Origin of the sequence: Cohnella sp. (genome assembly GCF_041640265.1) — a bacterium.
In the GTDB taxonomy this organism is placed as follows: Bacteria; Bacillota; Bacilli; order Paenibacillales; family Paenibacillaceae; genus Cohnella.
Genome location: NZ_JBEQAP010000050.1, coordinates 1 through 41598 on the forward strand (window position 1 = coordinate 1; position 41598 = coordinate 41598).

Sequence of the window (41598 nt, forward strand, 5' to 3'; positions counted from 1 at the left end):
GATTTGCCGCCGACTTCCTTCAGATTCCACCTCACGGAGGACACCCTTGTCTTAAGCTAATGACTACTACTGCCTTCGCCATTCGGGACTTGCACCCTATAGATAACGCCCATGCTGGGCGACACTACAAAAAAGAGCCACTAAGCGCTAGAGTGGCTCATTCAACCTTATTGTTTCTCACCAACAACAAGCTCTAATGATATCCATCGACCATTGTCTTGGGTAATGAATTGCTGTTCTGTTTCCGAAATCAAAATCACTCATGACCAACGATCCGGTGGGGTGCATACGGTTCTTCCAATGAAGCATATTTTTTCTGAAGTTAACCTAATCGAAAGAGCGGCTACTGCATCCTCGAGATGGGATATTTTCGTCGCCCCGACAATAGGAGCGGTTACCGGTTCTTTCTGCAGCAGCCAGGCAAGCGCGATTTGAGCACGAGGAACGCCGTGTTTTTCTGCAATAGCCGCTACCTGATCCACGATCAATCGATCGGCTTCCGCAGTCGCATCGTACTTCCATTTAGCAATTTCATCAGTCTCCGAACGATGCGTTGTTTCCTGCGGATCACGCGTCAATCTTCCCCCGGCAAGCGGGCTGTATGGGATCACACCGATTTTTTCAGCCCTGCAGAGCGGCAGCATCTCTCTCTCCTCTTCACGATAGATAAGGTTTAAATGATTCTGCATGGATACAAACCGAGTCCATCCATTTTTCTCGGCAACATGGATCGCCTTCTGGAACTGCCAAGCGTACATAGCCGAAGCGCCTATGTATCTGGCCTTCCCGGCCTTCACCACATCATGCAAGGCTTCCATCGTCTCTTCGATGGGCGTACTGTAATCCCAGCGGTGAATCTGGTACAAATCTACATAATCGGTTTCCAGACGTTTTAGGCTTTTATCAATCTCACTCATGATCGCTTTACGAGAAAGACCGACTCCATTGGGACCTTCATGCATGCGGATGTGAACTTTGGTTGCGATGACGATCTCATCCCGATTTGCGAAGTCCTTTAACGCCCTTCCAACAATCTCCTCGCTCATACCTCTTGAATACACATTTGCCGTATCAAAAAAATTAATGCCTAACTCCAAGGCTCTCTTAATAACCGGACGACTGTTCTCCTCATCGAGCACCCATTTATGAACCCATTGTGTGTCACCGAAGCCCATACAACCAAGACAAATCCGCGATACATCCAGACCCGTATTTCCAAGCTTCACATATTCCATTTAATTGACCTCTCTTTTCTGAATAAATTTCAAAATATAATGAGTCCCGCTGATATAGATTCCCATGACTGCTAGGTAATCGATTAAAAAACTGACGGTAGATTCTTCGAAACCCCAATCACCAAATGGATTATAGATGAGCAGCTTAGAACCCATATTTCTCTCAAAGGAAATCTGCACACCATAGACAACAATTAGCACCGCCAACACACGAAACACAATTGTGCGTACACGGCTGGCAGTTGTAATTCCCGCCATTTTTCGCGCTGCATTAATCATTCTTCCCCAGGACATTCCGATATGAACAGCCATGAGTATAAAAGCCCAATATGCCGTAAGAACATGGATTTCTCTCATGATCATGTTATTATTCATGGAGATCAAGGGAAATAGGTCACGTGAAATCGGAACGGAACTTATCAGCGCCACAGCTATAGTTACAAGAAACAGCAGATTAACGACTATACTAAGAATTTGTTGTACCTTGTACTTCCTCTTAAAAAGGGTTTTATACCACCGTCGATTAAAGAAATTGTGGACAATAAACAGTACAAACAGGAAAACACCAACCCACTCATGGACTGTATTCCCCGTAATAGGATAAGCCATTGCCACTAACATGAGAACCGTCATAACAAGGTCGATTACCAGTCTAATAATCATATTTGGATTCAAAAGTTCCCTCCTACTATTTGATTACTCATAATCTTATGTTTAGTCGGATGAAAGATTAGCCAGGTAATCTGTTATAACAGCGACCTCCCAATCTGCCAAAGCGATACTATCAAGTTGGGATTCCGTAGCGTTATCCTTCGATGCCGTAAAATCCTCAAGCTCGAAATCCTTCACCTCATCGTACGTGTATACGAAATCATCCCGTTCCTCAGTTGCGTGGCAAGAAATGCAGCGCGCGAGGTCTCTCTCGTTATTTAACTCCCTGTCCGCCGTGTAAGCCTGGTATCGCCAATCTCCATTGCTCTCATCAGATGAGGTCTGGTCGTTCCAGCCAGTGCGCTTTTCCGACACGAAAATATCGGATAGTTCTCCATCCCGGTAAATCTCGAGAGTGAATACGGTTCCGCTGGGCATCGGTTCGCCTTTCTTCACCGCTTCGATCGTTTCCCGACTCGTGTACAGGTATTCTTTGGCATTTCCACGAGTAACTGTCGTATAGAGTACACCCTCATCGTAGTTTTCAGGGAGTTTGACTACTTCACGATTAGGACTAGACTGCTCCGCTGACCCAGTACTGTTTGTCATGTCATTGCTGTTGCTTCCACAAGCAGAAAATGTGAAGGCAATCACCAATCCGAGGGCAAGAAATATTAGCTTTTTCATAGTTGTTTTTCCTCCTTCAAAGCAGTATCAACTTATTATGCAACATTACAAAGAAGAGGCGATATCTCGATTATCTCAAATGATTGCCTATTTCTCCCAGATGAACAACTCACCTATATATCTGATAAAAAAAAGGCCAAATTAAAGTTCTCCATCTGACATAGATGAGAGAATTTCATTTGTCCTTTCTTGTTTGGCTTGAACTGGCTTGCTTTCATACATTGGATTCGGCTAGGATTTGATCGGTAGATCCCTGTGTTTGGTCGTATGTTTCCTTCAGACGCTTTATGTCTGTTTTGGGAGGAGAACCAAACATGCGAGAATATTCACGACTAAACTGAGAGGGACTTTCATAGCCTACCCGATATGCAACCTCCGAAGCATCCGCTGACTCTGTTAACAACAGGCGCCGAGCTTCTTGCAGCCGAAGCTGTTTTTGAAGTTGCAGAGGGCTCATGGCAGTGATTACTTTAAAGTGTCTGTGGAACGTAGAAACACTCATACTAGCAATCTCAGCAAGCTCCTCAACCCGCAACGGCTGGTCATATTGGTGGATAATTTCATTGATCGCGTCTCTAATTCGATAGGTGTTGCTTCCTTCCAACGCAATTTGCGCTAAGGCAACGCCGTATTCTCCTTGAAGGAGCCTATAAATGATTTCCTTCTTATGAATCGGAGCCAAATAGGGAATATCCTGAGGGTGATCCATCAGTCGAGCTAATCGAAGCACCGCATCCAATATCGATAACTCGATCTGACCGACAAACATAGCCCGCGAACCATTTTCTTTCGGATTGATTTGAATCCTAGAGTCGTTCAAAACCTCTAAAATTTCATTCTGGGTAAACTCCAGTTTCAAACTCAAATAGGGAACTTCGGGCGAAGCTTTTATGACCTGTCCGGTCACTGGCAGATTCATGGATGTAATGAGGTAATTGGAAGGACCATATTCGAAACGCTCCTCCGCAAGAAAAAGCTCCTTCAGTCCCTGAGCGATAAAACAAAAGGAAGGATTATACACTCTATATGCACGCTCAGTCATCTTGTCGCAATGAATAAAGGTCAGAGAAGGGACAGTTGTCTTGAAAATTTGGTCATGATGAGCATGATGCTCGATCAGTTTTGTGAGTTCATCCTGCCGCTTTCGTAATTCCTCAGACATGGCTCCTCCTTGTGTTGCTTTTTATTCAATTATAAAACATTTACATCCTTCGTGCGAATGTGGCGAGAGGATTAGGCAATCATTTGCGACAAATGAGATAACGGTTTTTTATCTGTTGGAGCATAATGTGGTAAAGCTTAGTTTTAAGTCAATTTACACATAATCATTGAAAACACTGGAGGATTGTATCATGCAAAAAGTAATTTTGAACAATGGTGTTGAGATGCCTATACTCGGTTTTGGTGTTTTTCAGATTGCAGATGCTAATGAATGTGAACAAAGCGTTTATGACGCTATTATGGCAGGCTATCGGCTGATTGATACAGCTGCCGTTTATCTAAATGAAGAAGCAGTTGGCAGAGCGATCAAACGTAGTGGCGTGGCAAGAGAGGAATTATTTATCACTACGAAGCTTTGGGTTCAGGATACTGGTTATGAGCGCACAAAAAAAGCATTTGAAAAATCACTGGATAGATTGCAATTGGATTATTTGGATTTGTATTTAATTCATCAGCCATATGGAGATGTGTTTGGTTCTTGGCGCGCTATGGAGGAATTGTATCGTGAAGGAAAGGTCCGTGCAATCGGCGTTAGTAATTTCCATGAGGATCGCCTGATCGATTTGATTATTCATAATGAAGTAGTTCCTGCCGTAAACCAGGTTGAAACGCACCCATTCAACCAGCAAATTGAAAATGCAAAATTCATGAAAGAGAATAATGTTCAGATCGAATCCTGGGCGCCTTTTGCTGAAGGGAAAAATAACTTGTTCCACAATGAGGTATTGGGTTCCATAGCTGAAAAGGTTAATAAATCTGTTGCCCAGGTGGTTTTACGCTGGTTGACACAAAGAGAAGTCGTTGTGATTCCAAAGTCAGTTCGTAAAGAAAGAATAATCGAAAACTTCAATATTTTTGATTTTGAATTAAACCAAGAGGATATGGAATCGATTGCTTCGTTAGATATGAAACAGAGCCTGTTTTTCTCACATCGCGATCCTGAGATGGTGAAATGGATCGGTACCCGGAAAATTGATATTTAATCAATACTAATCAAAAGGTTGCAGCCACTAACTAGCTGCAGCCTCTTTTCATGCGGAGAATATTGACACACAGTGCAAATATTATTTTTACCTACCTTCCCTAATCAGATCGGTAATTCCTTGCCGGAATAATCGACGAAGGTGACAAATTTTGTTTTCATATCTTTTTCCCTTTCTTTAACTCACAATTCAAGTCACCTTGCAGCTACCATCGCTTTGCGTCCCCAAACAAGATAACAGATCAGAAAAATGACCATGAGCCCCGCCGAAAAGCGGTACATAACGGCATAGCTTGAAGCGGAAGCGATCGCGCCGAGCAGCATGGAGCCGAGCGCCACGCCTAAATCAAGCGTATTGTAAAACAAGCTGTTTATCGCTCCGCGCTCCCTTGGATGGCTTTCCTTCAGCATCCAGGCTTGAAGGGTCGGTTGAATGGCTCCGAACCCCAATCCGTACAACAAAGCGGAGCCTATCAGTAAAGGAACAGATGTGCTGATGGATAACAGCCATAAACTGCCCGCGACAAGCAAAGAAGCCGGAATGAGGACGGGCTCATGCCCCTTCCGATCGTACAACCGACCCGATATGGGGCGTACCGCAACGATCGCAACCGAGGCGAACAGGAAAAATAAGCCGACCTTCGCGATCCCAGACTCCTTCCCGAACAGAGCCAGGAAGCTTAATACGCCGCCGTACGATGATGACATCATAAAATGAAGCAGAGCCGGGACGATGAATCGTCTGGTTCGCAAAGAAACCCCGGAGGAGTCTTCCGAAGTCGGCACCGTCTCAGTCTTCGTGGGGCGTGTCAAAAAAATAGGTTTGACAGCTTGCAAAAGCGGAATGATCATCAAAACGGTGACCGTACCCAGAAGGCTCAGCGCAGCAAAACCAAATTCCTCGAGAACCGTCAATCCGATCAGGGGACCCGCACACATGGCGATGGTGGTGGAGAGCCCGAAGTAACCGATCCCCTCCCCCATTCGGTTCTCGGGGATGATTTGCGTGACCAGCGTCGGCAGCACGGAACTTGCGACACCGAACCCGAAACCGAACAGAACCCGCAACAGCAGCAAACCCGCGACAGAATCAACCAAGGAATAGGAAACAGTCGAGATCGCGGCGAGTACAATACCTCCGTAGAGAATTCGGGTACGGGAAACTCTTTTCATCAATGGCACGGTAACTACGCGGGCAATAATGGCCGAAACCGCTATCAAACTTGTAACCAAGCTGACGACCAGGTCGCCCGGATGATATTGCTCCTTCACGTATGACGGGAATGGGGATAGCAGCAGCTGAAGGCACAGAAATAACAACAGAAAGCACAAGGTCAGCACGATAAAAGATGAAGTCCATATGGCCTCGTCGCGCCGATGATCTGGCTGGCGATCCATCTCGATGATTACCCTCTTTCCGTCTATAGCAGGCACTTAAGATAACAAAGAGAGGCTGCCCGCAATTCGATGGCGTTTGGGACAGCCTCGTTTCTCTTTTAGCGATTCAAGCGGTTAAGCAAAGACTCCAGCATTTCGTCCGTCACTACGCCTCCGCTGAAGGCCGTCAATCCCCGGAGCGGCAAATACTTGACGAAGGCATCCATCATCTCGGCTCCGTTCTCTTCTTTCTTCGAAGCGTCGAAGGGGGTGTGCTTCAGCATATCCGTCAAAATATTGGCAGCTTGCGGATTGTCCATCAGATCGCCGACCGTCGAATTGCGCGTATAAGTATACTCGACCGGCACCGATGAATGGACTAGAATCGTTCCCTTGAGAGCAATATCCGCCGAAGTCTTGCCGATCAGAATCTCGAACTCCCCTGTCTCGACGTGCCAATCTTTCCTTTCGACGTCGAAGTAAGCGAAGGATCTCTTGTCGAGGATGAAGGAGACGGTCTTCACTTCGCCGGGCGCAAGCGACACCTTGGCGAATCCCTTCAGTTCCTTGTCGGGACGCGAAACACTGCTTGTCGTATCGCGCACATACAGCTGTACGATTTCTTTGCCGGCGCGGCTCCCGGTATTTTTCACATTGATCGAAACATTCACCGTTTCGGTGTCACTTATGACCGTTTTGTCCATCGCTAGTGCGCTATATTCGAAAGTCGTGTAGCTGAGGCCATGGCCAAACGGGAACAGAGGTCGAATCTGCTTCTTGTCGTAATAACGGTAGCCGACATAAATGCCTTCCTTATATTCAACCCGGTCCCCGTCGCCGGGGAAGTTCAAATAAGCCGGGGTGTCGGCGATACGCATCGGGAACGTCTCGGCCAGTTTACCGCAAGGATTGGCATCGCCAAACACCAGATCGGCAATCGCTCCGCCGAGCGCCTGTCCGCCCAAATACGCCTCGAGCACGGCTTTGACTTCTCCGATCCAGGGCATTGCCACCGGTGCTCCGTTGCTGAGCACGACGACCAGATTCGGCTGCGCCGCGGCCAATGCCTGGATCAGCTCATTCTGATTCGGCGGCAGGCTCAAGTGCGTCCGGTCATAGCCTTCCGATTCATAGCGGTCCGGCAAGCCGGCGAACAGAACGGCCACGTCCGCTTGCACGGCGGCGCGTATCGCTTCTTCGAACAGATTCGGATCGGTTGCGTCGCCGTCCAGCTCGTATCCTTGGGCATAGGAGATATGTGCCCCCACGCCTGCCGACTTCACGATCTCGTCCCGGATGCTATCCAGCTTCGTCGGCTTGATATGCGAGCTTCCGCCGCCCTGGTACCGTGGCTTCTCGGCGAGCGCTCCGATCAAAGCGATCCGGCCTACTCTCCCAAGCGGCAAGATGCGGTCTTCGTTCTTCAACAGCACCATGCTTTCCCTCGCGACAACTCTTGCCAACCGGTGATGCGCCTCTGCATCGTAACTTACGTTCGGCTTCATATTGTCCACCGCTTTGAAAATCACCCGAAGAATCCGCTCGACCGCCCGGTCTAGTTTCTCTTCTGACAGCTTCCCGGCGCGGACCGCTTCCACGATTTTGAGGTCGCCCTGCCCGCCGCTGGATGGCATCTCAAGCTCGAGGCCTGCTGCCAAGCCATCCGCGCGTTCGTTGACGGCGCCCCAATCGGACACGACAAAGCCCTCGTGCCCCCACTCGTCCTTCAGGATATCCGTCAGTAAGGCGGCATTCTCGGAAGCGAACGCCCCGTTCACTTGATTGTAGGCGCACATTACCGTCCACGGCTGGCTCTTCTTGACAGCGCTTTCGAAGCTCGCGAGGTAAATTTCCCTCAGCGTCCGCTCGTCCACGATGGCATCGGTCGTCATCCGGCGGTGCTCCTGGTTGTTCGCCGCGAAGTGCTTCAGCGAAGTGCCGACGCCTTGGTTCTGTACCCCTTGAATATGGGCGGCCGCCAATTCTGAAGATAAATAGGGATCCTCGGAGAAATATTCGAAATTGCGCCCGCACAGCGGCGATCTCTTGATATTCGCCCCCGGTCCGAGCAGCACAGCGACGTTCTCGGCCTGGCATTCTTCCCCGAGCGCGACGCCGACCTCGCCGATCAGCTCGCGATCCCATGAAGAGGCAAGCCCCGCGGCGGAAGGAAAACACGTGGCCGGGACGCTGTCGTACAGGCCCAAATGATCGGCCGAAGCACGCTGTTTGCGCAATCCGTGAGGACCGTCGGTCATCATGACCGACGGAATACCGAGTCTTTCGATCCCTTTCGTATGCCAGAAATCAAGGCCCGAGCAAAGCGAAGCCTTCTCCTCCAGTGTCATTTGTGAAATCAATTGCGGAATATCCCGTGACATTGTTGGCCTCCTATTATCCATTCATCCATTCAAACGTTGCTTCCTTTAGAGCGCGGAGAGATCGGCTTAAATAAACTTTGAATTCTCCATGTTCTTATTTCGGAATAACACACTGTCCAGAGAATAGCCGGTTTTACCGGCAAATGCTAAGCAAATGGACATGGAAAAGAGCGCGATTTCTAACTCAGATCCTCCCACAAAACCGACACCAAGCTTCACTTTCACAATGGCGACCAGCATGACGATAGAGAACAGGGCAGCAATAATACGCGTACCCAATCCGAGTACTAATGCAACACCGCCTGCGAGTTCGAGGATGGCTACAACATATACCGCAAACCCCGGCAACCCAATACTTTGAAACCATCCTGAAGTATTAGTGATGCCGCCTTGAAATTTCATGATCCCGTGGATGAAGAACGTTAATCCTAAAGCCAATCTGAGCAACAGTAATCCAACATGCACTTGTTTATTCATCATACAAAACACTCCCTATGAGTTATTAATATCTCGCGTCATGATTGCCCGCTTCCGTTCCCAATCCATAAGAAGATGAACATGTTATAAGTCAGGATTCCATACGGCATTGAAACCGCCCCGCTCCCTGCAGCGTACTCTCGGTGCCATCAGGAAGCTTGACCCGCGCGGAGACGCCATCCGGCAACTTTACCCGCAGTTGGAAGTCGTTCGCTTCCAGCTCCCACTCCACCTCGACCGTGCCTTGTACTGTCGGGATGCTGCCCTTCGCCCACTTGAGCTTTCCGGGCCAAGGCTCGATCGATATCGTCTTGAACCCCGGCTCGGCCGGCGTCACGCCAAGGAAGGATGCCGGGAACTCGGCCAGAGGGACGGCGCTCCAGGCATGGCAGTCGCTGCGGGGATTGACTTCTGTCTCGGGCAATGTCGTCAGCCCCTGCTTGGTGAATACACGCCAGCGATCCCAGAGCCCGAAAGCTTGATGGTGGAGGCCGGTCTTCTTCAAGGCTTGGAATAGAAGAAAGGAAAACGGCAGCGTCACGAGATGAATCGGTTCACGCAGCGTGCGTTCCATCAGCTGCCTGGCTTCCTCTCCGATTACGGTGCCGGCCAGGACGGCCATAATTTGCGTATGCTGGCTGTAAATTTCCGTGTCGGGCAAATCGCGGAACAATTGCCGCTCCTCCGACCATGCCAGCCGCCGTACGGCCCCGCACATCGAATCCGCTCTCGCCAGCATTTCGCCCGCCGCGTCGCTCCATCCCGTCTCTTCCAGCAGCCAGGCTGCTTTGCGCAGCGACGCGGCATACATCAAGCTGAGCAAGTACATCGGCCGATCCTTGCTTTCCGGCGGCGCCCCAAGCGGCCAAGCTTCCACCCAGTCGAAGTACGTCCAGTAGCGGTCCGAAGTCACGCCGACGATTCCGCTATCCGTCAATCGCGCATCGTACCAGTCCATCAGCTCGATGAGCGCCGGGCGGTACGCCGCGATGAGCTCCCGGTCGCCGAAGAACTCGTAATGCTCGGCCAGCATGTCCACCCAGTAGAGGGCAAACGACGGAATGATCTGCGGCTCAACGGACGGGAATCGGGACTGCAGCAGCCCGGAAGGCTGTCTCGACCGGTAGAAATCCGCGATCGTCCTCCGCGGCAACCTGTCATCCGCGCTGACATAGTAAGTGAAAAGCATCATCAACCGGCTGTCCATCGCATATTGCAACTGTTCATAGTACGGACAATCCTCATACGTCTCGTGCATGCAACGCTTCAACGTTCTGACGCTCAGCTCCCAGATCATATTCAGCTCTTCGTCCGAGCACCGGAATTCCCCCTTCACTTCCAAGGGGTATCCGGTTTCTTGATAGGTGAATGAAACGAGCTCGATCGGTTCTTCTCCCGCTTCAATCTCAAGCTGCACATATCTGAACGTTCGGAACCAGAACGGTTCATACACTTCGATCGACCGTTGATCCGCATGACCGGCCACACGATAGACGTCGTACTCCCCCATCAGCTTGCCGTTCGCATCAGCCCGATTGCCTTTGATGCGCCGCATGGCGCTGCTTGACGGGTCTTCGTAACACTCCGAACATAACATCCTGATGACGCTGCCGCGGCCTCCGCGCACACCGACCGTGAGATAGCCGGTCGTAAGCTCGCCGGCATCGAGTTCCAGGGCCAGCTTGCAGCCGGCCGCCAGTTGAAACGTCGCGCCAGCCATCAGCTTCTCCGCTTGCTCCGGTCCGATGCCTTCCGATCTCGTCACCTTGACGAATGTCCGCTCCTCCTCATACAGGAACGGAATCGGACGAGGTACCAAGTTCCACGGACTCAGCAAGCCCCAGTCCCCCTTCGTTTCCGCGAACGGCAACGCCTGCGCCCATTCATCGTCATTGAAGCCGGGATTCTGCCAGCCTTGCGGAGCACCGGTTCCGTCGACTTCCTCGACGCCTCCCATCCATTGAATGAGCGGTTTGGGAACATACCGGTAGCCCCGATGCCGATAAACCTTCCATTCCGGACCGCTATGAAGAGGCTCCAGCTCCGCATCATGCTCGTCGCGCAGGCTGGCTTCAACCAATAATCCCGCGGATTGGGAACGCCAGACGGAGATTGGGCCGCCTGCGCCACTGATGAAAGGCTCCAGCGCAGGATAACGCAGAACCTGGACGGCGAGCACATTATCTCCCGGCCTCAGCAATGAGCTCACATCCACCGTCTCGTAATGTTGCGTATGCCGGTCTCCCTTACAGGGGCCAACTGCGACGGAGCGGCCATTGACGAACAGCCGGTACCGGCTGTCCGCGGTAATGTCCACGGCCAGCCTCGGTTTCACACCTTCAGCTACATGAAAGGATCTCCGGAAGTATACAAGCCGGTGCTCCATGCTTCCGCCTTCTTCCGGCTGCCGAACGTCCCAGATCCATTGGCTGTGCCAACAACGTTCCTTCTGTACATCATTCCATACACGCAGCATCATTCGTACTCCTGCATCAGGCCTAGTTGTTCAATCATAAACCGGGCAGTTCGTTCCAATACCATGGTTCGATGTTCGAATCGTTCAAACATGTGTCCCGCGCCTTCAACGATTTCAAGCTTCGCCTTCCCGCCGTAATGCTCCATGAATTGACGGGTGGAGGACAGCGGAACGGCTGTATCACGATCGCCTTGCAGGATGAGAATCGGTTTATCATAACCGGAAGCCAATCCGGCGATATCCAATTGCAGCACATCTTCCACAAACCCGCTCCCGAGGCGCAACCCTCCGAACCCGATCTGCACATAACCTTCTTCCTTGATGTTCGTAATGTCCATCTCGCCCACACGGCCGCTTCTGACATGCTCGGAAGCGACGAAGGCAGGCGCCCACAGACATAGCGATTGGACATCTTGCGTATGTTTCCCTGCCAGGATGCCAGCTACCACGCCGCCCAGGCTCATGCCGAGCACGCCGATTCTCTCCGGATCGACAAATTCGAGCGACTTGGCATATTCGAGGATCCGCTTTGCATCGGAAACTTCTCCGGAAATCGTCATATCCATGAAGTCTCCATCGCTTTCCCCGCTGCCGCCAAAATCGAATCTCAAGCTCGCGATGCCGCGACGCTCCAGCATTCTTGACAGGGCGACGAACATCCAGCCCGTCTCCATCTTGTTGTTGCTGAAGCCATGGAGCATCAGCACCGCAGGGACTGGATGCTCCGTATGTTCCGGCTTGTGAAGCATCCCTCGCAGCGTTAATCCGTTGCTCACCATTTCGACCGTAGTTTGCATTTCGCAAATTCTCCTTCCATCGGATGAAAAATCAACCTTTTACGGAACCGGCCGTCATGCCGGAAACGATCTTTTTGTTAAAGAAAATGAACAGAATCAAAAGCGGGACGGTAATGACCAGAATGTTCATGAAGAGCAAATTGTACTGGGTCGTGTACTGACCCATAAAGTTGTATAAGGTCACCTGCACGGTCACGTTCTTCGCTCCCGGGAAGAAGTAGAGCGGATTCACGAAATCGTTGAAGATCCCGACCGAAGAGGTGACGATCGTGGTCGCCGTGACGGGCTGAAGTAATGGCAGGATGATCCGGAAAAACAAGCGGAATCCGCCGCAACCATCGATAATCGCCGCTTCGTCGATCTCCCGGGGAATCCCGGCCATGAAATTCCGATATATGATGAAGCCGAAAGGAAACCCCAAAGCGACTTCTACCGATACGATGCCGGTCAGCGTTTTGAACAATCCGAGGTTGTCCAAGACCCATATCGTCGGAACGATCGCCGGCGGAATGATCAAGCCGGCAAAGATGATAAACATAATCCACGGCGTGAACTTGTCTTGCCTGCGGTGCATGATAAATCCTGCCATCGCGCAGACGAAGATCATCACGATAATAGAGAGCACCGTGAGGACAATGCTGTTATATAAGGCACGGATTAGCATGTAATCGTTAGCGGCAATGACTTCTTTGATGTTGCTCCACAGATGCACGGATGACGGCCATTCGATGCTGAGCTCCGAAGCGCTGGGCGCGTCTTTTAATGCATTGACGAATACATAATACAAGGGCACCCAGAAGATCAAGCCGGACAGAAGCACGGCAACGATCTCGATCGTCAGTTTTTTCGCTTTACCTCTCATAGCTCTACCTCTCTGCGGTTCAGGAAGTATTGAAGCGGATACGCGAACAGGGCGACGACGACGAACAGAATGACGTTACCGGCCGTGGAAAGCCCGTAAAATCCGGCCTGGTACTGCTTGTAGATGATGGAGGCGATGACGTCCGTGGCGAAACCCGGACCTCCTCCCGTCATCGACCAGATGAGATCGAACGAACGCAAGCCGCCGATGAAGGCGAAAATGATGACCGTGTTCGTGGCGGGACGGCTCAGCGGAACGATGATATGCCAGAATTTATTGTACGAATTGCCTCCGTCGATTTGCAGCGCCTCATAATATTCTTCGGGTATCGACAGGATCCCGGCTATAAAGATGACTGTCGCGAATCCGACGCCTTTCCATACGTCTGTCAATGCGACGGACAGAAGAGCGATGTCCGTATTCCCGAGCCAATCCACCGCGGGAATCCCGAACCAGGCGAGCGCCTTGTTGATCAAGCCGTACGTCGGATGCATCATCTTGCTGAAGGCGATCCCGACGGCTATCGTGCTCACCAGCGCCGGGAAGAACACAACGGATCGCAAATACCCTCTCACTCTGATCTTGGAGGTGAGGAATACGCCTAAGAGCAGCCCGATCACCACTTTCAAGGCACAGGTGACAACGGCATAGATCAACGTGTTCTGAAATCCGATCCGGAGCGACGCTTCCTCGAAGAACATGACGAAGTTGTCGAATCCGATGAACTTCCAGTCGAAGAGCGTCCACCTTGTCATACTGAAAAAGAACGACATTACCGTCGGCACGATAAAAATCACCAGGTAGATGACCGCAGCCGGCAAGAGGAACGTGTAGGAATACGTGCGTTTGATGACTTTATTCATCATGATCCCCCTTAAGGTGTAACAACGGCCCTGCAAAAGTCTGCAGGGCCGAAGGATCCACTTGGATTGATGGCCTTACCAACCGGCCAAACCTAGTTGCTGCGCTTGCTTTTCAACGTCTTTGTCATAGGCCTTCGCCGCATCTTCCGCGGAGCGTTGACCCGCACCGACCTCTACCGAAATGCTCGGGAGGTTCGGCCCTTTGACCGGAGTCAGAAACTCGAGCGCCGGAGCCGTTTTTCCATTGTCGAAATACGGAAGCATGTCTTTCACGACCTGCGGCGTGTCGGCCGGCAACTGCGCTCCTTTTACGACATAAGGACCGACAGGCTTCGAGACGGTGCCAACTGCGGCCATGCCTTCGACCGATCCGACAAAATTCGCGAACAGCTTGGCTTCGTCAAGATGTTTCGCATTCTGGTAGACATAAACGGCGGAAGGCATCCAGACGGTCAAACCGTTCTGATCCGCGCTGTCTCCCGGCTGGGCGAAGAAACCGATATCATTGATCTTGTCGGGATGGTTCTGAGCGATGGTCGCGGAAATCATGCTCAGCATCGGGTAATGCGCGCCTTTGCCTTCGGCCAGCATCTTGATGCCGGCGTCGAACGTGGTAGCCAGATAATCCTTGTTCATATTGCCCGATATGTCCTGAAGCTTCTCGAAGCTTCGGAGAGCGGCCGGCGTCGTTGCATACTTCGCCTTGTTGGCGGTGTAATCCGCAGCGAAACTCGGGGCCTGCGCCTGAACGTTATAGTAGTCGGCAAGCAGGGGCAATTGGGTAGTCCAAGAGTCCTTATACGTTCCAATAATCGGAGCGACACCGTTGCCCGCCTCTTTAATCTTCTTCACGTTCGCCATGAGTTCATCCCATGTCTTCGGCACCGACAACCCGAGGTCGGCATAGACCTTCTTGTTGTAGAACCAGCCGCCAGCAGCCGTCGATTGATACGGAGCGCCGTACACTTTGCCGTTGGCAGTGACAGTTTGCTTGAAAGAGTCGTAAATATTCGCCTGGAATGGTTCGTTCGTGAGATCGACGAAATTCTTTTCCGGATTAAGCGCTTGCATGACCGAACCGGAATTGAAAAAGATAATGTCTCCCGCATCGCCGGTTGCTAGTTTCGTCTTGAGCAGGTTTTCGCCTTCCACGCCGCCAGGGGTTAATTCGATTTCGACCTTGATGTTCGGGTTCTTCTTCTCGAAAGCGGCGATCAATGCCTTCGCAGAGGACACGATTTCGTTAACGTTGCCGATCAGGGCGGTAAGTTTGACTTGTTGTGCCTCAGTGCCAGTTTCCTTGCTCGTTTCGTTCGTTGCTGCAGATGACGAGCTTGTTGCGCTGCTCCCGCTGTTGCCGTTGTTGCTCTTGCCGCATGCGGCGAGCAAGCTCCCGACCAACATGACGCAGATGAGAATGGCGGACCATTTTCTTGCTTTCACTGTCGTTTCCCCCTTGTTCTGTTGTGCTCATACGAGCCGGGTGCGTTAGCCCCTGAATCAAGTATAGGGGTAAGTTTTCCCGTCAAGTATCTGCATTTTTCATAGATCGATGTCCGTTTTTTTGTGGAATGCATCTACACCGAATCATTCGGATGCCCGCATTTCTCTTTGAACTGTCCCGGTGATAACCCCGTGTATTTCTTGAACACCTCGGAAAAGTGCCGATACGTATGGTACCCGACCTTCTCGCTCACCTCGCTTACCTTCCGACCGCTTGCAAGCAGCTTCTTGGCGAGTTCAATGCGAAAACGCGTCATGTATTTGATATAAGTTTCTCCCGTTACCTCTTTGAACAGAACGCTTAAATAAGATGGACTAATTCCGACATGCCGGGCGACATCCTGGAGCGAAAGGTGATGGGACGCATGGCTCTCAATGTAGAACTGCGCTTGCTCCACCGTCGAATATTTCGTATCTTCGCGAAGTTCCAGAGCGGATTGGACGATCTGCTCGAACTGTTTGCGAAACCAAGCGAGCATCTTGTCTCGCTCATGGATCGCCCTTATCTCCACATGTGGCGCGAACAGGTCTTTCTTGTTCGGACTTACGCTTTCTTTGGCAGCCTCCAGCGCAACATAAAGCAGCTTGACCATCTCCCGCTCCACGACTTCGGGATCGACGAGCTCCGTCTTGATCCATTCGATAAACGGTTCGATCTGCTCGATAAGTCCCGTGTAGTTGCCGGCACGCAGACTAAGAATGATCGCCTCTTCCCTCTCGGACAAGTCCTTCGGTGAAGTGATCAATTCGCCCAAATCCTCAAATCCCACCAATCCCTTCTGATGGAGATAGCGCCCGCAGCGCAACGCTCGCAGCGCTTCGCGGTAGCTCTCGGGAATTTGCCCGAGGTCAAGGCAGGTATGGCCAGCGCCTACGGTCACGCCTCTCTTCTCGGCTTCCTGATCCAGCTCCTCCCACAGCGCTTGGCTTGGGGGTAAGCGGTGCAGCATTACGGCGAGGTACTCTTCCCCGTGCCGGATGCGGACGACGTCACAATCCGGACGGTCGCCGATCGGCAGCTCTTCGGAGCAGGCCAGAACCGTCACGCCCGAGAGAATGTCGGCTTGGGGTCCCAGCAACTCATTCCATTTGTGGAGAGCGTCCTTGTTTCCCTGCAAGAGATCGAGCGAAGCTTTCTCCAGCAACACTTTCCTGCTTTCCTCGTAATTTTGCTTGTGCGTCCGGACTTCGACCCGCTTGCCGATCTGCACGATCGCTTTGCGCAAAGCCTCTTCAATATTTTCCACCTCAAGCGGCTTCTCCAAATAATCGGATACGCCGATTTGGATTGCGCGCTTCACGTAAGCGAATTCGTTGTATCCGCTGAACACGATGCAGTAAGTCTCGGGCGCTTGCCCGAGAATCGCCTGGATGAGCTGCAAACCGTCCATCCCCGGCATCGAGATGTCCGTGAGCACCAAGTCGGGCTTCTCCTTTTGAAACCGTTCCAAAGCCGACGGACCGTCCCCCGCCGTGCCGACGACCTGGATACCGAAGCTGCTCCAATCGATAATGGTCTGCAATCCTTCGAGTACGATATGTTCATCGTCAAATAACACGGCTTTCAGCATCTGGCTGCCACTCCTTCTCATACGGCCTGAAGCGAAGCGTGACCTTCGTTCCTTTGCCTTTCTCGCTCATGATGTCAAAGGAACTGGACGGCCCGTAGTAAAGCGTGAGCCTCTCTTTGACATTCCGCATCCCGAACCCTTTTTCAATAACGGACAAGTCCTCCATGCCGACTCCGTCATCTTCCACGACGAACACCAGAAATTCTCCATCCCGTTTTCCCGTGAGGCTTACCGTGCCCTCGCCGATCTGAGGCTCCAATCCATGAGTAATCGCGTTTTCTACCAAAGGCTGAAGCAGAAGCTTCAGCATTTCGATCCGCATGATGGAATCATCCACATTCTGATGAAAGGTAAATCGCTCGTTATATCGGATATTTTGAATCGTCAAATAATGTTCGATATGCATGAATTCCTTATAGACAAGGATGGTCTCCCTGCCATTGTTCAAACTAAGCTTAAAGCTCTTTGACAAAGATATGGCCATCTGGGCGATGTTTTTGTGCTTTTGCAGCATAGCCATCCAATAAATCGAATCCAGCGTGTTATAGAGGAAGTGTGGATTTATCTGCGCTTGCAGTACGCGCAATTCGGCTTCGCGCTCTTTTAATTTGGATTCGATCAGTCGATGGTTTAACTCGTCGTTCTCGAACGCCATCCGCCTAAACGTACTGCCGATGACGCTGACTTCGTCTTTGCCGGAAATCTCGTCGAATTCTCTCGCGCCCTTCGTCCAATCCACCATCATTTTTTTCAGTTTCAACAACGGACGGGTAATCCCGCCGGAGATAAAGTAGGAAAGCAAGATCGCACCAAGGGCGATGAGGAAAGCAATCGTAGCCGTAAAAACGCCGATTTGATTGGATTGCCGAAGCAGCATGTTCGCTTTGATCGCATGAAGAAACGTCCACTCCGTCGTTTCGTTCACATACTTGCTGTTCAGGTACCCTTGATTCTCCAATTGCGCGAAGATCGAGGTGAGATCCCCCTGCTCCAAAGTCGGTGTAAGTTCGGATTGCCCCGGATAGATGATTCGGACCGGGGTTACCGAAGAGTCGATGGCGAGATAAGTTCCCCCGTAAGATTTGGCTCCGATAAAGATTCGGTCGAAGATCGAACTGGAAATATTGACGATCAGCATACCTATCGGCTTTCCTTCCAAGTTGACGGCGTCCCGAAACAACTTGACCGACGAGAAGGAATTCGGATTATTTTCAAGAACGTTGCTGCCAAGAAACACGACTCGTCCCTGGGCGTCGCTCGCGGTTCGATACCATTCTTCGCTGGGGATGACCGCCAGCTTGTCCGATCCTTCATATTTACCGGCGTCATCCGAGCGTCCCAAGCAGTAAGCCTCCATATTCAAGTTGAGCAGACAAACGGAATCGACGTAACTGGAATCGATAAAGTTGTTGTTCATCACTCTTTGCATCCGGCTTCTTATTTTCTGTGGAAGATCATACAGTCCCCGATCGGATATTTGATTGCTTAAACGAAGTTCGTCCCGGGTCCCTTCGTCAAATACGATCGCTTGATTTAAATTCTCGATGTTCTGAAATAACAACTCCGCGACTTCGCTTGAAGTCTTGAGATGATCCTGATTTGTTCTGGTATTTGTTTCCATCAATGTATCTTTTGCGGTGTTAAAGGATACGTAGCCCAATAAAAACAACGCTGGTACTGAGATAACGATCATTCCTAAAAGCACACGGCTGCGAATTCGTTGAAATCGAAAGGAGTCGAATAGTTTCCCAAGACGTGTTTTCATAGACGTTTCCCCTTTTGTTTCTGACTCTTCTTATATATTGATTATCGTATCATGTTCTATTGATCCAAGTGTACGAAGTATCTTCCAATAATAAAAAAGACAGAGATTTCAGCCGTTGAATCTCGGTCTTTTTGTGTTTTATCGGTTCTATAAATTTGCTGATTAGTGATCAGAGACCTCCGATATTATTATAAAATAAGGGATGGAGTAAATCAGTGGTCATTTTTTTTAATGAATGTCCGTTTTTTTACTATCGTAGGGATGCGGAAAAGGTGGGGAATTTGTTAGAGAGGATTGTATAGAGTTCAAGAAAGAAAATATACGGTAAGCCCTCGTCTGTATCCGGCTTAGCGTTATTTTTTTATAGTTTCTGATATTGTAAAGAAAAGGACTGTCGCACAAGTAAATTTCTACTTTTACGACAGTCCCTCGTGGGCTTATTACCCCTTAACCGCCCCGCCGACAATTCCTTTAATGAACTGCTTTTGAAGGAAGAGGAACGTAATGATGAGCGGAAGAGTACCTAACAATATGGCGGAGAAAATCATGGCCCAGTTGTTGTTGTATTGTCCTGTAAAACTGAATATCGCGATCGTAATCGTGCGATTTTCTCGGGCTTGAAGATAAAGAAGCGGCACGAGAAGGTCATTCCAGATCGTGAGGCTGTTCGTAATGATAACTGATGCAGTTACCGGCTTCATTAACGGAAATACGATGGTCAAGAACGTCCGGAACGGTCCGCAACCGTCAATCAGAGCTGACTCTTCCAATTCCCTCGGAACTCCCTTTAAGAACCCCGAATACAAAAACACGGAAAAAGGAATGGTTAGCGCGATGTAGATGAAAATGACGCCCTGATGCGTGTTGATCATATGCATCATTTTCAAGAGCTTATAAAGCGGAATCATGGCTAACGGAAACGGCACCATGATACCCGAAATGAAGTACAGGAAGAACGAGTTCGTCAGCTTGGTCTTGGATCTTGCGATCGGATACGCGGCAAACGCGCTGACGAATACAACGCCCGCAAGCGATACCACCGTAATCAGCAAGCTATTCCCGAAAGCCGAGAAAAGATGCGCGGTCTTCCAAGCCTCCGCGAAATTGCTCCACATCCATTGCTTCGGAATCGAAAGCGAGGATTCAAGCAGCTCCTGCGGCGATTTCACGGCCACGTTAACAAGTACGACTAGAGGTAACGCAACGATAAACGCCCACAACGACAGAACCAGACCGGATAATGATTTTCTTGCGAGAGATGCGGGCATCAGGCTTCAATCTCCCTTCTGCGAAGAATGCGGAGTTGAAACACCGAGATCAGCAGGATAATGACGAACATGACGATAGCGATCGACGTTCCGTATCCCATCTCGTTGAAATTAAACGCCTTTTTATATAAGAGAATCGAGAGAGACTCTGTTGCCGTCCCCGGTCCTCCTTTGGTCATGACGAATATGAGATCGAATACTTTCATGCTTCCGATGATCGAGATCAGGATATTAACCGTAAAAGCAGGCGCGATTAGTGGAAAAGTGATTTTGGTGAATTTTTGCCACCTACTGACTCCGTCAATATCCCCTGCCTCATATAGATCCGCAGAAATCGCTTGGAGACCAGCAAGATAGATCACAATCGAAAGTCCTGTCCATTGCCATATGTTCGTGAAAACGACGCTATACATCGACCACTTCGGATCTCCCATCCAATCCTGAGCCCATTGTCCAAGGCCGATGCTCTCCAAGCCCGCATTAATGATTCCGAATACCGGGTTATACAAATAACTCCAAATAAATCCGATTGCCAGAGCGCTTAACAATGCGGGAACCAAATAAAAAACGCGCAGGAAGCGCATGATCCAACTCGACCCGTCGACTAAAATTGCGAGCAACAACGAAAGGATATTCTGAAGGATGGTGACAAGTAAGGCGAATACGACCGTATTCTTTAATGCGATCCATACTTCGGAATCATGAATCAGTTTTTCGTAATTTTTGATACCGATAAAATGAAAAGACGGATTTAACCCATCCCAGTCCGTCAAGCTGAAGTAAAAACTGCCTGCCATCGGAATCATGATGAAAAGAGTGAAGATAAAGAAAGCCGGCAACATAAATAACAGCTGAATTCCTGGTTTCTGCATTCGCTATCCCTCTTATTTCCGTGAAGACCAGGCGGATGGCTCCACCTGATCCTCATCGTTTTTCTAGTCTAGAGTTCTTACTGGCTTTTTTTCTCCGTGAATACTTTATCCATTTCTTTCAGCATTTTATCGATGGAATACGATTTGCCGCCGTCGACCAATACGTTCTGAATTCCGGTAAACATCGTATCTTGAACGCCTTGCGGCCATTTCTGGTCAAGGAAATTGTACGTTCCAACGTTCAAGTAGGGAACGAGCTCTTTCAAGGTATCGCTGAGATCCGGATTCATGTCCGTAAAGACCGGGAAAGCTTGAGCTTGTTTGAGCAGCAGTTCGTTGTTCTCAGGCTCCGCCCAGAAGTCGATGTATTTCTTGACCTCTTCTGGATGCTCCGTCTTCGCGCTTGCGCCGATGCCGAGCGCGATCGCGGACGCCACGTATACCGGTTTGCCCGCTTCTACATACGGCAAGGGGAACATTCCCAAATCTGCATCCTTGTTGACCGCCAGTATAGCTGGCAATGCCCAGTTGCCCATGACCATCATGCCTGCTTTGCCGGTCGCCATCAATTGAACCGATTGATCATAACTTGTACCTAAGATCCCTTTATTGAAGTACCCTTTATCATTCAACGAGATGTAATCTTCCATCATCTTCGTCCAAGCCGATCCGGCGAAAGTCGCTTTGCCGTCGTACATATCTTGATCGAAGTTTGGTGTATCCCGGTAAATCGCCGATGGTGCCATTGCGAAAGGGATAATCTGCGTGACCCACAGATCCTTGTTGCCGATCGCAAGCGGAGTGATACCGGCGGTTTTCAACTTCTCGCTAAGTGCCAGGAACTCTTCCCAATTCTGCGGAATGGCAAGGCCTTGATCTTCGAAAATCTTCTTATTGTAAATGACGCCTATTGCGTTCTGGTCGAGCGGAAGCGCGTAGACTTTGCCGTCCATACTTTCCATGTCCTTCGCGCCCTGCTGAAGGCGGGACACCCAAGGACGATCGGATAGATCCATCAAGTAGCCCGATTTCACGAAAGGCTCTTTCCAAGTGCCTGGGAATACGCCTAGAAGATCGGGCGCGTCTCCCGAAGCAAACCGTGTCCGGATCAACGTCTGATATTGATCGACGGGAGCGTTCTCATATTCGATCGTAATATTCGGATACTTCTCGTTGAAACGCTTGTTGATTTCTTTAAGCGTTGGACCTGCTTCCGCTTCCATGAAGTGAAGCATCTTGAGCGTAACCGGTTCAGCATCTTCAGACGGCGATGCTTCGGCACTTCCACTTGCCATGGGGGAACTTGTCGCGGCTGGGCTCGCTGGGGAAGACTCTGCGGCGTTATTCCCGTTATTGCCTCCGCATCCCGCTAATGCGGTGGATAGCAATAATACAAGCGCGATAGTGGATCCGACGAATCTCTTTCTAGATGACATTTGATGACCTCCTGATATGTTTGTCAGTTACAATATCAGTTTAACGGGATTTCACTTTAAGAAATGCAGGGTCGTTTTCCAAAAAAGGTAGGCTCGTTTTCGACAAAAAAACTTCGACGGCACAATCAACTAACAGAATTCCCGTTAATTAGAAATAACCGCGTCACGCGAGGCTATTGGACCGTTGACGCGGTTACTACTTAGGTCTCCCAGGTACGGAGACTTTTTCTTTATGTTTTTACCGTTTACTGTTGAATTATGAACGAAAGTATAAGTGGAATTAACGACTAATGTGTATGAAATTTCATACAGAATGAAGCAGAATGTTGTAACAGGGGCTATTGTGTATGAAATTTCATACAGAATGAAGCAGAATGTCGTAGCGGGAGCTATTATATATGAAATTTCATACAGAATTAGAATGTAGAGGCTTTGGTTTAGACATGTGGAAGCAACGCTGCTTATTCGAGCGAATACATCTGCTCCAGCTTTTGTGCGAAATGCGCCTGAAACCTTATGTTCCACTTTAACGATATGGATATCACGTTCCACTTGGTTGTTATCGAATGGTATCTCTCGTATCTGGGAGACCTAAGTAGTAACTATTACGCGAGGCTATTGTGACCGTTAACGCAAATTCGCTGAATTTGTGAAACATAACTACTATATAAGGTGCAAATACTCGTTAGCTAATTGTGCCGTCGACAAAAAAAAGCCCCCGCGAAACCGCCAAGGGACTCATTCATAACTTGATTTTGCTTCCTCGAACACTTTGTCTAGCTCGCTTAACGCCTTACCGACCGGGTATGTTCCTCCGCCAGCCATCAAATTTTGGAGTACTTGGAACAAAGTATCCTGTACGCCTGAAGGCCAATTCTGATCTAGGAACGGATACGTGCCCGCTTGGAATGCCAGTTCGATCTCTGCCTGCGCTGGGTCGAGTTCGGGCGTAACATCCTTATAAACGGAAAACGATTTCGTTTTCTCTAGGAACAAGGTATAAATATCGGGACGACTCCAGTACGCCAAGTACTTCTTCACATCTTCCGGATAGGGAGTAGCACTGGATGCTCCAATACCGATGCTTACGCCAGAAGATACCCAATTCGGTTTGTCCGGGTCTCCATAAGGCAGCGGAAACATTCCAATATTCGCGTTGGGATTCGTTAATTGAATCGGACCGAGAGACCAATTCCCCATCACCATCATGGCTGCTTTGCCTGTTGCAAGCATCTGTACCATCTGATCGTAGGTCGTACCGAGAAATCCTTCGTTAAAGTACCCCTTCTTCTCTAACCCGGCATAATCTTCGAGCATTTCTGTCCAAGGCGAGTTGGAGAATGAAGCTTTCCCCGCGTACATCTCCGCATCGAAACCAGGACGATCCCGATAAATCGCCGATGGTGCCATGGCATACGGGATGATTTGCGTTACCCATTGATCCTTCAACCCCAAAGCGATCGGGACGACTCCCTTCTGCTTGATTGTTTCGCATAGGGATAAAAACTCATCCCAGGTGTGCGGAGCCTTTAATCCCAATTCGTTGAAAAGCTTCTTGTCGTACAAGACGCCGATAGCGTTCCGATTGACGGGCATCGCATAGATTTTGCCGTTCGTCGTCATAGTCTTTCTGGCGTCGGGCAGCAGACTGTCCGCCCAATCGCTTCCAGATAAATCCATCAGAAACCCCGCTTGAGCGAACGGCTCTTGCCACTTGCCGGGGAATACGCCGAGAAGATCGGGAGCTCCGCCGGCGACGAATCGGCTGCGAATGATGTTCTGATATTGATCGACGGGGGCATATTCCACTTGGACCATTATATTGGGATATTCTTGATGAAATCGTTCGTTTATTTCCGATACGACCGGACCGGCTTCCGTCCCGATCCAATGTACCATTTTGAGCATGATCTGATCGGGCCCGGTCTGCTCCTTATTCTGAGCGTCATTCTCCGTTTCCCTTATACAGCCGGAGCAGAATACGACTGCAATAGCGATAATCAATAAGATGGAACCCGTTCTTCTCGTTGCCTTCATGCTCATCCCTCTTTAATAGAAATCATTGTTCATTCCGTTTGTACTGTTGAGGAGTAACGCCTATCCAACGTTTGAACGTTTGGCTGAAGTGCTTAGGATCTTCGTATCCAACCAATTTACCGATTTCGGTGATTTTCTTGTAACCGGTGTCAAGCAACTCCTGTGCCTTGTTCATTCGAACTCGAATGAGGTAATCGGAAAAATGATCACCGGTTTCGGATTTGAATAGCTTGGACAAATAACCGATGCTCACATGATATTTCGCGGCGAAGTCTTTCAATTGAACCGATTCCCCGTAATGTTGTTGGATATAGTCCAGAAGCGGCGGAATAATTTGCTTGGGATTGGGAAGGACGTGTTCCGAATCTGCCATTAGGCTTGCCATTCGCTCGGTCAACAATGCCAAAACCATTTCATCTCCCTGGCATGTTTTGAGATAATCGTAAATCGAATCGGCATCGACCGCTTCCAATTCGCTTTGCATATCCGAGAACTTGAATTTTAACGCGTAAAACAAGTCGGAGAGAAGGACGGAGGATTGCTTCAACGTGATTCCTTCACGCCGTAGTACGTCGAGCAGTCGTCTCAGTTCCATTTGCATTTTGGCATACTCTGCATCCCGAACGTGCTGCTCGATGCGCCTCGCTCCATCCCAGAACGGTTGAACTGCAACGCTCCGCCCGAGGACCGGCATGAATGTCGATTCTCCGAGGCGCACTTGCGATTCCAGTAATTGAAGGCATCGCTCGTAAGTTTCTTTCATGGATTCTCGGCTGGTTTTTAATCGATATGCCGTATGGACGACGTTCGCCGAACGGCGAATAAAATCGTGAATCCGATTCGCTTTTTGCCGAATACCGCTCTCGCGGTCCGTTTCGACCGCGGGAATCAAAATCATTCTCAAGTGTTCGTCCATGTCGAAGCAGTCTGCTCCAGGATGAATCTCAGTTCGGAGCCATTCAGCGACCATGACCGCGGAAGTCTCGTTCTGCGGCCAAATAATCGGGCTATTCCAATTGTCCAGCAAGACGGAGATCATTATCCAATCCCCAATAGGTTCTTGCCGTCCTTCCGCTTCTTCGCCGGCACCGTTCAAACCGCGAACCTTCATAGATAACGTCCAATTTCGTTCCTGACGGCTTTTCTTTTCTTCCCTTCGCGCAGCCTCGACCATTCTATCCATAGCGGCATAGAGTTCGGGGGCGGGAACCGGCTTCAGGAGATACTCTTTGGCGCCCAGCTTCAGAGCGCTGCGAGCGTATTCGAAATCGTTGTAGCCGCTAAGCATGACCGCTTGCAAGCGGGGATATTGTTCGATCAGCCTTCGAATGACTTCCAGCCCGTCCAAGCCCGGCATGCGGATATCCGAAATGACGATGTCGGGTACCCATCTGAGAGCGTGGGCGAGAGCATCTTCTCCATTATCGAAACCGACGATCTCGTGCTTGTCCTCATAAGGCTTCATCAGATGCCTGAGTTCGTCCATCGCAAGCGATTCGTCCTCAATCAGCATGACCTTCATGGCGTTCTTCCTTTCCGTCCAGTCGAAGGGGCAGCTTCAGCATGACGATTGTTCCTTCCAAGGCCCCGTTCCTGAATGTCAATCCATACTCGCTTCCGTATACCAAGCGCAGCCTCTGCTGAATGTTGACTAGCGCGATTCCCATGTGCTCCTCATCCGTATCGGCTCCACGCATGGCTCCATCGTCGATGCGACGTGAAAGCTTTTCCTGAATTTTCGCGTCCATGCCTACGCCATTGTCTGTTACCGTGATATCAAGTGTGTCGCCGCTAGCACTCACACGAACGGAAACGATGCCGCCCGATTTCCGTTTCTCCAAGCCATGGACGACCGCATTCTCGACAAGCGGCTGAATCATTAATCGAAGAACTTGGGCATCTAGCAGGTCTTCTGGAATATCTTGTTCAAACACGAATCGATCCTGAAAGCGATACTTCTGGATTTTAATGTAGCTTTCTATCAGGTGTAACTCTTCTCGCAGCTCGACCGTTCTATTCCAATCGTACAAGCTATAGCGGAACAAATGGGCGAGCGACTCCGTGACCTCCACGACGTCCTCGGACGCGCCTTTTCTTCCGAGAGATTTAAGTATCGTCAACGTATTGAACAAGAAATGGGGATTGATCTGAGCCTGCAACGCAACCAATCGCGCGTCCTTCTCACGAATTTCCGCTACATACACTTTGGCGATCATATCTTGCAAGCTATCCAGCATCTGATTGAATACTTTGCTGAGCAAGCCGATTTCGTTGCGGTTGCCCGACTGCTCCGCACGAACGGTAAAGTCCCCGCGCTCGACGTGCCTCATCGTTACGATCATTTTGCTCAGCGGGCGCGTCACTCCCGTAGCGATAAACCAGGCAAAAACGAAAATAAGAACCAACACGACTGCTTCGATCCCCATGACGGTGTTGCGAATCACTTTTAACTGCTTCGTAATGGCATCCATCGGCGTTAGGATCAGCGCCGTCCATTGCGTATAGTCCGATCGATAAACGCCATACAGGTATTGCCGTCCCTGCTGGTCGATAGCACCCAAGGAACCGTGACGAGTCAGGTGCGATACAGACATATCGGCGAGCTTTCCGCCTGTCAGCTTATCTTGATGGTCGTACACCACTTGATCCTTGTCGGTTAGTACATAGAGCATGGAGTTTAGCGAACTCTCGTTTTCTTGGAAGGAAACCAAGTTATTAAACACGTCGGAATGGATATCGATTTTCATGTATCCGATGCGTTTGCCCGTATTTAATTGGTTAATCGGACGAACGAGCGAGAATACTTGCTCTCCCAGGAAATTCGTAATCGTGTTTTCTTTCATCGTCGGCCAAAGTATAAATGGCGTCCTCGCACCGGCATCGCTATATGGATACCATGGCTCTTGTTCGATGGAATAGCCGACAGGCGGACTTCTCTTTGACCAAAAATACGTAAGCTCTTTTTGCTTTTCGGAGTACAGATAGATCCCTTGAACGGCCGGCCAAGATACCGTCAAATTCAGAAGATGGGATGTCACTTGTTGAGCAAGATTCGCCTGTTCTACCACGGTCATTTTCTCGTCCTGCCCTACCGCCTTCTGGATAATCGGATCGTTAAAAACGGATAAGCTAAGCTTCTCCAGGTCTTCCGTGTATAGCTCGAGCGAACGCGAGATCTGAGCGCTGTTGCTTCCTAACAATTGCAACGATTGATTCTTCAGTTCGTTAACGCTGCTATAGTAATAGAACACTCCACTGCAGATAAAAGAAAACGCGAATAAAAAGGAAAAGCTTATGACAAGCTTCGTCTTAAGATTCCACGATTGCCAATGTTTCATAATACCCTCTTGTGCATTTCTCTGAATGCCTCAGGCGTGATGCCTTCAATTCTACGAAGGAGATATCGATGGGCGAAACGAACAAAAGGCCTAATTGTATTCCACTGATGGTACTTCATGAATACTAGCATTAATGTTCCCCCAGGTTGTATAAGAGTAAACTCAGTGCCCCAAATATAAACGACAACGGACAGCACATAGGTTGGCAGCAAAGTAAGGCAAAAGAGTGAAATGCCCCCCTGAACCGCCTTAGCGACCAGGAGAGCTATAATTATTTATTTAGGCTCTGTTCAGGAAGGTTGTTGCTTACGTACCCTCTATGAAATATTCTGCATACGTTAGCCAGCGGTGCACGATGACACAGCTTTAACTGTAAAAAAGTGCATCTAATTGTTTGATACTAGCTCATCTTCGGGTAGTTAACTGCATTTCCTACATCTATTCGAACCGAAATTGGCCCATTCATCCGAAAACATCCGAAATAGATGTATATTCTGCAGTTGTGAATCATCTCAAACCTAGTAACCCAATAATTAACTGTATGGAATACATCTAATGTATCAAGCTAGCTAGTTAGTTAAACCTTCACTTTTTTTGCAAGTTATTCACTAGAACCCACCACCATCGGAGTTTAAGCAACAATGGTCTGGAACACAGCTTTTATTTATGAGGAATACGTAAAACAATAAACCCCTGATCCCAGAACAACCCGTACTCCATTCTCAACAGACTGAATACCGTGGATTCCAGTTACCTTCTCAGCCGCTTGACCGCTCTCGATCAATCCTTGTTTTCTAGCTCCAGGTAGAATCACAACACCTGAAGCATTCGCGGGAATCGTAACATCAATTTCCATAATTCCGCCGTCTAACCTCTTCCAAGATGAATTGACTTTACCATACATCGTCTCAAGGCTTGCTCCTGCCCAATCTAACCCTTGACCCGGTTGAGGTGTAATGTGAATGACTTTGAATCCTGGCTCTGATTCGTCAGGTCCAATACCAGCGACATGGCGGTATAGCCACTCTCCAATAGCACCGTAAGCATAATGATTATAAGAGTTCATGTCGGCACTCCAGAAGCTGCCGTCCTCCTTAATTCCATCCCAGTGCTCCCAAATCGTCGTAGCGCCCTTCGTCACCTGATATAGCCAAGATGGATAGTCTTTCTGGAAGAGTAACCGATAGGCAAGCTCATTATTTCCCGTCTCGCTGAGCACCGGATTTAAATAAGGCGTACCAACGAAGCCGGTAGTTAAATGGTCGCCTGCTTCAGCCAGTAGATCCGTAAGCTTTCTAATCGCTCGTTCTTTAGCAACTCCTTCTAAAAGACCAAAACGCAAAGCCAATATTTGAGCCGTTTGGGTTGGGACAGATATCCGACCTGAAGGTGTAACAAATTCGTTATGAAACTCTTTAACAATTTTCTCATGCAAATCAAGAAAATATTGTATATCCTCTGTTCGATCAAGTGCCTGAGCGGCTTTCAATGTGAGCGAAACTGAATAGGCGTAGAATGCGGTTGCGATATAATCGCGGTCTGTAGCTCCAATATAGCTATCTGGCTTAGAATCGAGTGCAAGCCAGTCTCCGAAGTGAAATCCTGTATTCCACAGATACGGGTTGCTTCCTTGTCCATAAATGTAAGAAACCCAATTTTTCATGCTATCGTATTGCTCTTCAAGTAACCTCTTGTCACCATACATTTCGTAAATCGTCCAAGGGCAGATCGCAGCCGCATCACCCCAAGCAGCGGAGGAGTGGCTCGTTTCCCCCCAGCCTGAAGAGAAAGATTCCTTTAAATTTGGAATATAGAATGGAATACCGCCCTCAACCGTCTGGTCGGCTTTCAAATCCCGGAGCCATTTGGTGAAAAATGGGGCTGTATTCATTAGATATGACGCTGTGCGAACAAACATCTGCGCGTCGCCTGTCCATCCAAGCCGTTCGTCCCTCTGCGGACAATCGGTCGGAACATCGAGGAAATTTCCTTTTTGTCCCCACAGAATATTATGATGCAACTGATTTACGAATGAATCGGAGCATTCGAAATTTCCGGTAGGCTCCATATTTGAATGCAGAACAATGCCAGTGAAATCCTCCAAACGGGCAGTGGCCGAAAATCCTGTAAGCTTCACATATTGAAAGCCTTGAAAGGTGAAATGAGGCTCATAGGTTTCCGGTTCTCCGCCTTTTAACGTATATCTAATTTGCTGTTTGGCTCGGCGTATGTTTTCTCGGTAAAAATTCCCTTCCTTATCCAACACTTCCGCATGCTCCAATTGTACGGTTTGTCCGGACTCGCCTTGCACGTTGAAATTCAACCATCCCACCATGTTCTGTCCCATATCCAGAACTCGATCACCTTGCGGCGTTATTAATAGGGCAACAGGCTTCAATTTCTCGACTTTGGTCACTGGAACATTTTCTTGAGCGACAATAATGGCCTTCGAATGGTTAATCTTTTCTACTTGATACCAGCCATCATCTGAAGGATAGGTCCAATCCTTCTCAAGCCGGGCATCATAGGTCTCACCCATATAAATATCTGACATCCGAATTGCACTTTCCGCTGCCTGCCAATCCGGATTGGAAACGATGCTCACTTCAGAACCATCTTGATAGCTGATATGAAGCTCCAAAAGCAGCGCTGTTCTCGATCCGTACATTTCCTTATGGTTCTGCCAGCCAAGATAGCCTTTATACCAACCGTTTCCAAGCAAAGCACCAAGTGCGTTTGTACCCTCTTCTAGTAGATCAGTAACATCATAAGTTTGATACTGCAGCCTTTTCCCATAACTGGTCCAGCCTGGTGTAAAGTAATGTCCACTTACTCGAATCCCGTTCAGCTGCAGCTCGTACAAACCAAGTGCTGTCACATAAACTCTTGCGGATGAAATTTGACCGGTTACTTCAAAAAAAGTGCGAAGCTGTGGACATATTTCAGAGTCTTGAGGAAATTGTGCGATTGGCGCACTGATCCAGTCTGCTTGCCATAGATTTGCATCTAAGAGCCCCGTTTCAAAAAATGCTGGCTCAGACCAATCCGAACACGTTCCTTTACTATCCCATGCCTTAATACGATAATGATAGCGTTGCTTAGCCACTAGTTGCAGCTCGTCCAATTCAATATGAATAGACTGCGAAGACTCAATTCTTGTGGAATCCCACAGTAATGTATGAAATAAAGTGTCTTTCGAAATTTGTATTTGATAAGCAGTCTGTACACAATCTCTTTCGTTTGAAAGCAACTGCCAACTAATTCTAGGAACATTTACATCAATTCCTATTGGATTTTCCTTGTACTCGCACCGAAGCTTAATAATAGCGAACATTCAACTACTTCCTTTCTAAACTAGAATAGAATAAATCTTGTTATCACAATATAATTATAGCTGTGAAGCTTGGGATAACACCCGCTGAAATGGACTAATTATCCTTGCAATCACGCCAATCTCTTCAAAGGGGAGGGTCTCCTATGAACAAGCCGACTCAGTTGTTCAAGGGTGAAGTTTTTTTAGAGAGTAATCTTCATTTATTGGTCAATCGCTATACGGAAGATTTTATCGTTCCTTTTCATGCTCACGACTTTATTGAATTTTGTTATGTTGCTGAAGGAAAAGGATTTCACCATATTGAAAATGAAACGATTCCTGTGAGTAAAGGACAGCTGTTTGCAATTCCTGTAGGGATTTCTCATGTGTTCCGTCCTACTTCTCCTGATTCTATTAGTGACCCTCTTATTGTCTATAATTGCCTGTTCGATTCCCATATGGTCGAACAATTAATAGTTATTCTGCAGGACCAGCCAATTCGAGAACATCTGACTGAGCTTGAAACCAGCACCTTGTCGTATTACTCCATCTTCGATCGGGACGGTTCAATTGAAAGTTTAATGCAAATGCTTTACCGTGAAATATCCGTTCCGAGAATAGGTTCTACAACGATGCTGCATACATTGTTGAGTCAGCTAATCGTAACTGTATACCGACAGAAACATACGGAAGCGGGAAAAACAGCAACGCAATTTGCCGACTTCACTCAAGTTATTCAATATCTGGAACGAAATCTTGCAGAGACAATCACATTATCTGATCTAGCTCAGATGTCAAAGTGGAGTATTAGGCACCTGCAACGTATGTTTCATCGTCAAACCGGCCAATCCTTTGGTTCATTTCTGCAAAATCTGCGTGTTCAAAAGAGCTGCGAGTTTCTACGTATTTCCGAGCACAAAGTTAGCAGCATTGCCGAGTTCGTAGGTTACCACGACATTGATTCATTCAATGGCGTTTTTAAGAAGATTGTTGGAAAAACTCCGACGGAATATCGTAAAATCTACAAGTCCTAAAATCTATATTTAGACGACAATGTAGGGACATTTGTGCATTTTCATATGACACAAATGTCCCTACATAAAAAATAAAAAGCCTTGAATCTCAACCAACTGAAATTCAAGACTTCTTCATGATTTGATATTCTTATGTTCATGTTGACCTTTTTTCATTCCACGCCGTCCGTAAAGCATTGAGAAACTTGTCGCTAGGCTGTGCCCCCGATACGGCGTATTTGCGGTCAATAACGAAGTACGGCACGCCTCTGATGCCAAGCCGACTTGCTTCATCTTCATCCGCGCGCACTTCGGCGGAATAATCGGTACCGGCAAGCACCTTGAGCGATTCATCGCGATCCAACCCGGCCTGAACTGCCAATTCAGCCAACGTTTCATGATCACTTAGATGCCGGGAGTCAGTAAAGTATGCCCGAAACAGCTCCTGCGCCATCGGATTCGCTTTATCCTGCTTGGCCGCGTATTGCGCCAACCTATGGGCATCGAATGTGTTCGTCAAAATCAAAGTGTCAAATTGGAACGAAAGCCCGACTTCCTTCGCTTTGCTGCCTAGATTCTCGTTCATCGCAATCGCTTGCTCTCGGCTCATGCCATACTTGGCGACCAGCATGTCATGTACATCATGATCAACATCCCTTTGAGCTTGTGGATCGAGCTCGAAGCTTCGGTAAACGACCTTCACATCGTCTTTTTGCGCAAATTGCTCAAGCGCCGTTTCTAGCTGTTGTTTTCCGATGTAACAGAAGGGGCATGCAAAATCAGACCAAACTTCAACCTCCATATCAGAAACCTTCTTTCTCCTTTTGAATTTTGAGGCCTTCTTGTTGTAATCATTATAGTTACAACGAGAGAAGGTGTCAACACGAAGACGCAGAAATGAACCATAATTTCGAATTTGTTTTTAGATTCAAACTATCTGGCTTTTTAGCAGAGCAAAGGACTGTCACAAGACAACCCTTCCTGTTAACATTGACTGGTAGCCCGATTGTTCTTTTAAGCAACTCTGGCGCATAAGGAAAAGGCGCTCCTAATTTGCAGAATGATACGGAAGATGATGAGCTGCTCAATAGTCTGGGCGGCTGCACAGGCGCTGAACTGATCGTAAATAAAACGATGGTGATTATAAAAATGCGTTTAGCTCCGAATTTGTCCGTCATCCAGTCGGCAAGCGGAATAACGGCAGCAAGTGCTAAAGTATAACCGTTAAATTTTTTAACTCAACATGTTAAAAAGCCTCAGCGAGATAATGCCGAAGCTTTATGATCATGACTCAGTTTTGTTGGGTGTCTGGACATCCCCCACCTACTTCGTTGAGGAAGGAGACTTCTGGCGTATGTCGTTAAATTGTCTGTTTGGACAACGCTCCGAAATATTCCACGACAACCTCACGGAATTCCAGAGCAGCCCGCGAAATGTACCGACTCCTGTGCCATAATAAAGCTATTTCCCGTACCAATTCATGATTCTCTACTTGGAGATATTTAATTTGTTCCCGTGAATTCCTCGCCGTGCTAGGTATGAAGGCTATGCCAATTTCGGCTTCCACAAGAGTGCTTAGCCTTGCGGGTTCATCCCCCTCATACACATATTTAGGTACAAATCCAACCGATTTACATTCAGAGTCCACTAAATCTCGAGTACCGTAGCCTCTCTTCACACCGACAAACCATTCATCCCTTAGTTCTGTTAAGGATACGCTACCTCGGTCTGCCAGTCGATGTCCATTTGGAACAGCTACAAGGATTGGGTCGATGAACACGGTTTGACATTCAATGTCATCCCCCTGTATTGGAGGTGAGGACAAGCAGAGATCGACCTCTCCTCTATGAAGAAGCGTAACCATTTCCTGCGTGGTCCGCATTTGCACATGAAATTGGATATATGGCCGCTTTTTCCGAAACTCTCGAAGGATATTTGGTAACGTGCTTGCGGTGGTCACCGCCAATTCGAGTGTGCCATGTTCCGGACCGGACAAATCGCTAATCTCCTGCTTCCCCTGTTCCAATTCAAATAAAGCTCTTTCTACACGGTGAAGGAATCTGTTTCCGAACTCATTCAATCGCAGCTTCCTCCCTATTCGATCGAATAGAGGGACCCCTAGATCCTCCTCCAAGCGTTGAATCGTTTTGCTTAGAGACGATTGAGTAACGTGCAGAATTCGTGCAGCTTCGGTCACATGTTCCAATCGAGCTACCGTGAGAAAATATTGCAGTTGAAGAAGTTCCATTTAGCACCCTCCACTCATTCCCTCGAGTTAATGAAATCATAACATAAAATGCGTTGGAATGAATAATCGATTTCAAGTAAGATGACATCAATACACTTTAGGGGGGACAAAAATGAATGTTCGCAGCAGGTGGTTGTTGATTTCCGTTGGATTGGGGGTGCTATTGAATCCATTAAATTCTTCGATGATTGCTGTTGCTCTTGCAAGGCTGCAAAATGCGTACCACCTTGACTTTACAGGTGTTTCCTGGATTATTTTTTCTTTCTACATTGCTAGTAGCGTCGCTCAACCTGTCATGGGAAAGGCCAGTGATTTATTCGGTCGCAAGAAGATATTTCTTACCGGGCTTGTTGTAGCCTTCGTTGCATCATTATTAGCCCCACTATCACCAAACTTTGGTTGGCTCATCGTGTTCCGCATTGTGCAAGCCATCGGAACTAGCATGATGGTTGCAGTTGGAATGGCCATTGTGCGAATTCATATAACGGAGAGACAAGTGACTGCGCTGTCAGTTATGTCCATATTCCTATCAGGTGCGGCAGCAATTGGGCCCTTTATTGGCGGGGTCTTGATTCACTGGTGGGATTGGCCTGCAATCTTTTTCGTCAATATTCCGTTCGTGGCGGCGAGCTTTCTATTAGCTTGGAGGACTATTCCTAAGGACGAACCGCCAACATACATCGCACGCAATATGTCCTTTCGTAAATGGTTTGATTTGATTGATGCGTCTGGGATACTGCTCTTTACAGTGGGTCTGGTTGCCCTGCTCGCCTCCTTACTGTCAGCAAAATCATCTTGGCATGTCTCCGCTCAGCATGTCATTGTCGGGCTAATAGGCCTTGTGCTGCTTGCGGCTTTCGTACGATATGAGTTAAAAGCGACGTCACCCTTTATTCCTTTGCGCACATTCGCCAAATATCCTGCGATGACTAGGGTCAATGTCGAATTCATGCTCGTTAACGTACTTTTTTACTCGCTCTTTTTCGGGCTTCCGTCCTACTTGCAAATGGTACGTCATGTCAGCGAATTCCATACAGGGATTCTCATGCTAAGCTTAGGTTTGTGCTCGCTCCTTGTTTCTCCAATAGCAGGACGATGGATCGATAAATCAGGACCCAGGCCGGCATTACTCGCGTCCGGAATTCTGATGACATTTGGGTCAGTTTGGCTCGTGACATTGAATCAAACTTCACCGGTTATCAGTGTCTGTTTGGCTTTAGCTGCATTCGGTATTAGCAACGGATTGAACAATGTTGGGATGCAAGCGGCCTTGTTCAAAAGTTCTCCAAAAGAAATTATCGGTGTAGCATCCGGACTATTTAATACATCAAGATACCTAGGAACCATTCTCTCTTCATTGTTGATAGGTATCGTAATGGGAGATGAGTTCAGCGGCGGGGGATTGCAAGTGCTTGGGATTATCTTCACGGTAATTGCATTGTCCTTGGTATTCATGAGTCGGCGGCGCCAGGAGTCAGGACGATTGGCAGAGTCGTAGGTTCACCAAGTAAGGAGAATACGAGAAATATCTTGAAGCACTGGAGCATGTTCACTTAATTAGGAGAGGAATGATTCAAATGAATTGGAAAGAAATCACGACGCTTGAAGAATGGAACACCGTGTTGGAACGTTCCACCGTGCGCGGACAAGTGATTCTGAAGCATAGCACGACTTGCAAGGTTAGTTCCAACGCTATGGTAGAATATAATCATTATTTGCAAGACAACCCGAATAGCGATGTCGATTATAGCCTCGTGAAGATAATCGAATCCCGTCCGGTATCGAACCAAATCGCCGAAGATCTTGGTGTCAAGCATGAATCACCGCAAATCATCTACGTCAATAATAAAGAGAAGTACTGGACTGCCTCGCATTGGTCGATCACGACCGAGCATATAACGGCGGTGCTGAAATAAGCGCGGATTCGCCAAAAAAGCCACAGCCCGAGAAGCATCGCTCGCTGTGGCTTTTTTATAAAACCCTTTAACAGCGGACAGTTTCTTCATCTCAATCATAGAAGCTTCTGATTACAATATCCTGATCATAATTACCAAACCCTTTGCCAAAAAGCGTTAACCCGCCTCTACCCCGTTCTGCATCGTCTGCGCTTATCCGGAGAGTCCAGTTCTTCTCGTCCGCTTGCACATCATAGATTCGTACGTCTGAAATCCGCTGCCCGTCCATGAATGTACCACTCGCGTTTACCCTTAGAACTTTCATTAATCCATATTGATTGACGTCCGTATGCCACCATTCTGGTGTCAGCCTGCCTTGTGTCTTGCCAAAATCTCCTGGGCTTGTCCATACTCCAAGCAGCTGGTCATTGAGAGAAAAACGTATATCAGAAGGCCAATTCTCATTCACATTTGGAGCTTCGGATCCGATTTCCATCGAGATTTCAATCTCTCTCAAAACTTGATCCTTAAACAAATAATTAGGTACTTTATATTCTACGAAGCCTCTTGAAAACCAGAGAATGCCGGCGTTAACTCTTTCCGGATCCATAAAATAGATCGGATTATCATAATCCCCGATCACACGATTCGTTGTGGCGATTCCACATGTCGGCCATACCTTATAATCCGTATAATGACCGACTGGCAAGATCACCTCTTTGAAGTTGATCGTTGCCCTAATATCAGGTGACAGCTTTATTTGCATATATTCCGTGTTCACGAAGCAATACTTGTATGTACCTCCGTTAACCCGCTTCATTCGACTACCAACCAGCCCCGCTTGCTGGAGCTTGCTGACATGACTACTGACAATCGCGCTGCTGAGAAACAGTTTGGATGCTAACTCCTTAATATGCATCTCCTTCATGAATAGTTTATCTATTATTTGCAGTCGAACCTCGCTCGCCAATGCCTCGTAAACCTTAAGTGAAGCTGAATCTGTCCTGAGATACATATAATCACCCTTTAGAATTAGCATTTTAGCGAATTCTTAATCTTAATGTTGTAACTAGAATTACATTATGATACAAATTAAATGAGATATCAACAGTTTTGAATTCACCATTTAACTAATTGTAAACGTAACTTAGGAGGATAATTAACTATGTCACTTCAATCGACCCTGCTTATTGACAAAGATTTTGCCATCTCCCCCGTCGATCCCCGTCTCTATGGATCTTTTATCGAGCACTTGGGACGCGCAGTCTATGGCGGCATCTACGAGCCGGGCCACCCGACTGCAGACGAGAAAGGATTCCGACACGATGCAATCGAAGCTATCCGTGCATTGCAAATTCCTATCATTCGATATCCAGGCGGAAATTTCGTTTCAGGTTACAATTGGGAGGACGGCGTTGGACCTAAGAACAAACGGAAACGACTGTTAGAGCTTGCATGGTGGACGACTGAGACGAACGAAGTGGGTACCAATGAATTCGCCGATTGGGCCAAGTTGGTTGGATCGGAAGTAATGATGGCTGTTAATCTCGGCACTCGTGGTATCGATGCGGCAAGAGACCTCGTCGAATATTGCAACCATCCTTCCGGCTCCTACTGGAGCGATTTGCGCATCTCACACGGCTACAAGGAACCTCACCGCTTTAAAACCTGGTGCCTAGGAAACGAGATGGATGGTCCTTGGCAGATAGGCGCCAAAACAGCCGTCGAATACGGACGCTTGGCTAATGAGACCGCTAAAGCCATGCGCTGGGTCGATCCTTCAATTGAGCTGGTGGCATGTGGGAGCTCATCAAGCGGCATGAATACATTTGCGGAATGGGAAGCAACCGTACTTGATCTGACTTATGATCATGTTGACTATTTATCCTTGCATACGTATTACAATAACAACAGCAACGATACTGCGAACTTCCTAGCCCGCTCGCTTGATATGGATCAGTTCATCGGAAGCGTAGCGTCGATTTGCGACTATGTGAAAGCAAAAAAACGCAGCAAGAAGAAGATCATGCTCTCATTGGATGAATGGAATGTATGGAATTCGATTGGGTCCAGCCGCGCAGAAGAGCGCTGGCAGATCGCCCCGCCAGAATTCGAAGACGTTTATACGCATGAAGACGCGTTGGCCGTCGGTTGCTTCCTCATCACACTACTCAAACATGCTGATCGCGTCAAAATGGCTTGCATCGCACAACTTATTAATGTCATCGCACCTATCATGACGGAAAATGGCGGTCCTCTTTGGCTGCAAACAACTTACTATCCTTTCCTTCATGCTTCGATATACGGCAGAGGCACCGTGCTTCATCCTATCATTTCTTCACCGAAACACGATACCAAGGATTTCACGGACGTTCCCTATCTAGAAGCTATCAGTGTATATAATGAAGAGCAGGGCCATATTACGATATTCGCTGTCAATCGACATCTGAGCGATCACATGGAGATGGACGTCGACATCCGAAGCTTTGGCGATGTCAAATTGCTGGAGCATATCGTTCTGGAGAACGCAGACCTAAAAGCGGTTAATACCAAAGCCAACCCGTTTAACGTCGTACCACATTCAGGAGGCAAAACCTCTATAGACAATGGGCGCATCAAGGCCGTATTAGCCCAAGCATCCTGGAATGTCATACGTCTGCAAACTAAGATCTAAAATTCCACAGACAATAACTAAAGGGACGCAAGCACAAATTCGTGTTTGCGTCCCTTTAGTTAAGAGGAAATAGCCGGCAAAGTAGACGAACAGGTATACGAAATATTCAACTTCAACAGACATTTCCCGTTTCAGCCTCCCTTTTCCACAACCAGCTTGATGACGGTATCATGCGGCTCCCAATTTTCTTTAGGAACTTTGATGGAAATCCCTTGCTCATTTTGTTCGAAAGGAACCGCGCTGCCGTCCAGCAATTGGCAAAGTAGGATTTTCTGTGAAAGCACCGGTAAAGACATGTTTTCAAAAGCTGGCATATTCTGTACATGCAAATAGAGATGATTTCCCTTGCAGGTCATACCATAAATATGGTCTACCGGCTCGAGCGGCCCCCCTCGGGTTCCGTAAATGGCTTCGCCGGTTTTCTTCATGAAGGCGCCGATTTGCTTTAAACGCTCTACTTGGCTTGCGGGTATTTCCCCTTCCGGATTGGGAGCAACGTTGAGCAGCACATTGACGCCGCGGACAAAACTATCGATCATGATTTTGATGATATTCTCGAGCGGCATGACCCGTTCCTGCGAATCATAGGACCAATGAAACGAGATGGTGAAACATTTCTCCCAATCGATGGGAATGATGTTCCCGGTAATGTCGTGCGGGCCTTCGTCGCATTGAAAATCGCCGACCCAGCCGGATCGCGGATTGATTACGCATTTCGGCTGATTGCTCCTTACCATCTCGTTTAACCTTACCGGCTCCCAGAACCATGCCGCATCGGCGTCTGATCCTGAATGAGCAAGCCAGCTTCCGTCGTACCAGAGAATATCGATCGTCCCATACCGCGTGGTCAGCTCCCGAATTTGCTCATAGCCTTGCTTTTTCATCAACGCCGCATTGTCTGCCAGCTTCTTTGGCTTGAAGTAGCCGGGAAACCGCCAATCCATTGGCGAATAATACAGACCGATCCGGAGTCCAGCCTTGCGAAAGGCATCCGTATAACCTTTAACAAAATCGTATTTCGCAGCGGCATGCATGCTGTCGAATCATCCATAGCTGCCCGGGCTGTCCCATAGCGCAAAGCCGTCATGATGCCGGGTTACCATAACCGAATACCGAATACCGGCTTCTTTGGCCAGGCTAGCCCATTGCTCGGGGTTCCATTTTTGCGGTTTGAACTGTTCGGCCAGCTTCGCATATTCTTCTACGGAAATTTTCTCGTTGAACATGGCCCATTCACCACGCCCTAGGATAGAGTAAAGTCCCCAATGGAAGAAAAAGCCGAGCTTGGCATCCCGCCACCATTCCATATCCTCATCGCTCAAGTTCAACCACTGTGCCTCTACGCCATCCCGGCCGTTCAGTCGAACACTGCTTTTCATCATGGATGCATGCTCGGCGTCTTGTAATTTCTTGATGGACATGTTTCGTCAAACCCCTCAAATGAAATAATATTATTACCTTCCATAAGTATAAAGCAATGTTTTTACTAGGAAAATAACATAATATTATATTCTATATAATAAAATTACGTTTAAATGACTCCCTATCCGGCTTATTTTCCTATATAATCGATTTAGTTGACACGGATATGAATGTGATTATAACCAAATAATATGGGAGTGGTTCGATGTACCGCAAATATATGTTGCCTGCCTTCGACGAATATAACTTTTTTTGTTTTCCGCATTCGATCGGGAAAAACACCACGCCCCTTGAACATAATGTCAATCGCGAATCAGGGGTAAGAGATTTCAGCTTGCATTTCGTGGTAGGCGGCAAGGGATATCTAGAATTGAACGGGACCGTCTATGCCTTAAAACAAGGAGATGTCTTCCTTCATACGCCGTTTCAAAGAATGCGCTACTACACATCGGAAGACGATCGCTGGGAGATTTTCTGGATGCAATTTAACGGAAACGCCTTGGCGAACTTTATGCTGGAGAGAGGTTTTCACGAAACGTCCCTCTGGTATATGAATGAGAACGGACCGCTCGAGAAGGCCTGGCTGGAGCTGCTTGATGAAGTAGAAGTAAACAATTTTTTGCGACCTGCCAAAATTTCCGCCTTGACCTATGCTGTGATCGTTGAATTTATGTGCAATGCCATACCTTTTTCCAATAAAAGGGGTACGCACAACGTTGACCGAATCATTCATCTGCTTCCGATTATGCAAGAGGACGCTCATCTGCCATTCATCCTTGATGAGTGGGCGGACAAAGCGAACCTAACGCCGAATTATTTCTGCAGTCTGTTCAAAAAGGTAACGAAAATGACACCCCTCACTTATATTACGAAATGCCGGATCCAAAAGAGCAAGCAATTGTTGCTAGGCGATCAAAGTACTCAAATCAAAGAGATCGCTATCAACTCCGGCTACCCCAGCGTAAGTTATTTCAATAAAATCTTCATGGAGATGGAAGGCATGACCCCGGGCGACTTCCGAACCATTCATTACAAATAAAAAAGCCTTCGATATAAAGAATCTCAAGACAAATTGTCCGATAAAAACAAGAAGGGCTGCCACACGGCCAATGTCATTTAGTTTAGCTCAAAGACAAGAACAGGAATAAAAATGAAATCCGAAACGGCATGGGTAAAGTCCTGTGCCGTTTGTTTTTTTGGTGAAAGCAAAAAAAAGTGCACAGCAAACAAAGCG

Annotated in this window: 31 protein-coding genes and 3 pseudogenes; 7 read left to right on the top strand and 27 right to left on the bottom strand. The window is 48.2% G+C overall.

Translation table 11 applies throughout. The features are described from left to right. On the top strand, window positions 1-197 hold a 197-nt coding region (locus ACESLK_RS24455; protein WP_373232340.1), incomplete at its 5' end, for a hypothetical protein. Window positions 198-256: 59 nt separating this feature from the next. Here ACESLK_RS24455 and ACESLK_RS24460 read toward each other — a convergent pair. The 4 genes and pseudogenes from ACESLK_RS24460 to ACESLK_RS24475 form a co-directional block, all read right to left on the bottom strand. After that, window positions 257-1235 (bottom strand): annotated as a pseudogene (locus ACESLK_RS24460) (aldo/keto reductase). After that, window positions 1236-1910 carry a DUF4405 domain-containing protein gene (locus ACESLK_RS24465; RefSeq protein ID WP_373232341.1) on the bottom strand — a complete coding sequence of 225 codons (675 nt, stop codon included), beginning with the start codon at window positions 1908-1910 and terminating at the stop codon, window positions 1236-1238. A 39-nt stretch (window positions 1911-1949) separates the two neighbouring features. Further along, entirely contained in the window at window positions 1950-2573 is a 624-nt protein-coding gene (locus tag ACESLK_RS24470; RefSeq protein WP_373232342.1) for a cytochrome P460 family protein, read from the bottom strand. Between the two features lie 214 nt (window positions 2574-2787). Beyond that, window positions 2788-3735 (bottom strand): AraC family transcriptional regulator, encoded by a 948-nt coding sequence (locus ACESLK_RS24475; protein WP_373232343.1) that lies wholly within the window; start codon window positions 3733-3735, stop codon window positions 2788-2790. 190 nt (window positions 3736-3925) lie between these two features. Between ACESLK_RS24475 and ACESLK_RS24480 the strand changes: the two genes are divergently transcribed. Next, window positions 3926-4777, top strand: coding sequence for an aldo/keto reductase (locus ACESLK_RS24480; protein WP_373232344.1), 852 nt, complete (start codon window positions 3926-3928; stop codon window positions 4775-4777). 194 nt (window positions 4778-4971) lie between these two features. On the opposite strand, the gene ACESLK_RS24485 is transcribed toward ACESLK_RS24480, so the two are convergent. The 18 genes from ACESLK_RS24485 to ACESLK_RS24570 all read right to left on the bottom strand — a co-directional run bounded on the left by ACESLK_RS24485 (window position 4972) and on the right by ACESLK_RS24570 (window position 31133). Next, window positions 4972-6174: an MFS transporter gene (locus ACESLK_RS24485; RefSeq protein ID WP_373232345.1), complete on the bottom strand. Its 1203-nt coding sequence runs from the start codon at window positions 6172-6174 to the stop codon at window positions 4972-4974. A gap of 98 nt (window positions 6175-6272) precedes the next feature. After that, window positions 6273-8534, bottom strand: a complete 2262-nt coding sequence (locus ACESLK_RS24490) for a glycoside hydrolase family 3 C-terminal domain-containing protein (protein ID WP_373232346.1) — start codon at window positions 8532-8534, stop codon at window positions 6273-6275. Between the two features lie 66 nt (window positions 8535-8600). Beyond that, window positions 8601-9014: a DoxX family protein gene (locus ACESLK_RS24495; protein WP_373232347.1), complete on the bottom strand. Its 414-nt coding sequence runs from the start codon at window positions 9012-9014 to the stop codon at window positions 8601-8603. A gap of 88 nt (window positions 9015-9102) precedes the next feature. After that, complete coding sequence (locus ACESLK_RS24500; protein ID WP_373232348.1) at window positions 9103-11487, bottom strand: family 78 glycoside hydrolase catalytic domain; 2385 nt, start codon at window positions 11485-11487, stop codon at window positions 9103-9105. Beyond that, complete coding sequence (locus tag ACESLK_RS24505) at window positions 11487-12284, bottom strand: alpha/beta hydrolase family protein (protein ID WP_373232350.1); 798 nt, start codon at window positions 12282-12284, stop codon at window positions 11487-11489. The genes ACESLK_RS24500 and ACESLK_RS24505 overlap by 1 nt, the downstream gene beginning before the upstream one ends. 31 nt (window positions 12285-12315) lie before the next feature. Next, window positions 12316-13146, bottom strand: coding sequence for a carbohydrate ABC transporter permease (locus tag ACESLK_RS24510; protein WP_373232351.1), 831 nt, complete (start codon window positions 13144-13146; stop codon window positions 12316-12318). Continuing rightward, a complete protein-coding gene (locus ACESLK_RS24515; protein ID WP_373232352.1) occupies window positions 13143-14009 on the bottom strand; it encodes a carbohydrate ABC transporter permease in 867 nt (288 codons plus the stop codon). Before ACESLK_RS24515 ends, ACESLK_RS24510 begins: the two co-directional genes overlap by 4 nt. Before the next feature lie 75 nt (window positions 14010-14084). Continuing rightward, a complete protein-coding gene (locus ACESLK_RS24520; protein ID WP_373232353.1) occupies window positions 14085-15452 on the bottom strand; it encodes an ABC transporter substrate-binding protein in 1368 nt (455 codons plus the stop codon). A 134-nt stretch (window positions 15453-15586) separates the two neighbouring features. Beyond that, complete coding sequence (locus ACESLK_RS24525) at window positions 15587-17083, bottom strand: response regulator (RefSeq protein WP_373232354.1); 1497 nt, start codon at window positions 17081-17083, stop codon at window positions 15587-15589. Continuing rightward, a complete protein-coding gene (locus tag ACESLK_RS24530; RefSeq protein ID WP_373232355.1) occupies window positions 17061-18848 on the bottom strand; it encodes a sensor histidine kinase in 1788 nt (595 codons plus the stop codon). Before ACESLK_RS24530 ends, ACESLK_RS24525 begins: the two co-directional genes overlap by 23 nt. Before the next feature lie 440 nt (window positions 18849-19288). Continuing rightward, a complete protein-coding gene (locus tag ACESLK_RS24535) occupies window positions 19289-20116 on the bottom strand; it encodes a carbohydrate ABC transporter permease (protein ID WP_373232356.1) in 828 nt (275 codons plus the stop codon). Continuing rightward, window positions 20116-20988, bottom strand: coding sequence for a carbohydrate ABC transporter permease (locus ACESLK_RS24540; protein ID WP_373232357.1), 873 nt, complete (start codon window positions 20986-20988; stop codon window positions 20116-20118). Before ACESLK_RS24540 ends, ACESLK_RS24535 begins: the two co-directional genes overlap by 1 nt. A 77-nt stretch (window positions 20989-21065) precedes the next feature. Beyond that, complete coding sequence (locus tag ACESLK_RS24545) at window positions 21066-22424, bottom strand: ABC transporter substrate-binding protein (RefSeq protein WP_373232358.1); 1359 nt, start codon at window positions 22422-22424, stop codon at window positions 21066-21068. Between the two features lie 144 nt (window positions 22425-22568). Beyond that, on the bottom strand, window positions 22569-23006 hold the full coding sequence (locus ACESLK_RS24550; RefSeq protein ID WP_373232371.1) for an IS66 family transposase: 438 nt from the start codon (window positions 23004-23006) through the stop codon (window positions 22569-22571). Window positions 23007-23162: 156 nt separating this feature from the next. Further along, window positions 23163-24461 (bottom strand): ABC transporter substrate-binding protein, encoded by a 1299-nt coding sequence (locus ACESLK_RS24555; protein WP_373232359.1) that lies wholly within the window; start codon window positions 24459-24461, stop codon window positions 23163-23165. Between the two features lie 22 nt (window positions 24462-24483). Beyond that, window positions 24484-25983 (bottom strand): response regulator transcription factor, encoded by a 1500-nt coding sequence (locus ACESLK_RS24560; protein ID WP_373232360.1) that lies wholly within the window; start codon window positions 25981-25983, stop codon window positions 24484-24486. Then, window positions 25964-27799 (bottom strand): cache domain-containing sensor histidine kinase, encoded by a 1836-nt coding sequence (locus ACESLK_RS24565; RefSeq protein WP_373232361.1) that lies wholly within the window; start codon window positions 27797-27799, stop codon window positions 25964-25966. The genes ACESLK_RS24560 and ACESLK_RS24565 overlap by 20 nt, the downstream gene beginning before the upstream one ends. A gap of 664 nt (window positions 27800-28463) precedes the next feature. Beyond that, the gene (locus ACESLK_RS24570; RefSeq protein WP_373232362.1) at window positions 28464-31133 is read right to left on the bottom strand and encodes a family 78 glycoside hydrolase catalytic domain; all 2670 of its coding nucleotides are present in this window, start codon (window positions 31131-31133) and stop codon (window positions 28464-28466) included. A 143-nt stretch (window positions 31134-31276) separates the two neighbouring features. Here ACESLK_RS24570 and ACESLK_RS24575 point away from each other — a divergent pair, with 143 nt between their 5' ends. Continuing rightward, window positions 31277-32146 (top strand): helix-turn-helix domain-containing protein, encoded by an 870-nt coding sequence (locus ACESLK_RS24575; protein ID WP_373232363.1) that lies wholly within the window; start codon window positions 31277-31279, stop codon window positions 32144-32146. Between the two features lie 136 nt (window positions 32147-32282). Here the strand turns inward: ACESLK_RS24575 and ACESLK_RS24580 are convergent, their stop codons facing one another. From ACESLK_RS24580 to ACESLK_RS24590, 3 genes and pseudogenes are all read right to left on the bottom strand, one after another. Further along, window positions 32283-32927: a DsbA family oxidoreductase gene (locus tag ACESLK_RS24580; RefSeq protein ID WP_373232364.1), complete on the bottom strand. Its 645-nt coding sequence runs from the start codon at window positions 32925-32927 to the stop codon at window positions 32283-32285. Between the two features lie 257 nt (window positions 32928-33184). Beyond that, window positions 33185-33348 (bottom strand): annotated as a pseudogene (locus ACESLK_RS24585) (MFS transporter); the annotation flags it as partial. 137 nt (window positions 33349-33485) lie between these two features. Further along, window positions 33486-34373 (bottom strand): LysR family transcriptional regulator, encoded by an 888-nt coding sequence (locus ACESLK_RS24590; protein ID WP_373232365.1) that lies wholly within the window; start codon window positions 34371-34373, stop codon window positions 33486-33488. Window positions 34374-34485: 112 nt separating this feature from the next. Between ACESLK_RS24590 and ACESLK_RS24595 the strand changes: the two genes are divergently transcribed. Next, window positions 34486-35871, top strand: coding sequence for an MFS transporter (locus ACESLK_RS24595; protein ID WP_373232366.1), 1386 nt, complete (start codon window positions 34486-34488; stop codon window positions 35869-35871). 79 nt (window positions 35872-35950) lie between these two features. Continuing rightward, the gene (gene ytxJ, locus ACESLK_RS24600; protein WP_373232367.1) at window positions 35951-36289 is read left to right on the top strand and encodes a bacillithiol system redox-active protein YtxJ; all 339 of its coding nucleotides are present in this window, start codon (window positions 35951-35953) and stop codon (window positions 36287-36289) included. Between the two features lie 91 nt (window positions 36290-36380). Here ytxJ and ACESLK_RS24605 read toward each other — a convergent pair whose 3' ends face one another. Further along, window positions 36381-37307: an ArsR/SmtB family transcription factor gene (locus ACESLK_RS24605; RefSeq protein ID WP_373232368.1), complete on the bottom strand. Its 927-nt coding sequence runs from the start codon at window positions 37305-37307 to the stop codon at window positions 36381-36383. Between the two features lie 126 nt (window positions 37308-37433). Between ACESLK_RS24605 and arfA the strand changes: the two genes are divergently transcribed. Next, complete coding sequence (gene arfA, locus ACESLK_RS24610; protein ID WP_373232369.1) at window positions 37434-38942, top strand: arabinosylfuranosidase ArfA; 1509 nt, start codon at window positions 37434-37436, stop codon at window positions 38940-38942. Between the two features lie 131 nt (window positions 38943-39073). On the opposite strand, the pseudogene ACESLK_RS24615 reads toward arfA, so the two are convergent. Then, window positions 39074-40363 (bottom strand): annotated as a pseudogene (locus ACESLK_RS24615) (alpha-L-fucosidase). Between the two features lie 206 nt (window positions 40364-40569). On the opposite strand from ACESLK_RS24615, the gene ACESLK_RS24620 reads away from it, so the two are divergent. Continuing rightward, window positions 40570-41403, top strand: a complete 834-nt coding sequence (locus ACESLK_RS24620) for an AraC family transcriptional regulator (RefSeq protein ID WP_373232370.1) — start codon at window positions 40570-40572, stop codon at window positions 41401-41403. Window positions 41404-41598 lie beyond the last annotated feature (195 nt).

Bases quoted from the DNA above. Each gene is read 5' to 3' on its own strand.
- ACESLK_RS24470 (WP_373232342.1), bottom strand. From the start codon at position 2,573: ATGAAAAAGCTAATATTTCTTGCCCTCGGATTGGTGATTGCCTTCACA.
- ACESLK_RS24475 (WP_373232343.1), bottom strand. From the start codon at position 3,735: ATGTCTGAGGAATTACGAAAGCGGCAGGATGAACTCACAAAACTGATC.
- ACESLK_RS24480 (WP_373232344.1), top strand. From the start codon at position 3,926: ATGCAAAAAGTAATTTTGAACAATGGTGTTGAGATGCCTATACTCGGT.
- ACESLK_RS24485 (WP_373232345.1), bottom strand. From the start codon at position 6,174: ATGGATCGCCAGCCAGATCATCGGCGCGACGAGGCCATATGGACTTCA.
- ACESLK_RS24490 (WP_373232346.1), bottom strand. From the start codon at position 8,534: ATGTCACGGGATATTCCGCAATTGATTTCACAAATGACACTGGAGGAG.
- ACESLK_RS24495 (WP_373232347.1), bottom strand. From the start codon at position 9,014: ATGATGAATAAACAAGTGCATGTTGGATTACTGTTGCTCAGATTGGCT.
- ACESLK_RS24500 (WP_373232348.1), bottom strand. From the start codon at position 11,487: ATGCTGCGTGTATGGAATGATGTACAGAAGGAACGTTGTTGGCACAGC.
- ACESLK_RS24505 (WP_373232350.1), bottom strand. From the start codon at position 12,284: ATGCAAACTACGGTCGAAATGGTGAGCAACGGATTAACGCTGCGAGGG.
- ACESLK_RS24510 (WP_373232351.1), bottom strand. From the start codon at position 13,146: ATGAGAGGTAAAGCGAAAAAACTGACGATCGAGATCGTTGCCGTGCTT.
- ACESLK_RS24515 (WP_373232352.1), bottom strand. From the start codon at position 14,009: ATGAATAAAGTCATCAAACGCACGTATTCCTACACGTTCCTCTTGCCG.
- ACESLK_RS24525 (WP_373232354.1), bottom strand. From the start codon at position 17,083: ATGCTGAAAGCCGTGTTATTTGACGATGAACATATCGTACTCGAAGGA.
- ACESLK_RS24530 (WP_373232355.1), bottom strand. From the start codon at position 18,848: ATGAAAACACGTCTTGGGAAACTATTCGACTCCTTTCGATTTCAACGA.
- ACESLK_RS24535 (WP_373232356.1), bottom strand. From the start codon at position 20,116: ATGCCCGCATCTCTCGCAAGAAAATCATTATCCGGTCTGGTTCTGTCG.
- ACESLK_RS24540 (WP_373232357.1), bottom strand. From the start codon at position 20,988: ATGCAGAAACCAGGAATTCAGCTGTTATTTATGTTGCCGGCTTTCTTT.
- ACESLK_RS24545 (WP_373232358.1), bottom strand. From the start codon at position 22,424: ATGTCATCTAGAAAGAGATTCGTCGGATCCACTATCGCGCTTGTATTA.
- ACESLK_RS24555 (WP_373232359.1), bottom strand. From the start codon at position 24,461: ATGAAGGCAACGAGAAGAACGGGTTCCATCTTATTGATTATCGCTATT.
- ACESLK_RS24560 (WP_373232360.1), bottom strand. From the start codon at position 25,983: ATGAAGGTCATGCTGATTGAGGACGAATCGCTTGCGATGGACGAACTC.
- ACESLK_RS24565 (WP_373232361.1), bottom strand. From the start codon at position 27,799: ATGAAACATTGGCAATCGTGGAATCTTAAGACGAAGCTTGTCATAAGC.
- ACESLK_RS24570 (WP_373232362.1), bottom strand. From the start codon at position 31,133: ATGTTCGCTATTATTAAGCTTCGGTGCGAGTACAAGGAAAATCCAATA.
- ACESLK_RS24575 (WP_373232363.1), top strand. From the start codon at position 31,277: ATGAACAAGCCGACTCAGTTGTTCAAGGGTGAAGTTTTTTTAGAGAGT.
- ACESLK_RS24580 (WP_373232364.1), bottom strand. From the start codon at position 32,927: ATGGAGGTTGAAGTTTGGTCTGATTTTGCATGCCCCTTCTGTTACATC.
- ACESLK_RS24590 (WP_373232365.1), bottom strand. From the start codon at position 34,373: ATGGAACTTCTTCAACTGCAATATTTTCTCACGGTAGCTCGATTGGAA.
- ACESLK_RS24595 (WP_373232366.1), top strand. From the start codon at position 34,486: ATGAATGTTCGCAGCAGGTGGTTGTTGATTTCCGTTGGATTGGGGGTG.
- ytxJ (WP_373232367.1), top strand. From the start codon at position 35,951: ATGAATTGGAAAGAAATCACGACGCTTGAAGAATGGAACACCGTGTTG.
- ACESLK_RS24605 (WP_373232368.1), bottom strand. From the start codon at position 37,307: ATGCTAATTCTAAAGGGTGATTATATGTATCTCAGGACAGATTCAGCT.
- arfA (WP_373232369.1), top strand. From the start codon at position 37,434: ATGTCACTTCAATCGACCCTGCTTATTGACAAAGATTTTGCCATCTCC.
- ACESLK_RS24620 (WP_373232370.1), top strand. From the start codon at position 40,570: ATGTACCGCAAATATATGTTGCCTGCCTTCGACGAATATAACTTTTTT.